Below are 56,167 nucleotides of genomic sequence, written 5' to 3' on the forward strand. Positions count from 1 at the left end.
GTCCCGTACTGAAGCAAGAGCGGCATGCCACAAATCCCATATGCGAGGGCCATGCGCCTGTGCCGCCACACATGATGCACTCTCGACCTTGGTTCGAGAATTTCACTGCTTGATGCTGTCTAACTTCCCATTCTTCGCTGCTTAGATACAACATTGACAATCCTCTAATTACAGTTCTCTTCCACTCTAACTTACTCGAGTATATGGCTGTGCATTCAGTCAATTTGCGTTAAGCGAATAGCCAATGAAAAAAGCCCATCGACACGCCAAAAACGATAAATCCAATGATGCCGAGGATCGATAGCGCAACTACCAGTTTTCTGACCGAGTACGCCAGCAGGAAGATGAACACGCCAGCCATGACGTAAATCAGTTTCGCTATTGTGGTGTGTACAATGAAAAAATGATAGTTATCTAGCAATTTTGATAATGCTGTGGTGCAGAAATAGGTCATCGCGCCAGGAAAAACGACGTCGATCAAAAAACCTAAATATTCGGCACCTTGAGCCTGTCGCTCCCCATCGTTGTAGTAGCTATTTCCAATCTTGTGCCAAGCCATGTCAAGCCCTCCCTATATCAAGATTCTCCATGATATGTAGATTATAGTCTACAAGCAACCCGGTGGCTGCGATTTTGTAGACTATAGTCCGTGGATTGATGGTCTCATAGTGGTCATGCTCAGACGAATGAGACGGGACTACGACCAGATACGCAAGCAACTTGCGTACAACATCCGAGTGTTGCGCGGCCAAAAAGGGTTGTCGCAAGAGGCGCTCGCCTTTGGCGCGGAGCTAGATCGGACGTACATCAGTCAAGTTGAGCGCTGCGTAGGCAATCCGTCTTTGCTGGTTCTATGCAAGATCGCGGCCGTTTTGAACGTTGATATTAATGAGTTGTTTGTTGAAGCAACTCTTGACGCCAGGCAGTGAGCTATAGCAGCAGCTTACGCCAGGCCGTTTTGCTGCGATGCTAGCCAACCTTGCCGATGAGCGCGCGCATCATGCAGCGCGTGGTGCCATGGTCCTGTTTGTTCATGGTAGGAGACCACCGCGTGATGGAACGCCGCCGAGTCGCTAAGGCTGCGCAGTGCGCAGCGACCGGTTAAGTTAGCGGGACACACGCCATCAAGCGCATCAAGTAATAACTCCCAGTCCATGAAGCTGTCGCAAGCCACTGTAACAGGCTGAGGCAGCGTTGCAAACCACTCCCCTAGCCGAGTCGACAACTGCGCCCTATCAAGCGCGGGGGATGCTTTGCCAAGCTGCGGCAATACAGCGGCATGGACAAATTGGTTGCACCATTCCGCTCGGTAGTCGGCCCGCTCCTCATATAGCTCAAGCAGTCCGTCCTCAGTGACCATACCGATGCTTATCAGGTCGCAATCGAGTGAATCTGTAAATTCAGTGTCAAGAAATACAAGCATCTATCCCTCTTTTTAGAAGTAACTTCTCGGTGAAGCGCGGTTTCGCGAACGGATAACTGGTCGAAATCATACGCTACGGCTGTTATTTTTTTGCTTTAATCGAAAATTCTTGACAAGCGACAACCAATTATTAACAATAAACTATTCTTTACGCGAACAAAGACTCATCTCATTGAGATGTTGGCTTAGTCGGGCGATTAGCCAGACTCTATTGGATTGATCTCACTTGAGCCGCAGCGAAAATTTGCGGCCCTACAATCGGCTTGCGCCTCATTCCGGTCCGCAAATTTACGCTGCGGCTTTTCTAGGTGAAGAATATTAGTACTATAACTTCTGATGATCCTCGTCCAATTTTGCTTCAAAAAATTAATTTGGGAGCTAGTCGGGTCGAATATACCAATAACCATATCGTTTTGCTCTGCGGAGGCAAGGTAAACTATCAGGAGCGCAAAGAAGATCCGCCACCAGTGGTTGCCTCACTACGGCATGCTATTACGCATGCTTTTCCTCAATACGAGACATATCGCCCTGAAGACATCACTGATTGGCATGCGGATGGAATGTTTCGAAATCTAATGGATTTTGAACAAGAGCTGGCTGGCATCTGCTCTCTAGTTGCAGTAATTTTAGAGAGCCCCGGCGCTATTGCCGAGCTAGGTGCATTTTCCCAGCTCCCCGAACTCCATAAGAAAATGGTGGCAATCAAGTCTTTAGATTTTGAAAATGCTAAAGCCTCGAATTCCTTTATTAACTTAGGGATACTGCGATATATTCGGGAGCAATCCAGTTCAGCTGTAAAAAATTATCCGTGGCGCATTGATGTGCCAAGCTCTATCACTCAAGAAGTTGTGACAGATGTTATTGCTGATCTTCAAGAAGAATTAGATAAGGTTCCAAAATCGCTCGTTTTTAGATATGATTCTAATTCACACAAACTCACGCTGATATGCGAAATGATATCGCTCTTTACTGCGTTGAAGGAAAGTGAAATTTCTGAATTTCTAGCATTTTTAGATATTAAACTTGATAAGGATGAGCTCCGCAGGAAGTTGTTTCTTCTGGAACGATTTAACTTGATCACTAAGCGAACCTATAGTGACGCGGCTTTTTACTTAAGCGGGAAATACCAATACCATAGACTGCGACTCACACTTTCCGATGGTACTAGGCATGACGCGATAAGAACGCAAGCTGATTGCGTCGCATTTTATCGAACAAACTCAAAACAAAGAAATCGATTCCGCGCTATACAACAGTTTTCTACCGCAATCGCCATATGAGTAGCAAACTGTTAACTCAAATCCGAGCAGGTACTGGATTGCCAATCACTCAGATTGAGCGACTAATAGTTCGTGCGCCGTACACCTACAAGATTTATACTATCCCGAAGAGATCAGGCGGGGAGCGAATCATAGCGCAACCGGCCCGCGAAACTAAGCTAATTCAAAATTGGTTAGTCGAAAATGCCTTTGGTTCTCTCCCCATCCATAAAGCCGCCACTGCGTATAGGTCCGGAGCTAGCATAAAACACAATGCTGAAATGCATGCAAAATCAAGATATATGGTCAAACTTGATTTTAAGAATTTCTTCCCATCTATTACCTATAATGACCTAGTTGCACACTTCAGCCGCCATCTTTCAGAGCAGTATGAAATTGAAGACATTAAGAGAATGGCTATTATAAGTTGTCTTAATATTGGAAGATTGGATTTGGCGCTAAGTGTAGGTTCGCCAGCATCGCCGTGCTTATCCAACACTGTAATGTATGAGCTCGATAATATAATACAGAATTGGTGTGATGACAAACATATAACCTATACCCGTTATGCAGACGATCTTACGTTTTCTACCAATCAGAAAGATATATCCACCGAGGTCGAGATCATGATAGCTTCGTCTATTGCAACGGTTCAGAATCCTAGGCTTTCAATTAATAGTGAGAAAACTGTTCATTTATCAAAAAAATTCAAACGAATGGTGACTGGCGTTGTTATTAATAGCCAAAATAACATCTCTTTGGGGCGCGATAGAAAACGAGAGATTAGTGCTTTAATTCATAAATTCTCAATTGGGATTTTAAGTCCCGATGAAGCATTCAGAACTCAAGGGCTGCTTGGATTTGCCAAGGACATTGAACCAGATTTTGTCGTTCGAATGGATAAAAAATATGGAAATCAGCTTCTAGAGCAGATTTTTAAACTCAGGAAAGTTACCGAAATTTAAAATAGAAGTGAATAACTCAAGCCTTCAACCACAAATGTCGGACGTATATAAAATAGTATTAGATATACGCGTTGCTAGATGATAATTGCTCTGTTCGAAATTTCGACGCCCGCCGTGGTGTTCGCATAAGGAATCGATTGGCGGCGCTAAGTGCGACTCGGTGGCGGCTATCAATGCGAATGGGTGGCGGTAGTTCATGCGATTAAGTGGCGGCGCTTGATGCGAATTAGTGGTGGTTTGGACGCGAATATCCAGCGGACGCCGGCTGCGGCCAACACGATCCAGATTCCAAGCCAGAGCGTGGTGTCGGCGACCGGGTCGCCTGCCATGTAAAGCAGTACGCCGGCGGCCGTGTAGATGGGCGGAGCGGCGACGGCTAGCCAGGCCAGGCGCTTGGCGGTGATCTGCGCATCGTTAGGATGGGCGAGCCTGCCGAGCTTCCAGGCCACCACGAAGCCGATCAGCGGTATCGCCATGGACAGCGCCAGCAGCAGCGCCGGCAAGGCCATTCCCGCATTGACGTTGGCGTGAAACCCCTTGAGCAGATACGGATAGAAAATCGCGCAGACGGCTGGCGATGCGTGCCACCACGGCCTTGCGGCGTCATGGCGTTGGGGAATGACTGGTGCGGTTGCGTGCATGGATGGGCCTCCGATGATAATGGCCCCGATGGTAGTCCGCCACGTGGCAGCGGGGGGAGACCAATTCGGGGATAAATCATGGGGCCATCGGCACTTGTTTGATAGCGCTAACATTGTCTCTGAAAATTTTCAAGCGGAATAGTCAGCGAAATTGTGGAATTGGCTCCAGCGTCCAAGCCGCGCCACAGTTTGTGCGATGCAGCACGGATTATCCTTTACAAAAAACGACGACAAGCTAGACTACAGGTCTTGTTAGCGCTAACAATTTGGAGTGTCTGTGAACAAAAGTGCGGTATATCGTTGGGTCGTCATGGGAGTCAGTGGCTGTGGAAAGAGCGAGATCGGGTCGCGCCTGGCCACGGAACTCGGAGTGCCTTTCCTTGAAGGCGACACTTTCCATCCGGCGGAGAACGTCGCCAAGATGTCGGCCGGCGTGCCGCTCAATGACGAGGACCGGGCCGGCTGGCTGCTGACGCTGCAAGCCAAGATCCGGGAAGCGGCGCAACGTGGCGAGGGACTGGTGTTGTCCTGCTCGTCCCTCAAGCGACGCTACCGCGACCTGCTGCGCCAGGCCGACCCCGAGCTGCGTTTCGCTCATCTGGACGGCGAACGCGCCGTCATCGAAAGCCGCATGCAATCCCGCACCGGTCACTACATGCCAACAAGTTTGCTCGACAGCCAGTTGCGCGACCTTGAACCGCTGCAGGCCGATGAATCAGGCTTGCGCCTGGACCTGACGCTGCCGCCATCGCAGCTGGTCAGTCTTATTTTGCAGTATCCGGAGCCGCAGCCATAGCGTGCCATCCATAATTTAACTGGGAGACAGAATGAAAAGCGATATCACCAAGAAGATACCGAAGCGGCGCTGGGGCATAGGCGCGCTGCTCGGAGTAGGCGTGTTGATCAATTACATCGACCGCATCGGCCTGTCCGTGGCCGCGCCACAGATCAAGGAATTATTCAACCTGACACCGGTCGAACTGGGCCTGCTGTTCAGCGCCTTCGCCTGGTCCTATTCGCTGCTGCAGATTCCGGTCGGCATGGTGATGGACCGGTTCGGTCCTACCCGCGTCGGCCGCTGGGGCGCTTTCCTGTGGGGGCTGGCTGCCACGATCACCGCGTTTTCCAGCGGCTTCGCCGGCATCTTCGCTGCGCGCATCCTACTGGGTATTGCCGAGGCGCCTGCCTTCCCGGTCAGCGCCAAAGCCACCGGCTACTGGTTCCCGCGCAATGAACGCGGCATGGCAACGGCGATCTTCGACGCCGCCGCCAAGTTCTCCAATGTGATCGGCGTGCCGCTGCTGGCGCTGACCATCGTCACCTTCGGCTGGCGCTGGGGCTTCGGCCTGACCGCTGTGCTGAGCTTCAGCTACTTCATCGCGTTCTATGTGCTGTACCGCGATCCCAGCGCCGATCCCAAATTGAGCAAGGAAGAACTGCGCTACATCCAGGACGGCGGCGCTTCGCCGGAAGGTCCGTCGGAAGCGGGTGCGCTCAATATGCTGGGCTATCTGCTGACCAAAACCAAGATCTGGGGCTTGACCATAGGCTTCGCTGCTTACGGCTACTCGTTCTATCTGTTCCTGACCTGGCTGCCTGGTTATCTGGTGCAGACCATGCACATGAGTATCCTGAAGTCGGCCGGCTACGCCGCGATTCCGTGGCTGGTGGCGACGGTGGCCGACTTGTTCGTCGGCGGCTGGCTGATCGATCATCTGATCTCACGCGGCAAGGATGAATCGCTGGTCCGCAAAGGTGTGCTGGTATGCGGCATGGTGCTGGGCCTGGCCGTGTTCGGCGCGACCCAGACCACCGATCCGGCCTGGGCGATCTTCTGGATCTCGATCGCCCTGGGCGGCCTGGCTTCGGCTGCACCGGTGGGCTGGTCGCTGCCATCGCTGATCGCGCCGAAGGGCGGCGCCGGCACCATCGGCGGGATCATGAACTTTGCCAATAACCTGATGGGCGCGGCCGCTCCTATCGTTACCGGCATGATCGTCGGCGCGACCAACTCGTTCACCAACGCCTTCATGGTGGCTGGCGTGATCCTGTTGATCGGCATCGTGTCCTTCGTCTTCGTGCTCGGCAAGATCGAAGCCATTCCCGACCCTGAGCCGCGCGGCGCCATCCAGCCGGCGCGCTGATGTAAGTCCTACCTGCGGATGAGGCGGCGCCGACAGCGCGCCGTCTCGCCGACAATCAAAATCTGGAGACAAAATGAAAAAAAGCATTTATGCGGTGGGTGCGCTCGCCCTGGCCACTTGTTCGACCGCCGCACTGGCGCAAAGCAATGTGACGTTCTACGGCGTGATGGACATGGGCATTTCGCAAGACCGCGGCGGCATCGCCGGCACATCGACCCGCGCCACCAGCGGCATGGCGACGCAAAGCCGCTGGGGCTTCCGTGGCAGCGAAGACCTGGGCGGCGGCATGTCGGCCTTCTTTGTGATCGAAGGCGGGATTCATGCGGACACGGGGACTTCGACCCAGAACAATACGCTGTTCGGCCGTACCAGCATCGTCGGCCTGGGCACTAAGTATGGTGCGGTATCGGCGGGCTTGCAGGATACGCCGCTGTTCACCACGCTCAATACCATCGTCGACCCGCTGCGCAACGGGATTGCGCGTTCCAACAACCTGATGTCGTCGACTGGTTTCCGGGCCGGTAATTCGGTGCTGTATCGCACGCCGGTCATCGATGGCTTCAGCGCCGACGCCATGTATGTGGCGGGCGAGGTGGCCGGGGATCAGCGCGCCAGCCGCGCACTGGGTGGATCGTTTGGTTACAGCCATGGTCCGCTGAATGTGCGGCTGGCTTATCACAACAAGAACAATGACACGGCCACGTTGAAGAACACCGGCTCGGCGCGCAATACGCTGCTGGGCGCGAACTATGACTTTGGCCCGGCCAAGGCCTGGTTTGGCTATGGTGTCGACCGGGGTTTGAACTCCTCGCCCCTGAACAGCTCCATCATCAATTTCGATGGACCGGCGCCGGTTGCCTCCACAGACAGCCGCGATGTGCTGCTGGGCGTGACGGTGCCGCTTGGCGTGAGCACCGTGGTTGCGACGTATATCAACAAGAACGACCGCACCGCGCGCAATCAGGACGCGCAACAGTATGCGCTGGCGTATATGTATGCGTTCTCAAAGCGCACCGACATCTACACCTCCTATGCGCTGATACGCAACCACAACGGCGGCGGCTACACGGAAGGGAATAGCGAAGAACCGGGTATCGGCAACCGTCAGTTCACCGTCGGCTTGCGCCACCGCTTCTAAGTCAAAGCAGCTCGATGCCGAAGCGGCGCACCAGCATCGCGAACAGGCCGAAGCAAACGATGGTGAGGACTATGCATGCCAGCAGCGTCGGCCAAAAGCCGATGCGTGGCAGCAGGACAGGGAAGGCCAGGAACATCGGCAGCGTCGGCACCACGTACCAGAAGGTGTACCACGCGTGATTGGCGATTTTTTGCTCGGGTTGTTTTTCCACGTACAGCCATATCAAGGCCAGTACCGTCACCAGCGGCAGCGCGGCGATCAAGCCTCCCACGCGGTCGCTGCGTTTGGCGAACTCCGACACGCCGACTACGACGGCGGACGTCAACAGGTACTTGATGATTAACCAGGCCATACACTTCCTTTAAAACCGATAACAATGCGCCTGCTGGCTGTCGCTGCGCAAGGACGGCATGACCAGCACGGCCGACGTCTCTTGTTGGCACGCCAGCAGCGCTTTTCGGGATGCTTCGATCCCCTCCTGGATAAAATCCTTTTTCGCAGCGCTGGCGATGGCGCTGGACATCTGTGCATCGCGGGATTGTAGCTTAACTGCGGCCGGCGCCGTGCCGAGTTTCAGTTCATGCAGTCCCTTGGTGAAGGTCGAGCGGGTCAACTGGCCGCCGGTGGAGCTGAGCATTGCTTGTCCATCGTCCGCGTGCGCCGTGATGCACGCCAGCGATAGTGCGAGCAGCAGCTTCATGGCGTGTCGGTGCCGACAAAGGTCAGCCGGTTGCCCGAAGGGTCTTTGATCGACATCTCGCGGCTGCCCCATGGCATATCCTCGATGCCGGGACGGGAGTACTTGAACTGCTTTGCCAGCAGCGCGGCGTGGAATTCATCCAGCCCGCTGGTCTCGATGCGGATAGCGCCGCCCGGGCTGCAATCGCCGAAATGCTCGGTCAGGTGCAGCACGCAGTCGCCACGGGATACCTGCAAGTACAAGGGCAGGCCCGGTTCGAAGCGGTGTTCCCAGTCGACCTGGAAGCCCAGGAAGTCGACATAGAATTCCCGTGTCTGCGCTTCGTTGAAGCTTCTCAGGATAGGTGTGATGCGGCTCAGGTTCATGGTGAAGGCCCGCTCACAGGTGCTGGTCGATCAGAACGGGATTGCCATCGGGGTCGGTGAGGATGATGCTGGCCGGGCCGGTGGTGGATTCGTCGGCCTCGGAGTCGAGGGCGACGCCTTGCGCCTTCAGCTGGCGCTGGATTTCGCGCACGTCGGTGAAGCCGTCCAGCGCCGTGGCGTTCTGGTCCCAGCCTGGATTGAAGGTCAGCATATTCTTCTCGAACATGCCCTGGAACAGGCCAATGATATGGTCGCCGTTCTTGAGGATCAGCCAGTTCTGCGCGGGGTTGCCGCCGAACTCCTTGAAGCCCAGCTTTTCATAGAAAGCCCGCGAGGCGGCCAAGTCCTTGACCGCCAGGCTGATGGAAAACGCGCCGAGTTGCATGTCGACCTCCTAACATGGATGATCGGCCAACTTTAGCACAGCACCGTCGTTCAGTACACTTCCGGCACGATGATTTCGGCGGGCACCGGACGGCGCACGTAGTCGTCGTGGTACTCGCGTTCTGGCAGCTGGATCGCCGGGTGCTCGACTTCCACATACGGCATCTGCTCCAGCAGGTGGTGGATGCAGTTCAGACGGGCCTTCTTCTTGTCCACGCCTTGCACCACCCACCACGGCGCTTCGGCAATGTGGGTGCGCTCCAGCATGATCTCCTTGGCCTTGGTGTACTCCTCCCAGCGGCGGCGCGACTCCAGGTCCATCGGGCTCAGTTTCCACTGTTTGAGCGGATCGTGGATGCGGCCCAGGAAGCGGGCATTCTGTTCCTCGTCCGAGATCGAGAACCAGTACTTGATCAGCTGGATGCCGGAGCGCGCCAGCATGCGCTCGAATTCCGGCACGGTCTGGAAGAACTCTTCGTACTGCTCGTCGGTGCAGAAGCCCATCACGCGCTCGACGCCGGCGCGGTTGTACCAGCTGCGGTCGAACAGCACGATCTCGCCGGCGGCCGGCAGGTGCGACACGTAGCGCTGGAAGTACCACTGCGTGCGCTCGCGGTTGTTCGGCGCGGGCAGGGCGGCCACGCGGCACACGCGCGGATTCAGGCGCTGGACGATGCGCTTGATGACGCCACCCTTGCCGGCGGCGTCGCGGCCTTCGAACAGGATCACGACCTTGTGGCCGGTGTGGACCACCCAGTCCTGCAGCTTGACCAGCTCCGCCTGAAGGCGGAACAACTCGCGGAAGTAGAGTCGGCGGGCTTCCTTGGCCTCGTCGCTGCGTTCGCTGACGAGCACCTGGCGGGTGACTGGATCGATCTCGCGGTCTTCCAGTTCCATCTCCAGCTCTTCGTCATAGCTGTCGGTCAGCTCGCGCTGTACGCGCTCCATCAAGTCGGTTTCATTCAGTCGCATGGTCTATCCTGGTTCAAAAAATGTGGGAGAACAGCCAGAACAGCGAACCCGATAACAGGATCGCCGCCGGCAGCGTCAGCACCCAGGCGATAGCGAGGTTGCGGACGGTGGACCATTGCAGGCCGGAGCGGTTGGCGGCCATGGTGCCCGCGACGCCGGACGACAGCACTTGCGTCGTCGATACCGGCAGGCCGTAGACGTCGGCCGCGCCGATGGTCAGCATCGCCACCATTTCGGCCGACGCGCCCTGCGCATAGGTCAGGTGGGATTTGCCGATCTTCTCGCCGACGGTGACGACGATGCGCTTCCAGCCCACCATCGTGCCCAGGCCGAGCGCGATCGCCACCGCCACCTTGACCCACAGCGGAATGAACTTGGTGGCGTCGTCCAGCTGCTGCTTGAAGGCTTTCAGGTTGGCGGAGGCGTCGGGGTCGAAGGGCACGGCCTTGGTCTTGTCCATCACGCGCATCGCTTCGGCGGCCAGGTACATATCGTTACGGACGTTGCCCACGGTTTCGGCAGGCACCTTGGCCAGCGAGCCATGCTGCTTGACCGCGTTGCGGATGTCGCCGATCAGCGTGGCCAGCGCTGGCACGACGTCAGGCGTTAGCTGCTTGCTGCGGATGTAGGCCGACAGTACCGGGCGCGGCTCGGCCGCAGGCAGGGCGTTGGGCGGGATGTATTTTTGCAGCGACTGCTGCGTGACCTGCGCCACGGCGACGAACTGCGTGACCTGGTCTACCGGCAGCGCGCGGTTCAGCGCATAGGCCATCGGCACGGTGCCGACCAGGATCAGCATGATCAGGCCCATGCCTTTTTGGCCGTCGTTGGAACCGTGGGCGAAGGAGACGCCGGTGCAGGTCAGGATCAGCAGGCCGCGGATGTACCAGGGCGGCGGCGTGTTGCCGACCGGGGCTTCGTACAGTTCGCGGCTCTTGACGAAAGCGCGCAGCGCCAGCAGCAGCAAGGCGGCGCACAGGAAGCCGACCATCGGCGACAGCAGCAGCGAGTAGCCGACCTTGGAGGCCTGCGCCCAATCGACGCCGCTGGTGCCGTCGCGGCCGTGCATCAGCGCGTTGGCGATGCCGACGCCGAGGATGGAGCCGATCATGGTGTGCGACGACGATGCCGGCAGGCCGAGCGCCCAGGTGCCCAGGTTCCAGACGATGGCGGCGATCAGCAGCGCGAACACCATGGCGAAGCCGGAGCCGGCGCCTACTTGAAGTATCAGCTCGACTGGCAGCAGCGAGATGATGCCGAAAGCGACCGCGCCGCTGGAGGTCAGCACGCCAAGGAAGTTGAAGCAGCCGGACCAGACGACGGCGGCGTTGGCCGGCATGGAGTTGGTGTAGATGACGGTGGCGACGGCGTTGGCGGTGTCGTGGAAGCCGTTGACGAATTCGAAGGCGAGGGCGATCAGCAGGGCCACGCCGAGCAGCACGTAGGGCAGCCAGTTGGTGGCGACCGGGCCGGCTTCGGTGACGTCGGTGCGCAGGCTGTAGCCGCTGAACAGCAAGCCCGCGACCAGCAGCAGGAAGAAGATTGCGGCGGTGAAGGGGGGGTTCTTGCTATCAGCGGGGCTGACCCGCGCCGCTTGGACGACTGTATTCATGCGATTCAGCTCCAGTATCAAGGTGGTAGCTGAATGTACTTGTCGAATATGACAGAGATATGACGACGTTGATGATATTGAGTTCATGCATCGCTGTGGAACTTTTCAAATTCGTCTATTGGAAGCGGTTTGCTGAACAGGTAGCCCTGGTATGAATCACACTCGGCTGTATCGAGAAACTTCTGTTGATCTTGGGTTTCTACGCCTTCGGCGATAACGGATAACTGCAAGCTATGAGCAAGCGCGATGATGGTACGCGCTATGGCAGCATCATTCGGATCCAGCAGTACGTCACGTACAAAAGATCGATCGATCTTTAACTGATCTATGGGCAACAACTTTAGATAGGAAAGCGACGAATATCCGGTGCCAAAGTCGTCCAGTGAAAAACCCACTCCCAACGATTTTAACGACGACATTTTTGCGGCGATTTCCTTTGCATTCACCATCAGTACGCTTTCGGTCAGTTCGAGTTTGAGCCGATACGGATTTGCGCCGGTGGTCAGGAGTATGGCTTGCACCTGGGTGGCAAAGTCCGCCTGACCGAATTGATGAGCACTGACGTTCACGGCAAGCGTCAAGTCTTCGAACTCGGGCATCTTTGCCCATCGACTTAATTGAAGGCATGCTGTGTGCAGGACCCAATGCCCCATGCTCAAGATTAAACCCGTTTCCTCGGCCACTTCGATGAACCCGTCGGGCGCGACAAGCCCGCGGTTCGGATGCAGCCAGCGTATCAGTGCTTCGACACCTATCACCTCCTTAGTCTTTGATATCTGAGGTTGATAGTACAAGGTGAACTGATTTTCATCGATGGCGATGCGTAGTTCTTGTTCGAGCGTCGCCCGGGCCAGCACCGCTGCTTCCATGGTCGGATCAAAGAAGCTGATGGTGTTGCGGCCCATTGCCTTCGCCCTGTACATTGCCAGGTCAGCTTGTTTAATCAAGTCCTCCTGTGTGGTCTCGGCGCCCCTGAATAGCGATGCGCCTATGCTGGCCGTGCATTGGAACGAACTGTTTCCCAATTGAATCCGATGGTCCAGCACGTCGAGGATTTTTTCTGCAATCTCTTTTACGCTGCCTGCGGCATCATTGATTTCACTGTCAAGATGGACTAGAACGACAACGAACTCGTCGCCGCCGAGGCGCGCGACGATATCGTCGTTGCGCACGGACTTCTTTAATAGTTCCGCCACCTTGGTCAGTACCTGGTCGCCAACAGTGTGGCCGCGCGTATCGTTAATGGTCTTGAAGTTATCGAGGTCAATCAATAGCAATGCGCCAAACATTTCGCTTCGCTGGCTGCTGCTTATCGCGCGGCGCAGCAGGTCATGCAGCAGTGCGCGATTGGGTAAGCCCGTCAAATGATCGAAGAACGCAAGTTCGCGAATCTTGTCTTCTGACTGTTTGCGCGATGATATGTCTTCGACGATCGACCAAATGAATTTTTCCCCGTTGGACGCCGCTACCTGGGCCCCATTCAAGCGTAGCGGAACGACAGTGCCGTCTTTACGTACATACTCCTTTTCATAGGGACCGTAATGCCCGGTGCAAGCCAGGTCATCAAGGATCTTTTTCTCGGCGTCTTCATATTTTCGTGGTGTTAGCTGCCAATAGTCGAGCGCCCTTAATTCACCGGCAGAATAGCCGCAGATCTTCTCGAACGCCTGGTTGAATTCCAAATATCGACCTTCCATATCTGTTAGCACGATGCCCAGTGGAGAGAGCTCATACAGGTAGCGCAATTTTTCAGCGTGCGCTCGGACAGCATCTTCCGCGCTTTTTCTGTCGCGGATATCACGAATCGAGCTTGCAACGAATACGCCGATTGCGGAGCTTATCTGGCTCAAGCCTATCTCTACCGTGCATTCATTGCCATCCTTGTGGCGAGCGGTGATCTCCCGCCGTTGCCCCATGAGCCTGGTAGTAGGGGATGCGATATATTGATTGCGATGCTCCGCATGTTCCTGCCGATATGCGTCGGGCACCAGCAATTCTATGGACTGGCCGAGCAGTTCTTTGGGCTTGTATCCCAGAATGGGTTCGACTTGTCGGCTTGCTAATACAATAATGCCTTCATTGTTACTAATCAGCATGGCGTCGGGGCCGGCGTCAAAAATGGCGTTCAGGCTCTCTTCGCTTTCCTGTAGTGCGCGAGTGGTGGCGGCCTGCATGATGGCTGTGGAGCTGAGCGGGGCTTGCATGGTGGTGATTTCCCGTTGGTTGTTATTGGAAATTGCGACTTTGGTTTACTTCACCTTGGGCCAGGGCACGACATTTAGCCTTGACCTCGGTCGTTCGCTTTTCGTTGTGGTCTGCAGTCTTCCTGATCGATGTGGGCATAGTTCATCCTGCCGTCCGTTTCAGGCTGGCGTTCCTATCTTTGTTTTTGGTGGAGCGAAAATCTTTGATCCAGGTCAAAAAATGCAAAAATGCAATTTTTTTGCAACATCAAAAAACTTGACGGTTGACACCGTTGCAGCGCCTGGCACCGCAGCGCTTACGTAATGTGGTGGTGGGGTACGGCCGGGGAGGCGTCGGTGGCCATTCGCAGCGGTACGCTGCAATTAACAGGCGGCTTGTCGCGACGAGGCGCGAGGCGGGATAACTTGTTCGGGACGCGGTCCGCGTTGACGGCGGCCGCGCTGGGAGTGCATGTAAATTAGTGCGACCGTAGTGCCTAGCGCGCTGGCGCCAGCGGTGTTCCCACCACCGCTTCATCCTCGGTTTCCGCAGGCGCTTCTGCCGGTGCAGTCCGGGTGGCCAGTTCCAGCTCTTCGAAAGCATCGTAGGTCAACGCCATCAGGCGTTCCGGGTCGGGCACCAGGTCGGTGTCGACGAACAGCGCTAGCTGGATCTGCCCCGCGTACGAGATAAACGCCAGTCCGACCCCGAGCTTGCCCGCCTGCGGCACCCAGCAGATCAGGTCCGTCATGCGCGAGCCGGCCAGGTAGCGGCGGCTGCCCGGGCCTTCGATATTGGTCAGCACCACCGATCCCTTGGACGTGAACAGGTTCAGCGCGAAGTGCTGAAGCGCGGTCGGCAGGCAGCCTGCGATCGACAGGAAAGCCATCGTCGCGCGCGGTTGGTGCGAGCGTTTGATGGCTGTCATGCGGTCGCTGGACTGGCGCAGGCGTATGCAGGGATCGTCCACATTGGTCGGCAAATCCACCGCCACCAGACCGAACTCGTTCCCCAGCTGGAAAGCATTAGCCTTCTCGCGCAGGTTGAAGGTGACGGCGGCGCGCAGCGCGCGGCCGTCGGGCCGTTGTCCGCGCTCGCCCAGGTACTGGCGCAACGCGCCGGAAACGGCCGCCACCCATACATCGTTCAAGGTCACGCCCATGCGCTTGGACATGGCGCGCACGCGGTCCATCTCCAGCGGCGGCAGCCAGACCAGCTGCTTGGCGCCCGTCATTGGCGCCTTGAACTGGCTGGGTGCGTCGGGCCACAGCACCGACAGCCGCGCCACGTGGAAGGCGATCTTCAGCCACGACACGCCGCGCACCACTGCCGAGCACACGGCGTTGTGCGCCACCGTGGCGCGGTGCGGATGGCCGACTGGGGAGGGCGTGCGGCCATGCACGCCGTTGTCGTCGGTCAGGTGGTTCAGCACATGCACCAGCCCCAGGCCGTCGGTGATGCAGTGGTGGACGCGGAACACGATGGCATGGCCGCCGTTGACCCGGTCCAGCACCGTCATATGCCACATCGGCCGGTCGCGCTCCAGCGGCAGGTGGGCGATGCGGGTCATGTGGCCTTGCAGCTCCTCGCGGCTCACTTCCTGCGACATCTGTTCCAGCTTGATGTGCTGGGCGATGTTGAACTGGTCGTCCTCGACCCAGTGCGGACGCCCGCGCCGCTGCACCACCTTCTGCGTGAAGCGCGGGTAGTTGGGCAGGCGCAGGCCGATGGTGGAAATCAGCCGCTCCATGTCGACCGGGCCTTCGAACAGCAAGATGCTGTTGATGACCATGAGGTTCTTGTCGGTGTCCATGCGGTGCCACGCATAGTCGCGACGCGTCATTGCCGCCGGTGCTGCGGTTGGTTTGCTCATGTGATGCTGTCTCCTCGTGCGGCGCCGAATCTTTGTCGGTGTCCGCTTATATTTTTACTGGTCGTGCTTCTGCTTCCGTGGTCGGCGCAGGCGCCGCCGCCGCTGCCGCTTCCACCGATTTGGGTGAGCGCGGCCGCAGCGCGTAACGGTTCAAGCCTGTCATGTGGATGCGGCACAGGTAGTCCGGCCAGTCGATGATGGCCGGGTCCACCGCGTAGCGCGCCTGGTCTTCGCTGCCGAAGCGCCGGGCCAGCGCCATCAGCGATTTGTTATGGAACACATAGCGCGGCGCGGTGTAGAACGAGAACGTCAATGCCAGCAGCTGCGTGGTACGCAGCGCTTCAAGCTTGGGCGATTCGCCCGCGCCCAGCAGGCGCCGTACGCCGCTCCAGGCGGTTGCGCCCAGGCTCATGGCCCGCAGCATCAACAGGAATACAGGACGGCTCACGACGCGGAAGCCATGTTTGGGCTCGTTGTAGAACAGGCGCTCGTAGTTGCGCCAGTTGCGCTGCGATTCGGTCTGGAACAGTTCGATCACACGGCCTACCGAGATCGGGTTGGCCGAGCCGGTGCAAGCCTGGTAGATGCGCGTGGCGCCTGGTTCGGTCAGTGCTTCGGCGGCGGCCAGCACGATGCTGTTGGCGACCAGGTCGGCCGGTACGATGTCGACGATCTCGTTCGGCTTGGCCGGGAAGAAGCTGGTCTTGCCGCGCGCGTAGGCCAGGATGATGGCGTCGGCCACCTTGACGCCTTCGATCCATCCCGGCGCCGGCTCCTGCAGCGTGCTTTCGATGATGGACGGGCGCACGATGGTCAACGTCTTGCCGCGCATGGCCTGTATCGCCAGCTGCTCGCCCATCCATTTGGTGAAGGTGTAGGTGTCGTTCCAGCCGTGGTAGTTGGCTTCGGCGATGCCCAGCTCCGTCAGGCGCCGGGTCAGTTGTTCGGCATCGCTGGTGTCTGCCTTGATGGCGGCCACGCGGTGTTGCAGGTGTTTGAGTAAACCGTATAAATCAAAATGGCCGTCGGCGTGGCGCGGGATGGCGGCGCGCGCCGGCGTCACGTTCTGCTCCAGCATGTCGCCGCGGTTGTAGCCGTTGACGTAGCAGGTCGATACCTGCACCAGCGGCGCGTTGGCGACGCGCGCCAGCTCGGCGATGTTCTGCACGCTGAGGGCGTTGATGGCCAGTGCTTCGTCCAGCGCTTCGCGGAAGTTGACGCTGGCGGCGGCGTTGACCACCAGGTCGATGCGGCGGGCCAGCGTGTTGAACTCGGCCAGCGGCAGGCCGAAGCAGGGTTCGGTCACTTCGCCGGTAATGCATTCGATGCGCTCGGCGAAGAACTCGGCCAGGAAGGCCGGCCGTTCGGCGCGCAGGCGGTCGAACACGGAGGAGGTGGCGATGTCGCGCTCGAAGCGGGTGCGGGCGTCGCCGTTGGTCTTGCCCCGGCCGCCGCGTATCACCAGCACGATGCGGCCGATATCGGGCACGCTGCGGATGAGTTTTTCCAGCACTACCTTGGCGAGGAAGCCGGTGCTGCCGGTGATCAGTACGCGCTCACCGGACAGCGCCGCGTGCACATTCAAAGCTGGTTTCATGGGGCTCTCAGAAACGGTGTCATTACTGCAATGAGCCGATCTTAGAGCGAAACCGTGGGGTGACTGGCGACTTTGCAGTGGCTTAGCGAGCCAAACGCATGGCTGTGCGAGTCATGGGGAGGTGGTGCTGGGGGAAACGGATATGGCACCGTTTGCAACATTGAGGCATTTGCGCAACGCCGCGTGGTTTTGCCAGGCCCGGACTATCCTCATGCGTGGAGCTTCATCGAAGCTGACAAATATTGTCAAATGAGTTACAGTTTTAGAGCTGTTACTCACCAGGATCACAGCCAATCGGTAGTTTTCATTCCAAGGGATAAACGATGAGAGTTGTCTTTTCTGCTGTCGCACTTGCTTGCGGTCTTTTTCTGGCTACACATCAACCGGCTTTTGCCGAAAACCCTGCGGTGAGCAAGAAACAGGTCACGAAAATTATTGGGCAGTTTCAGGAGGCAATCAAGAATAAAGATACTGCTGGTTTCATGGGGCTGTTCTTGCGGGAGGATGTTACGTGGACGGCGACGTACACCGACGCCAGTGTTGAACGGTATAACGCCAGCATCAAGGATACGAAGGAGCCTGTAGCTACCAGGGTTCAGGCAGGCGGCAGTCCTCGGAAGTTCATTGAAAGTATCGCGAAAAACAAAGCGCCGCAGTCTGAAACTTTCTCCAATGTCCGCATCGATACGGACGGCGATATTGCACATGTGTGGTTTGATTACACTTTTATGATCGGAACTTATAAGAGTGCCTGGGGTAAGGAGAGCTGGCAGCTGGTGCGGACGGAGGCCGGGTGGAAGATTTCTGCTGTTACCTGGTCATCTGAAGAGAATCCGGTTCCGCCAGGTGCTTGAGGCGACCGCTCTTTTCAACTCATTACAGGAGAAATTATGAAACACTTCATTCAGTCCGTTCTTGCTGCTTTCGCGCTGACAGCTAGCATCAGTGCTCATGCGGGTACTCAAGCGCTGGGTTTTGAGATCGGCGTTTCCTCCAGCGACCAGGTCAGGTCCGCCCTTGTGAAGCAAACAAAGGTTTTGGATGCCGGGGCCAATAAATTTACCGGCGGAGCAATGCTGAAGACTGACGGCTCTTCCTACGAAATCGAGGGGCTGAATGAGGTCTTGTATATCTTCGACGACCAAAAGAAACTCGCTGGCATGATCCTCGGCATGGATAAGGGAAGATTTGATTCCGTCTTCCAGGCAATTTCTGGAAAGTACAAAGTTTCATCTCAACAGAGGCCATTCGTAGGCAACCAATTCGCCCGCTTCAAAACCCAGGACGCCGTAATCGAAATGGATGCCCCTCACCTCGGCTTTGTAATGGAGGTTCGCTACATTAGAAATGACCTCATGCAAAAGTTCAATTCCCAAACGGCCGTGGAGGCTGAAGCCAAGAAGAAGCGCGAAGCTGCAAAGTTCTGAATCGAGGTATTTGCGCCACGCCCTATGTTCCTCAGGAACTCAGCCTTGTCTTACAGGGATCGGAGAGGCGCGCCTATACCGTGTTGTGGCTGGCTGGATGATGATGCGTTACCGGCAATGCCGGGCATTCATATTCATACACCCACAGGAGATGATCATGACTCAGAATCAAAAACCGCAAGACACCGGCAAACAATCGGGCACGCCGGGCTCGCAGCAAAGCGGCACCCGCGGCGGCAGCCAGCAGCAGAGCGTGGATACCAGCCGCGATACGAAGAACAAGGAAAACAGCGATCCGGCCCAGCGCCAGTCGGGCAGCCGCGATGAGCGTGGCAACCGCGACGAGCGCTGACTTCTTAGCTTATTGCCGGGCTTCCGGATACAGGCCGTGCACGCGGCCGAACAACCGGGTTAGGCCCAGCAGGGCGTCGATGTGCGGGGTGGCCAGCTGCAGGCGCTGGCCGATCTCGCGCACGGCCGCCACCAGGGCGTCCAGCTCCAGCATGCGGCCGGCCTCGGCGTCTTGCAGCATCGAGCTTTTAAATGCACCCAGCTTGCGCGTCACCAGATGGCGCTGCTCGGGCGTTTCGGCGATGTGGCAGCCGATGCGCTCGCCGATCACGGCCGCCTCACGCATGGCGGCACGGCAGAATTCGGCCACCAGTTGGTCGTCCAGAATGCGGTCCGCCGTCGCGCCAGTGATGGCCGAGACCGGATTCAAGGTCATATTCCCCCATAATTTATACCAAATGTCGTAGCGGACATCGGCCGATACCTTGACGTCGAAGCCGCCGGCGCGCAGCAGCGCGCCCAGTTGCTGGGCGCGTTCGGAGTCGCCACCGGCCGGTTCGCCGATGATCAGGCCGTTACCCATCTTGTGGCTGACCAGTCCCGGCGACGGGGTCGAGGTGCTGGCGTGGACCACGCAGCCCAGCACCTGGCGGTAGGGCAGCGCGGCGGCGATGACGCCGCCCGGGTCGACGCTAGCCAGCGGCTGGTCGCCGATGGCCGCCACGCCCTGTCCAAACCACCAGGGCACGCCGTTCATGGCGGGCAGGATGATGGTGTCTGGTGTGAGCAGTGGAGCGATCTGTTGTGCCACGGCGGCCAGCGCCTGGCCTTTGACGGCGATGATGACCACATCCTGCGCGCCGAGCTCGGCCGCGTTGTCGCTGGCGCGGGCAGGGGCCTGGATCAGGGTGTCGGCTTGTTGCAGACGCCAGCCGTGCTGGCGCAGTGCGGCCAGGGTGTCGCCGCGCGCGTAGGCGCTCAGATCGCAGGCTTGGGCCGCAGCGAGGCGGGCGCCGATAAAACCGCCAATGGCGCCGGCGCCGACTATGCATACCTTCATTGAATACTCCGTGTGGGGAAAGTTTGCTTATTTTGCCACAGGAGGGAAAGCCCGGCTGGCAGCGCAGCCGGGCTTGGTCAGGCGGGAGCGATCAGTTGCGGATGTCGAGTCGGCGGTTCAGGCTCAGCGCTGCCAGCGAGCAGACCGCGCCGGACAGCAGGTACAGCCCCACATAAGCCAGGCCGAACTGCGACGACACGCCCAGCGCCACCAGCGGTGCGAAGCCCGCGCCGACCAGCCACGCCAGATCCGACGTGAAAGCCGCGCCGGTGTAGCGGTACTGCGCCGGGAAGTTGGCGGTCACGGCGCCGGCTGCCTGGCCGTACGACAAGCCCAGCAGAGCGAAGCCCAGCATGATGAAGGTATCCTGCGCGCCTTCGCCACCGTTGAGCAGCATCGGCACGAAGCCGCTGAACACCGCGATCAGGATAGCCAGCGTGCCCAGCGTGCGGCGGCGGCCGATGCGGTCGGCGATGACGCCGGAAGCGACCACGCCCACCGCCATCAGCACCACGCCCACCATCTGCGTGCCGAGGAAGCCGGAGACCGAACGCGGCGAGTAAATCGTGATCCACGACAGCGGGAACACCGTCACCAGGTGGAACAGCGCATAGCTGGCCAGCGCGGCGAGGGCGCCGATGACCAGGTTGCGGCCTTGCGAACTGGCCATTTCCATCACGCTGGTCGGCTGCAGCTCGCGCTCTTCCAGCAGCTTGGCGTATTCGCTGGTCGAGGTCAGGCGCAGGCGGGCGAACAGCGCCACCACGTTGATGGCGAAGGCCACGTAGAACGGATAGCGCCAGCCCCAGTCCATGAAGTCGAGGTCGGTCAGGTTGCCGATCAGGTACCAGAACAGGCCGGCGGCGATGAAGAAGCCGGTCGGCGCGCCGAGCTGGCCCAGCATGGCGTACCAGCCGCGCTTGTTCTCCGGCGCGTTCAGCGCCAGCAGCGACGGCAGGCCGTCCCACGAGCCGCCCAGCGCCAGGCCTTGGCCGATGCGCAACACCGACAAGATCAAGATGGCGTAGAAGCCGCTGTCGGCGTAGGATGGCAGGAAGGCAATGCCGGCGGTGGTCGAACCCAGCAACAGCAGCGCCCCGGTCAGCTTGGCCTCACGCCCGTAGCGGCGCTGAATCGCCATCGAGATGACGGTACCGATAGGCCTTGCAATAAAGGCAAAAGAAAAGATGGTGAATGCATAAAGAGTCCCTTCCAGGCGCCCGTCGAACGGGAATAGCAGCGAAGGGAACACGAGCACTGAGGCAATCGCGTAGACAAAGAAATCGAAATACTCGGAAGCGCGCCCGATAACGACGCCGACCGCTATTTCGCCGGGGGAGATGTGGTCGTCGTCCCGGGTGTTGATGTTGCGTGCATCGTTACCGGCCTGAGATGGTTCTTGGGCGCCAACCTGCACGCCGTTTGGTGTAGTCGTAGTGGCCATAATCTCTGTCTCTTTGCGTTGATATTTTTATCACGATCATGTCCTGGCTCCTGGGACAAAGTGTCCAATGGCAAGAACATTCCGTGATTGGTACAGTAACACATCATCCACATACTGTAACGTAGATTACCTCATGATTCCTCCTCTCGCGCGTCGTGGACTGTTCCTCGCACCGCTGTTGTGGCTAGCAGGCTGCAACACGGTCGTGTTGAATCCGTCCGGTGATATCGCCGCCCAGCAGGCACACCTTGTTGTTGTGTCAACTCTGCTGATGCTGTTGATTATCGTACCCGTCATGTTCCTGATCTGTCTGTTCGCTTGGCGCTATAGGAAGTCAAATACTTCCGCCGAATACAAGCCGGACTGGGATCACTCCACCAAACTCGAACTGCTGATCTGGGGCGCTCCGCTGCTGATCATCATCGTTCTGGGCCTGATCACCTGGATCTACACCCACTTGCTGGACCCGTACCGTCCGCTGAGCCGCATCGATGAAAATCGTCCGGTCGCCGTCGGCGTCAAGCCGCTGGAAGTGCAGGTCGTGGCCATGGACTGGAAGTGGATGTTCATTTATCCGGAACAAGGCATCGCCACCGTCAACGAGCTGGTGACGCCGATCGACGTGCCGGTACGTTTCCACATGACCGCGTCGAGCGTGATGAATGCGTTCTACATCCCTGCGCTGGCCGGCATGGTCTACACCATGCCCAGCATGGAAACCCAGCTGAACGCGGTGATGAACAAGGTGGGCGTGTACGACGGCTTCTCGTCGAACTACAGCGGCGCCGGTTTCTCGGATATGAAGTTCAAGTACCACGGCGTGAGCCAGGCCGACTTCGACGCCTGGGTCGCGAAAACCCGTGCAGGCGGCGGTACGCTGACCCGCGCCGGCTACCTGGACCTGGACAAGCCGACCATCAAGCATCCGATCATGCGTTTCGGCAGCGTCGATAAAGGCCTGTACGACCTGGTGCTGAACCGTTGCGTGGCCGAAGGTTCGGTCTGCATGAATGCCCAGATGGAGCAGGACGCCATGCGCATGCAGGCTGCCGCTGCCGCGAAAGATTTGCCGAAAGATGTGTGCGAACCACCCAAGGTCGCCACCGCCACGGCTCAACCCATCCGTAAAGAATGACCATGTCTGATCTCAACCTGACCAAACTGATCTTTGGGCGGCTGTCGCTGGAAGCAATTCCATACCACGAGCCCATCCTGATCGGCACCTTCGCCATGGTGGCGATCGGCGGCCTGGCCTTCCTGGCCGCGATGTTCAAATTCCGCCTGTGGGGCCCGCTGTGGCGCGACTGGATCACCTCCATCGACCACAAGAAAATCGGCATCATGTACATGGTGCTGGCGATCGTCATGCTGCTGCGCGGCTTCGCCGACGCGCTGATGATGCGCGCCCAACAAGCGATGGCCTTCGGCGACAACGTCGGCGCGCTGCCGCCGCACCACTACGACCAGATCTTCACGGCCCACGGCACGATCATGATCTTCTTCGTGGCGATGCCGCTGGTGACGGGCCTGATGAACTACGTGGTGCCGCTGCAAATCGGCGCGCGCGACGTCTCGTTCCCGTTCCTGAACAACTTCTCGTTCTGGATGACCACCTTCGGCGCCATGCTGACGATGGTATCGCTGTTCGTCGGCGAATTCGCGCGCACCGGCTGGCTGGCTTTCCCGCCGCTGTCGGGCATCGCCGCGTCGCCTGATGTCGGGGTCGATTACTACATCTGGTCGCTGCAGGTGGCCGGGGTAGGGACGACACTGTCGGGCGTCAACCTGATCGCCACCATCGTCAAGATGCGCGCGCCAGGCATGACCATGATGAAAATGCCGGTCTTCACCTGGACCGCACTGTGCACCAATGCACTGATCGTCGCCACCTTCCCGATCCTGGCCGTCACCCTGGCCATGCTGTCGCTGGACCGCATGGTCGGCACCAACTTCTTCACCAACGACCTCGGCGGCAACCCGATGTTGTACGTCAACCTGATCTGGATCTGGGGCCACCCTGAGGTCTACATCCTGGTGCTGCCGGTGTTCGGCGTGTTCTCGGAGATCGTGTCGACGTTCTCGGCCAAGCGCCTGTTCGGCTACACCTCGATGGTGTATGCGACCGTCGTGATCACCATCCTGTCCTACCTGGTATGGCTGCACCACTTCTTCACGATGGGCTCGGGCGCGTCGGTGAACTCGTTCTTCGGCATCACCACGATGATCATCTCGATCCCGACCGGGGCCAAGATCTTCAACTGGCTGTTCACCATGTACAAAGGCCGCGTGCGTTTCGACGTGCCTATGCTGTGGACCGTCGGCTTCATGCTGACCTTCACCATCGGCGGCATGACCGGCGTGATGCTGGCCGTACCACCTGCCGACTTCGTGCTGCACAACTCGCTGTTCCTGATCGCCCACTTCCACAACGTCATCATCGGCGGCGTGGTGTTCGGTTGCTTCGCCGGCCTGAACTACTGGTTCCCTAAAGCCTTCGGCTTCAAGCTCGACGAGTTCTGGGGCAAGGTATCGTTCTGGTGCTGGCTGGTCGGTTTCTGGGTGGCCTTCACGCCGCTGTACGTGATGGGCTTCATGGGCGTGACCCGCCGCATGAACCACTTCGAAGATCCTTCGCTGCAAAAATGGTTCATCATCGCCGCCATCGGCGCGCTGATCATCGCCGCCGGTATCGGCGCGATGCTGGTGCAGTTCTATGTCAGCTGGAAGAACCGCGAGAAGCTGCGCGACGTCACCGGCGACCCATGGGGTGGCCGTACGCTGGAGTGGGCGACCTCGTCGCCACCGCCGGACTACAACTTCGCCTTCACGCCAGTGGTGCATGAGAGCGACAGCTGGGCCGACATGAAGGCCAATAACTACAAGCGTCCGACCAAAGGCTTCGTGGCCATCCACATGCCTAAGAACACCGCTGCCGGCTTCATCATCTCGGCACTGACGTTCGCCCTGGGCTTCGCCATGGTTTGGCAGATGTGGATCCCGGCTGCGCTGGCGTTCGTCGCCATGATGGCCGCCATCATCACGCACACCTTTAACTACAAGCGCGATTACTACATCCCTGCGGAAGAAGTCGTCCGCACCGAAGAAGCGCATACTCGTTTGCTGGAAAGCCATGTCTGAAACTATCGCTAACGGCGCCGTGAGCGCCGACCCAAGCGCACGCTACTACGTGCGCGAACACCACCCGGAGAACGGCACGCTGCTGGGCTTCTGGCTCTACCTGATGAGCGACTGCCTGTTGTTCGCCGGCCTGTTCGCGGCATACGCCGTGCTGGGTCGCAACTACGCGGGCGGTCCGACCGGCGCCGAGTTGTTCGACCTGCCGACCGTGGCGATCAACACCGGCTTCCTGCTGATGTCGTCGATCACCTACGGCTTCGCGATGATCGCCTCGCAGCGCAAGAACCTGAAGGCGACCATCGTCTGGCTGCTGATCACCGGCGCGTTCGGCATGGCCTTCCTGTACCTGGAGCTGGACGAGTTCGTTCACCTGATCCATGAAGGCGCGGGCCCGCAACGCAGCGCGTTCCTGACCTCGTTCTTCGCGCTGGTCGGCACCCACGGCCTGCACGTGACCTTCGGCTCGATCTGGCTGATCACGCTGGTGTTCCAGCTGGCCAAGCACGGCCTGACGCCCGAGAACAACCGTCGCCTGATGTGCCTGTCGATGTTCTGGCACTTCCTGGACGTGATCTGGATCGGCGTCTTTACCTTTGTCTACCTGATGGGAGTCCTGCCATGAGCGCACACAATCACGACCACCACGGTCACGGTCACGACGACCACGGCCACGGCCATGAAGCAGGCGCCCACGGCAGCCTGAAGGACTACGCGATCGGCTTCGTGCTGTCGGTGATCCTGACCGCGATTCCGTTTTACCTGGTCATGACCAAGGCCTTCGACAAGTCCAGCACCACCGCCGCGGTGATCCTGGCCTTCGCGGCGGTGCAGGTGGTGGTGCACATGGTGTACTTCCTGCACATGAACGGCAAGATCGAAGGCGGCTGGTCGCTGCTGGCGACCATGTTCACGCTGGTGCTGCTGGTCATCGTACTGGCCGGTTCGATCTGGGTCATGTACCACATGAACGTCAACATGATGCCGTCCATGGGTACGGACGTGCACAACATGCGCGACATGCAATGACGACGGGGGCATCGCGCCCACGTTCCCGCGCCCTGCGCGTCAGCCTGGCCATTGCGGCCGGGTTGATGTTCGCAGGGTTTTTTGCTTTGGGGACCTGGCAAATATTCCGCCTGCAATGGAAGCTGGCCTTGATCGAGCGCGTCGAGCAGCGCGTGCACGCGGCGCCGGTGGCGGCGCCCGCCAGCGCGCAATGGCCGCAGCTGAACGCCGAGGCCGACGACTACCGCCGCGTGCAGCTCAGCGGCGTCTACCTGCAAGGCTCGGATACGCAAGTGCTGGCCTCGCTGGACCGCGGCATAGGCTACTGGGTGCTGACGCCGCTGTGCACGGCCGACGGCGGCATCGTCATGGTCAACCGCGGCTTCATCCGCGCCGGTTCCGGCGGCTGGGCTCCGCAGCCGGCGCCGCCTGCCGCCGCGGCCGATGCCTGCGCTGCGGCGCTTGCCGCCGCCCGCCTGGCCGGCACTGCGCCGGTCGGCGTCAGCGGCCTGCTGCGGATGGGCGAGGCGTCCGGCCGCCTGCGCCAGAACGAACCGGCGCGCAACTACTGGTACACCCGCGACGTGCAGGCCATCGCCCGCGCGCGCGGCTTGCCGGCCGTGGCGCCTTACTTCGTCGATGCCGACGCCGCTCCCGGCGCGGCTGCCGAGGGCGAACCGATAGGCGGCCTGACGGTGGTTTCCTTCGCCAACAGCCATTTGGTTTATGCTGTCACCTGGTACGCGCTGGCGCTGATGGTCGCCGGCGGCGCCGCATGGGTCGTCCGCGAGGGACGCCAACCACCAACGAACGCATAAATGGCCAGGAAAAACGATAATCCATACGACCGGGGCCGTCCCAACGCCCCCGTGATCGAGCCGCTGGCGGCGGTCAAGGCGTCGGCCAACACCATCACCCACGCGGCCGGCCACAAGAACATGCAGCAGCTGATCCAGCTGCGCTGGATCGCCGTGGTCGGCCAGATCACCACCATCTTCGCCGCCACCATGGTGTTCGACGTGCAGCTGCCGTTGCCGGCCATGCTGAACGTGCTGGCCTGCCTGATCGCCTTCAACATCGCCAGCACCTTGCGCTGGCAGGAAAACCAGGTGGTGTCCAACAGCGAGCTGCTGCTGGCGCTGACGGTCGATATCGCCAGCCTGACGGCGCAGCTCTACCTGAGCGGCGGCGCCACCAATCCCTTTGTGTTCCTTTACCTGCTGCATGTGATCCTGGGCGCGGTGCTGCTGGAGTCGTGGTCGACGTGGACCATCGTCGGCGTCACCGGCACCTGCATCGCCGGGCTGGCGCTGTTTTCCGAACCGCTGGCGCTGCCGCTGGATCATGCGCGCGGCATCCTCAGCCTGTACGTGCAGGGCATGCTGATCTGCTTCGTGCTCGACGCGGCGCTGCTGGTCATCTTCATCACGCGCATCATGCGCAATATGCGGGTGACGGCGACCAAGCTGGCCGACCTGCGCCAGCGCGCCGCCGAGGAAGACCATATCATCCGCATGGGCCTGCTGGCCTCGGGCGCGGCGCACGAGCTGGGCACGCCGCTGGCGACGCTGGCCGTCATCCTCGGCGACTGGAAGCACATGCCCGAGTTCAAGGCCAATGCCGAGCTGCTGGAGGAGATCGGCGAGATGCAGACGCAGCTCAAGCGCTGCAAGTCCATCGTCAGCGGCATCCTGCTGTCGGCCGGCGAGACGCGCGGAGAATCGTCGGCTGCGACCACCATCAACACCTTCCTGGCTGAACTGGTGGCGGAATGGCGCGTGGGGCGGCCGGTGGTGGCGTTTGAATTTGACAACCGCATCGCACCGGATCATCCGGTGGTGTCCGACTCGACGCTGAAACAGATGATCTGCAACGTGCTCGACAATGCGCTGGAAGCGTCGCCGCAATGGCTGCGCATGGAGGCCAGCGTGGAAGACGGCCAATTGGTGCTGCAGGTGATGGACGCGGGCCCGGGCTTCGCGCCCGACATCCTGGCGCAGCTGGGCAAACCGTACAACTCAAGCAAGGGGCGGCCGGGCGGTGGCCTGGGCCTGTTCCTGGTGGTGAACGTGGCGCGCACGCTGGGCGGCGCGGTCACGGCGTCGAACTGGCCGCAGGGCGGGGCGCTGGTGCGCCTGACGCTGCCGCTGGCCGAGATCGAAATCAAACCGGAATCGAATCACTATGACTACTGAAGAAGAACGCGTACTGTTGCTGGTCGAGGACGACGCCGCCTTCGCCCGCACGCTGGGGCGCTCCTTCGAGCGGCGCGGCTACAAGGTGCTGCTGGCGGAGAATGTCGACGAGGCCAGCGCGCTGCTGGTCGACCACTCGCCAGGCTATGCGGTGGTGGATCTGAAGTTGAAGGGCAATTCCTCCGGCCTGGCCTGCGTGCAGATGCTGCACCAGCACGACGCCGACATGCTGATCGTGGTGCTGACCGGCTTCGCCAGCATCAACACGGCGGTGGAGGCGATCAAGCTGGGCGCCTGCCAGTACCTGGCCAAGCCCTCCAACACGGACGACATCGAAGCGGCCTTCGAACACGTGGCCGGCGCGGCGGAGCTGGAGCTGACCAACCGCGCCACGTCGGTCAAGACGCTGGAGTGGGAGCATATCCACGCGGTGCTGGCGGAGACCGACTTCAACATCTCCGAAGCGGCGCGGCGGCTGGGCATGCACCGCCGCACGCTGGCGCGCAAGCTGGAGAAGCAGCGCGTCAAATAGCGCGGCCGGTTACTTGTCATATTTGCACTGTTTATGGTATTCTATTTTGTGCCATTTTGACATCATAAACAGGAGCTTATTTTGAAGACAGCGTTTTCGTTTGCCAGGCTGATGCCAGTCGTCGCCGCGGCCGCATGTGGAACCTTGATGAACGCGGCTTCGGCTGAAGCCTTGTCGCTGACCGGCGCGTCGGTGTACGACATCAACGCCGGCGGCGTTTACGTCGGCAACGGCTGGGATACCACCGGCGCCAACGGCGCCGCCAATCTGTACCTGCTGACCACGCCTGACGACGCCAGCTCGTTCATCAACAGCGGCAACGGCGCGACCACCTCGCTGAACCAGGATCTGTCCAGCCCTGGCAGCTACACCTTCTATTTCCGCGCTGACGGTGGCGGTTTCAACTGGCCTACCTCTTCGGCCGGCCTGAACCTGTTCTTCAACGGCGCCAACAACACGCCCGGTGTTTCGGCCTACGTGCCGTTCAATGTGGTTCATCCAACGGTGGCGGCGTATGGCAACAACAGCCTGGGGATCAACGGCGGCGATGTGCTGGCGGCGAATTCCTTGTCCTTCAGCGTGGGCAATACCACGCTGACGCTGAGCAATTTCACCTTGTTCGACTACGCCCATCCAGCGGTGCCGAATGCGGTGCCGGATTTGGTCGGCGTCTACGACAACACGCCTAACCACCTCGCCGACTACTCGGGTTCGTTCACGGTGCATGTTTCCGCAGTGCCCGAGCCCGGGCAGTGGGCGATGATGGCCGGCGGTATCGGCCTGCTGGCGGCAATGCGGCGCCGCCAGCAAGCCGGTAGGTAAAACATCGGGGGCCAGCGGCCCCCGATTTTTTTAGCGGCAGGCGGCGTTTTTGAAGGTGCCCAGCTGCGGTTGTGGTTCCCAGCCGCTGCCCATGTAGGCGTTGGAGCATGCCAGCGAGCCGTTCAGCTTGCTCTTGTACCACATGAACGGGGCTGGGCCGGCGAAGGCGCTGGCGGCACAAACTGCGGCGATCAAACCTGCAATGATCATTTTCGATTTCATGGTATTCCTTGATGATAGATGGCCCCAATGGCCAAGGAATAATATCCTATCGTAAACATTGCTGATTGGCTACGTTTGTTTGTTTTATAATCTATTTGGTGATTTCTGTCACTATAAGTTGCATCTCCATGCCGGCGCTGTCGTCCTGCGAGATCTTGACGGTGGCCGGCTCGCCGAGCGCCACCAGCAGGCCGGGTTTGCCGACCGGCTTGCCGTCGCGCGTGACGCTGCTGGCGATGTAGACCTTGCCGCCATCGACCGGCTGCAGCATGAACTCCGCTTGCCATTGCTGGGCGCCTTCGCCGACGCGCATCGCTGCCGGAGTGCCGCTGCGGGTGTGCAGGTGTGGCGAGATGGTCGCGCCGTTGACTGTCATGTGCATGGCGATATCGTACAGCTGGCCTTCGGGTGCGCTGTTTTGCGCCGCCCATGCGGCCCAGCTGCCGGTGCTCATGGCGGCGGCGATCAGGGTGCTGCCGGCGATGCGCAGTGCTTGCGGCGTGGTGCGGTTCAGGTTCATGACTCTTTCCTTTAGCGGGTGGTTGGACTGCCATTGACATGCGAACGGTGCGTCGTTCGCGGATAACTGCGTTTTGAGCATGGCGTCGGCGTAGCTGCGGCGCGAGCTGGGGTGGCGGCGTACAACTTCGGCGTCGCACGCCAGTTCCTGGTCGATGCGCATCAGGCGCTCTGCGATGTGGACCAGGGGATTGAACCAGTTCAGGCAGCGCAGCGCGGCGCAGACTGCATTGGCCAGCGGGTCGCGGCGGCGGGCGTGGGTGCGTTCGTGCGCCAGGATCAGCTCCCGTTCCGTCTCTGTGTAGCGGCGGTCGAAGTCGGACGGCACGACGATGAGCGGCCGCCACAGGCCCACCAGCGCGGGGCCGGCATCGGCAGAGTCGGCATAGGCGATACCGTCGCGCTGCGCGGGAGTGCCCATGCTGCGGATATAGGCGCGTTGCTGGCCGATCTGGCGGGCGGCGGCCAGCAGCACGCCGGCCAGCCATGCCGACATGATGAGGCAGGCCTGCCCCGGCGGTGCGGCCGGCGGCGCCAGGTTGGCGATGCCGGTCGTCAGCGGTTCGATGGCGGCGGCGGGGCGCACCAGCAGGCTGCCTGTCGGCGCCGCCGGCAGCAAGGCGGCCAATGCGCACAAGGGTACGGCCAGCCACGCGGCGTAGGCGACGCCCGCGCCAAAGCAGCGGCGCAGCGGCTGGCGCAGCGCAATCACAGCGAGGGCGGCGAGGCTCAAGGCGCAGCTCGCATGCAGCAGCGGTGGCAGCGCCGCGGACCAATCACTTGCTGTCATCGAGCTCTCCGATCAGGCGTTTGAGTTCTTCCAGGTCCGCCTTGCTCAACTTGCGATGGCGGCTGAAGTGCGCCACCAGCGGCGCGACGCGGCCGTCGAACAAGCGGTCCAGGAAGCCCTTGCTCTCGCTGTGCAGCCACTGTTCGCGCGTGAGCGCGGCGGAATAGAGATAGCGCCGTCCATCCTTCAGCACCTTGACGGCGTTCTTGCGCAGTAGCCGGTTGAGCAGCGTCTTGACGGTGGACTCCTGCCAGGCGCGCTCGTCGCCGATTGCCGCCGCCACTTCCTCCGCGCTGCGCGGGCTGCGCGTCCACAACGCTTCCATGACGACCGATTCGGCTTCGCTGATCTGTGGGACAGGTTTCATCGTTTTTCCATTTACACGTGTAATCGCTGCGAATGATTACAGTTGTAATCGCGGCTGTCAAGCGCTAAACTGGCGGCATGACACAACAGACCTTGCTGCCGGGCTTTGAGCCCGAACCTGAACCGACGGACCGCATCTTCTTTGCCGTGCTGCCGGACGCCGGCGCCATCGCGCGCATCAATACGCTGACCGCGGAGCTCAAGGCCGCGCATGGCATGCGTGGCCGCGCCATCGCCGATGCGCGCCTGCACGCCACGCTGTGCAACCTGGGCGATTTTCCCGGCATGCCGGACAGCCTGGTGGCGCGGGCAGGGCAGGCGGCGGCCTCGGTGGCCGGGGCGACGGCGCCTTTCGCCGTCAGCTTCGACACGGCGCAGACCTTCATCAACCGCGCGCGCAACCGGCCTTTCGTGCTGACCGGCGGCGACGGCGTGAGCGGGCTCGGCTCCTTGTATAAAAGTCTCGCGATGGCCTTGCTCAAGGCTGGCCTGCACGGTAATCCGCCGAGCTATATGCCGCACCTCACACTGCTGTACGATGACGTGACGGCCCCGCCGCAGGCCGCCGGTCCCATCGAGTGGATGGTGCGTGAACTGGTGCTGGTTCACAGCCACATCGGCCAGAACCTGCCGTACACCGCGCTGGGGCGCTGGAGTTTGCAAGGCTAACTTTTATAGTGGGGCCACCATGCTGATCAGACGTTGCGCCGTTTTGTTCCTGGAACCCCGGGAAGACCTCGACATCGACTGGGCGGCGCTGTTCGCCGGCGATGGCGCGCTGGGCGCGAACATCCGCTGGATGGCGCTGGCGGCGCATCTGGGCGAGGAGGTCGAAGTCAGCCTGGAAGAGATGGCGGCGCTGGGCGGCGTCGGACTGACGCTGTGGCAGGAGCGCGGCGACTGTGAACAGAAATTCGGCGAGGCGGCCATCGCCCGCCTGCTGCAAACCGGCCTGCTGATCGGCGACGAAGCCGGCGGCGATGGCGGCGATGGCAGTCGCCATGCGCACTTCCGCGAACGCGACGAGGTGCTGCGCTCGCAGAACTGGCGGCCGCTGTCGGCCACCGCGCACATGTTCAGCCGCTGGGGCGATATGCGGGTCGACAAGGGCATGCAGTTCCCCAGCTTCGAAGAGCTGGTGGTTTCATACGGCACGCCGCCCGGCCCGGCCATCGAGCGCGCCGCGCCCGCCGACGCGGTGGCGCTGCCCGTGCCCGAACGCGCACGCCTCGACGACACGCTGTTCCAGCGCTACACCGGCCGCAATTTCGACGGCGCCGCCGTGCTGCCGCTGGCCACCGCCGCGCGCCTGTTGCAGCGGGCCTTTGGCGCGCAGGGCGAACGCGAAATGGCGCCCGGCGCCTTCGTGCTGAAAAAGCTCAGCCCCTCGGCGGGCGGCCTGCACCCGGTGGAGGCTTACGTGCTGGCGCAGCGCATCGAAGGCGTCGCGTCCGGCCTGTATCACTATCACCCTGTACGCCACGTGCTGGAGCCGCTGGCGGCGATGGACACCACGCAAACGGCGGAGCTGGCGATGCGCATGGTGGCGGACCAGGATTGGTTTATCGATGCGCCGATGATGGTGGTGCTGGCGGCGCGGGTGGAGCGCAACTTCTGGAAGTACCGCAATCACGCCAAGGCCTATCGCGCACTGCTGCTCGATGCGGGGCACTTGTCGCAGACGTTCTATCTGCTGGCGACTGAAGCTGGTATGCCGGCCTTTGTGACGGCGGCGGTGAATGAGATCGACATCGAGCGGGTATTTGGGCTCGACCCGTTGAAGGATATGGTGATCGCCGTATGCGGCTGCGGGAAGGCTTCCGGCGCGCAGGATACGGTGGAAATGCGCTACGAGCCTTAACGCTGGCCGGACAGGAAGAAGGGAATCGCACCGGCGGCGTTTTCCAGCTTGCCTTTGATGGCGTGGCGGCTGGCGATGAATACTTCCTTCGCTGGCAGGCAGCGCAGGGCAGGGATCTTGTCGGCGGCGAGCTTGATGCCCAGGGTGCCCAGCGCCAGTTGTGGGTCGTTCAGGAAGCTTGCGCGGAACGTGTCGTCGCCGGACAGCTTGGACAGCAGCAGATCGAGATCTTGCGGGGAATGCGTAGCCATGTCTTAACCTTTCGTGTGGAAGTATGGAAATCTCGCGTTTCGAAACGCAACTTCATCGTAGGCTATAGCGGCCACTATCTCAAGGTAAGTCGTGTAGATAGCATCTTGCACCTGTTGCGGCGCAGCATCAAATTCACGCCAGCGTCTCGGCCTCGCGTTCGGCCACATCCTGGCGCGCGCTGTCCATCACCACGCCGAACGATTGCACAAACGCCTGCAGCACATCCTTGGGCGCGGGAGGATGTTCCCGCAAATGTTGTTCCAGCATGGTTGCGGATTCGTACAACTCGGTTGCCGAGATGTTGCCGGCGGCGCCGCGGATCTTGTGCACCAGCTCGGCCGCTTGCGGGTAGTCGCCGGCGTCGATGGCATGTTGTATCTGCTGCAAGCTTGTATCGAAGTCCTTGGCGAACAGGGCCAGCAACTGGGACAGCAGGCGGCCGTGGCCGCCCAGGCGCTCCATCGCCGCCGGCATGTCGATGCCGCGCCGCGCCACGATGCCTGCCCCGGTGGCGTAGCGTGGCGCCGGCATGCCGGCGGGCTGCGCATCCGCGTCTTCCGGCAGGCCCGGTTCCGGCTCGACCCAGGTGGCCAGCACGGCGTACAGGGTGTCGGGGTCGATCGGCTTGGTGACGTAATCGTTCATGTCCATCGCCAGGCAGCGCTCGCGGTAGCCGGCCACCGCGTGCGCGGTCATGGCGATGATCGGCAGCCTGGCGCTGTCCGGGGCGGCGCGGATCAGGGCCGTGGCCTGGTAGCCGTCCATGTCCGGCATCTGGATGTCCATCAGCACCGCGTCGTAGCGGCCGGCGGCGGTCATGCGCGCCGCCTCTTCGCCGCTGCCCGCCAGGTCCACGCGCACGCCGGCCCGCTGCAGGATCTCGCTGGCCACCTGCTGGTTGATGCTGTTGTCGTCGACCACCAGCACGTGGGCGCCGCGGATGCGCTGCACCGCCACCGACGGCGCGGCCACCAGCCTGGCCGCCGGCTGGCCGCTTTCCAGTCCGAGCGCCGCCAGCACCACGCTGCGCAGCAGATAGGGGTGGGCCGGCTTGTCGAGGAAAGGCATCAGGCGGCTTTGCTCGCCGGTCTGGCGGCTGTGCTCGCGCGCGTAGGCGGTGGTCATCAGCACCGCCGGCACGGCCGCCAGCTCGGCGTCGCCGGCGATGCGCTGCAGGGTTTCGATGCCGTCCATGTCGGGCATGTCGGCGTCCATCATCAGGATGTCGTAGTCGTCCAGCTGCATCGCCGCCACCGCCGCCGTGCCCGACGCCACCGCGCGCGCCTTCAGGCCCAGGTTGGACAGCTGGATCTTCAGCATGTGGCGCACCGCTTCGCTGTCGTCCACCACCAGCACGCGCTTGCCCAGCACCGACGGCGGCAGCGGCGCGGCGCGCGGGGTCTGGTCGCTCGCCAGCTGCACGGCGATGCTGAAACCGAAGCTGCTGCCGACGCCCGGTTCGCTGTCGACGCGGATCACGCCGCCCATCTTGCGCACCAGCTGCTGCGAGATCGCCAGCCCCAGTCCGGTGCCGCCGTACAGGCGCGTGGTGCTGGCGTCGGCCTGGGCGAAGGCCTGGAACAGGCGGGCCTGCTGCTCGTCGCTGATCCCCAGGCCGCTGTCCTCGACGACGAAGCGCAGCCCGATGTAGCCGTCGCCGGGCACCGGGGCCTGGTGGTCGCGCTCGACCCGCAGTTCGATGTGGCCGCGCGCGGTGAACTTGAGTGCGTTGCCGACCAGGTTGACCAGGATCTGGCTCAGGCGCAGCGAGTCGCCCAGCAGGTTGGACGGCACGTCCGGCGCCGCCCAGATCACCAGTTCCAGTCCGCGCTCCGCGGCCCGCCACGAGAACAGGTCGGCCAGCTGGCTCAGGGTGTCGGGCAGGTCGAAGGGCAGCGCCTCCAGTTCCAGCTTGCCCGATTCGATCTTGGAGAAGTCCAGCACGTCGTTGATGATCTCCAGCAGGCTCTGGCCGGCGCGGCCGATCTTGCGGAAGTAGTCCAGCGGCTGCGGCGGCAGGTCCAGATGCGTGCCCAGGCCTGCGAAGCCGAGGATGGCGTTCATCGGCGTGCGGATTTCGTGGCTGATGTTGGCCAGGAAGTCGCTCTTGGCGCGGGTGGCCGCTTCGGCGTTGGCGCGCGCCTGCTCCAGCAGCCGCAGCGCGCGCGCCTTCTGGTAGGCCGAGACGAAGGGCTCCTTCAGCGCCTTGAGCAGATCGAGGTCGGTGGGGGCGAAAGCCGCCTGGTACTGGTAGTTTTCGAAGATCAGATAGCCTTCGACCTGGCCGTCGATCACCACCCGCACCGCCAGCAGCGCGCAGACGTCGCCTGGCAGCGAATTGCGGTGGTGGACTTCGAAGATGTCCGGCGCGATCATGCAGTTGGCCGGCGCGTAGCGCAGCTCGGCCTGGCGCAGGTCGATGGTGTAGGCGTCGGCCGTGGTGTCGATGCGGCCCCAGGCCGCGCGCAGCGACAGCGTCTCGGTGCCGGCCTCGCGCACCAGCGCCATCGCCGAGTCGATGCCCTGGATGACGGTCGACTCATGCAGGATGGTGTGCAGCAGGGCGTCGAAATCGAGCTGCTCGTTGATCGACTTGACGATGGCGTTGAGTTTTTCCAGGTGCTGGGTGCGCGAGTACACCAGCGCCTGCAGCGTCTCGCCCTTGTGGTGCAGCTGCCGCACGCGCCAGCGCACCAGGCCCCATGCGAGCAGGCAGGCGGCCAGCAAGTAGCCCAGCCACGCCCACCAGGTCTGGTGCCAGGCCGGCAGCACCACCACCCGCAATTGCAGCTCTTCGGCGTTCCACAGGGCGTCGCGGTTGCTGCCGCGCAGGCGCAGGCGGTAGCTGCCGGGCGGCAGATGGTTGTAGGCGGCGATGCGGCGCGTGGCGTCGGCCTCCACCCAGCGCTGGTCGAAGCCTTCCAGCAGATGGGCGTAGCGGTTGCGCTGCGGCGCCGAGAAGTCCAGCGCGGCCAGCTCCACTTCGAAGCCCTGGTTCTCCGGCTTGAGCGTCAGCGTCGGGCCGTTGTCGCCTGCCAGCTGGGCCGGGGCGACAGGCTGCTGGTCCAGGCGCACCGCGCTGATGACCAGCGGCGGGCGGTAGCCCCAGTCGTTCAGGCGGCCCGGATACACCACCGCCATGCCGGAGGTGGCGCCGAACACCAGGTCGCGTTCGGCCGTGACGGTGCTGGAACCGATGAAGAAGGTGCGGAAGGCCAGGCCGTCGGCGCGGGTCAGCGCGCGCGCCTTGAGGGTGGCGGCGTCGATCACGGCGATGCTGTCGGCGGTGGAGGCCCAGATGCGGCCCACGGGGTCGGCCTGCATGGACATGATGGTGCCGGTGGTCAGGCCCGCCAGGGAGCCGACCCGCTGGAATTCCGGCACGCCTTGCGCATCGCGCCCGGTCATGACGCAGATGCCGCCGCCGTAGGTGCCTACCCACAGCCGGCCGCGCGGGTCGATCACCAGCGAGCTGATGATGGCCTCCGACAGCGCGGTCGACACGGCGGGATTGGCGCGTATCTGTTCCACCTTGCCGGTTTCGGGATCCAGCCAGTTCAAGCCGTTGCGGGTGGCGATCCACAGCGCGCCGTCGCCGTCGGGCGCCACCGCGTGGATGCGGTTGTCGGTCAGGCCGCCGGCGTCGGCCGCGCCCTGCACGTAGCGGCGCACGGTGTTGGCCTGCGGGTCGTAGCGCAGCAGGCCGTCGAAAGTGCCCAGCCACAGTTCGCCCTTGCGCGCCAGGATGGTGCCGATGCGCGGATAGGCACTGGCCTGCGGCAGCGGCACGCGGCGCACGCTGCGTCCCTGGGCGCTGGTACGGTAGAGGCCCAGCTGGGTGCCGATCCAGGCCTCGCCGGGACTGGCCTCGGCCAGCGCCAGCACCACCCGGTTGGGCAGCGCGCTGTCCGGGCGGGCCGGGTCCGGGCGCAGCACGGCGGAGCGGTCGCCGTTGGCGTGCACGATGTCGACGCCCTGGTCGGCCAGCGCGATCCACACCTGGCCCTGTTGGTCCGTCATCAGCGCGGTGACGGCGGCTTCCTGCGCGCCCTGGGCGCCGAACACCGAATCGACGCTCTCGTTGTGCGGATCGTAGAAGTCGACGCCGCGTTCGGTCGTCACCCAGATCATGCCGCTGCGGTCGCGCAGCAGGGCGGCGGTGCGGTCGTTGCTCAGGCTGAAGGGCACGGCCGCCTGGTGCTGGATGCGGTGGCCCTCGTTGCTGCCGCTGCGGTACTCGACCACGCCGCCGCCGTAGGTGCTGGCCCACCAGGTGCCGGGGGTGGTTTCGACCACCGCCAGCACCATGTTGGCCTGCAGCTCCTTGACGCCCTTGATCGGCAGGATGCGGCCGCGGTCGGCCTGCGAGTCGATGACGCCGATGCCGCTCTTGAGCGTGCCGAAGGCGATCTGGCCCATGGCGTTCTCGCCCAGCGCCATGACGGTGTCGCTCCAGCCGGACTGGCCTTCGCCGCTGACGGCGACCTGGGTGATGGCGCCGCCCTCGCGCAGGCGCGCCAGGCCGGTGCCCGTGCCTATCCACAGGGTGCCGGCGTGGTCCACCAGCAGGGCGCGCACCTGGTTGTCCGGCAGCCCGGCATGGGTTTCGTGGGTGTAGCGGCGCAGCGTGCCTTGCACGGTGTCGTAGTATTTCAGGCCGTTCGGCGTGCCTATCCACAGGTTGCCCTTGGCGTCGCTGGCGATGGCGCTGACCTGGCCCTTGCCCAGTTCATCGTTGAGGCGCGTGAACTGTTCGCTGCGTTTATCGAACATGGCGATGCCGGCGGCCGCCGTGCCTATCCACAGGCGGCCGCGCCTGTCCACGTGCAGCACCTGGATAAAGTCGCCGGGCAGCGAGGCGGGGTTGGCGGCGTCGTGATGGAAGCTGCGCATATGATAGCCATCCCAGCGCGCCAGGCCGGTCTGGGTGCCGACCCAGATGTAGCCGTCGCCGTCCTGCGCCAGCGCCATGCCGATCGGGTGCGGCAGCCCCTGTTCCAGGCCAAGGTGCTCGAACAGCGGCGTGGCCAGCTTGCCCCAGCGCTCGGGCCCTGCGGCGGCGCCGCTGCACAGCATCGCGCATGCCGCCAGCGCCGCGGATAACCAGCGGCGGAAGGCGAGGCAAGTTTGCGGAGTGGTGGCGGGGACGTTCAAATCGGGGCGCGCTCCAGGATGGTGGGTCCAGCATACGGAAATGCCGACAGAAAGTCCATGCAAAGCAACGGGAATCTGGGCCTGCTTGTACAATCGCCACATGCATAAGGATACCGATATGAAACCGGAAATACTGGTGCTGGCGGCCAGTCCGTCGGCGGACGTGATGGCGCAGCTGGAGCAGGCGTTTCACTGCCACCACCTGTGGCGCCAGCCCTGCGAGGCCCAGCCGGCCTGGCTGGCGAGTGTGGCGCCGGGCATACGAGGGGTGTTGACGACCGGCTCGATAGGCATAGGCCCGGCGTTGCTGGCGCAGCTGCCGAAGCTGGAAATCGTCGCCGTCAACGGCATCGGCACCGATGCGGTGGCGCTGGAAAAGACGCGGCAACGTGGCATTTTTGTTACCAACACTCCGGGTGTGCTGACCGAGGACGTGGCGGACCTGGCGCTGACGCTGTTGCTGTCGGCGGCGCGCGGGTTGCCGGCGCTGGACCGCCTGGTGCGCAGCGGCGCCTGGGAGCACGGCCTGCCGCTGGCGCCGACGCGGTCCCTGCGCGGCAAGGTGTGCGGTGTGTTCGGTTTCGGCCGCATCGGCCAGGCGGTGGCGGCACGGGCGACGGCCTTCGGCATGCGCGCGCTGTACTACCAGCCGCGCGCGGTGGATGGCGTGGCGGCCGGGCGCTGCGCGTCGCTGCTGGAGCTGGCGCAGGCCAGCGACTACCTGGTGCTGTGCGCGCCGGGCGGCGAGGCCACGCGCCATGCGGTGAATGCGGAGGTGATGGCGGCGCTGGGGCCGCGGGGCACGCTGGTCAACGTGGCGCGCGGTTCGCTGGTGGACCAGGAGGCCTTGGTCGCGGCCTTGCGCGACGGCGTGCTGGGCAAGGCCGCGCTGGACGTGTTCGACCACGAGCCGCATGTGCCGGCGGCGGTGCGGGAGCTGGACAACGTGGTGCTGACGCCGCACGTAGGCAGCCTGACGGTGGAAACCCGGCACGCGATGGGCCAGCTGGTGGTGGACAACCTGCGCGCCCACTTCGGCGGCCGCCCGCTGGTCACGCCGGTGGCCTGACTGGACGCCTGACGTATCAGTGGCAGGGCGCCGGCAGGTCTTCCGGTGTGGGCGGCGTGGCGGCCGGATGCGGCGGCGGCAGTGTGGAATACAGCTTGACGCAATTGCGGCCGGCGCGCTTGGCGGCGTACAGCGCTTCGTCGGCGTGGCTGTAGGCGGTTTCGAAGCTGGTGCCCACGCGGTTCCAGCTGATGCCCACGCTGGCCGTGATCTGGCGGTTGATCGGCGCGGCGAACACCTGGTCGGCGATGGCGTCGCAGATGCTGGCCGCCACGCGCTGCGCTTCCTCCACGGAGCTGGTCGGCCACACCACCGAGAATTCCTCGCCGCCGACGCGGCCTATCGCCACCTCGGGGCCCAGCAGCGCCTGCAGGCACAGCACCACGGTCTTGATGACGGCGTCGCCGGCCGGGTGGCCGAAATCGTCGTTGACCCATTTGAAGTGGTCGATATCGAGCACGATCAGCGCCATGTCGCCGCGTTCCAGGCAGCCGGAGGCATGCTCGATGACGGCGGCGCGATTGAGCGCGCCGGTCAGCGGATCGTGGGTGGCGCGGTACTCCAGCTGCAGCGCCAGTTCGTGCAGCTGGCGGTTCATCTGGTTCATATCGAGTTCGGCGCGGTCGCTGCGGCGTATCAGGCGGCGGCTCTCGCGCATCAGGCGCTCGTAGTGGACGATCATCTCTGCCAGCGCGGCGCGGGCGTCGGCGCGCGGGTCGGCGTGGGCCGCGCGGGCGTTGGCCAGCGCCGCGCTTTCCAGCGCAAACAGGTCAGCCTCTTCGCGGCCCGGGATGGTCATCATGGTCAGTTTCCGCTCACGGGGTGGTCGTGGAAGTCCAGCGCGCCGAAATCGTCCTGCAGCTCCTGGCCGAATTCGAGGATGGTGTCGTCGTCCTCGTCGTGGTACCAGTTCAGGCGCACCTGGTTGCCGGCGATGGCGGCCTTGTTCAGCGCATCGAAGAAGGAGAACAGCATCTTGGTGCTGGAGCTGTTGAAGTAGGCCAGCGAGACGTTGACGGTGATGCTGGCGTCGCTGCAGCCGTCCAGGTAGGCCTGCACGCGCGCGATCAGCGGGCCGTAGAAGGCGGCCGCGTTTTCGGGATAGGACTCGCCCTTGATCGACAGGGTGTCCTGGTCGAAGCGGAAGTCGATTTCCGGCGATGTGGGCGAGGCGCTGATAAAGAGTGGTTCCATAACTGTTCCAGTACTGATTTTTTTAAATGATCGCTTTGATGCAGAACACCGTGGTGCCCGGATCGTGCGCTTCCTGCACGAACTCGAACTCCAGCGGCTCGCTGGCGTCGCGCGCCATGGTCAGGAAGCCCAGGCCCGCGCCCTTGCTGTCGGCCGGCGTTTCGTCGCGCAGCGCCTTCTTGTAGGCGGACTTGATCTCTTCCATGGTCATCGTGTGCAGCGGCTCCAGGCGGCTGCGGATGCGCTCGACGTTGGTGCTGTCGACCGGATTGGCGCACAGCAGGAAGAAGCTGTCGTCCTTCATGCCGATGCAGAACGAGCCGCGGCGCATCTGGTTGTCGCTTTGTGCGTGCGGGGTCAGCGTGTCCGACGAGTAGTGCATGATGTTCTGCGACATCTCGACGAAGGACGAGAAGATGCGGCGGCGCGTCGGCCCGGCCGCGCCGGCCGTGTCCAGCCGCGCCTTGATGGTTTCGGAAATGGCGGCCACCACGTGCTGCGAGAAATAGCCCACGTAGAAAAAGATGATGTGGCGCTTGCGGGCCACATCCCAGAAATCGTTGAATTCTTCGTACAGCAAAATCGGCGCTCCTATGGGCGGAAACAGAAAAAGGTCAGGTCGTCGCGGCGCGGCTGTTCGCCTTGCCAGGCCTGGTAGTCGGCCAGCATGGCGTCGCTGACGTCGCGCGCGCCGGCGCCGCGCTGGGCCAGCATCACGTCGCGCATGCGGCGCTTGCCGTAGGCGATTTCCTTGGGACCGCCGATCTGGTCGATCAAACCGTCGGTGGTCAGGAACAGCAGGCTGCGCTCGGGAATGGCGATGGTCTTGTTGGTCCAGGCGTAGTCCAGCGGCGTGTCGACATAGCCCACGCCCATGCGGTCGCCGTCCACCGTCTGCACCGCTTGCTGGTCCGGGTCGAGCTGGAACAGCGGCAGCTTGGCACCGGCGAAATGCAGCTGGCGGCTGGCGTAGTCGAACCACAGGAAGGCGGCGTCCATGCCGTCGTTGGAGGCCGCCGCGCCGTGCTGGCTGTGGCGCTCGTCGACCTGGCCCAGCATGCTCTTGACGCCGCGATTGACTTCGGCGATCAGCGCGGCCGGATCGCGCGGACCCAGTTGCTGCAAGGCCTGCGCCAGGGTCGACGAGGAGATCAGCGTCATGAAGGCGCCCGGCACGCCATGGCCGGTGCAGTCGGCGATGGCGGCGAACCAGCCGTCCGGGTAGCGCGCGAAGTGATAGAAATCGCCGCCGACCACGTCGCGCGGCTGCCATTCGAGGTGGGCGTCGCGCAGGGTTTCGGCCAGCGCCAGGTCGGAGGGACGCAGCAGCGAGCGCTGGATCACGCTGGCGTAGTCGATGCTGTGCATGATCTGGCGGTTTTTCTCGGCCTGCATATTGGCCACCACGTTCATCAGCTGCAGGCCGAAGCCGACGCCGGCCAGGCCGCCGTCGCGGGTGACGATGAAGCCGTCGGCCAGCGCCTTTTCGCCCGATTCGACGGCGCGGAAGGTCAGCTCTTCGATGCTCATGGCGGCATCGACGATCAGCGGTTCCTTGTCCATGAAGGCGATGCAGCTCTTCTTGCCGTACAGCTCATGGTAGAAGGGCTTGGACATCTGCGACATGAAGATGTTGCGGCTGATGAGGCCGATAGGGCGGTCGCTTTCCAGCACCGGCAAGCTCATCAGGTCACGGCGTTCGGTGAACAGTTCCAGCACGCCGAAGTTGCTGGTGTCGGACACCACCGAGACCGTCTCCACGCACAGGTCGGCGGCGACGGACAGGCGAAAACGGGGCAGGTGCAAACGAGAGGCGTTGAACTCCACGGGCAGTTACCTTTAGTTGACTACAGTGCCGGTAATGCTAGTGGGAAATTGTTACGAGCCTATTACATCTTAACCAAAAGAAAAGAATGTTATCAGTCTGCGCATAATGACAACATGAAGCGCAGGTGCTGGCTGATGGCGCCGCGTTCGGCGTCCAGGCGCGTGTCGGCGCTCTCGGCGGCGAACTCTTCGCGGATGGCGTGGCATTGCGCGACGGTGGCGTCGAGCGAGCGCAGCATGCCGTGCAAGCCCGCTTCGCTGTACCAGATGTGCAACAGCTTGCTCAGCGCGAGCAGGGCGTCTTGTTCGGATTGCAGCAGATCGGCGTCGGCGGAGAGGAGTGGGCTCACGATTTTCAGAGGTGGCGAGTGGGTCGAAGCAGTATATACGAATCCCCCATAAAGTTTCTCTTGAAAAATATCTATTGTTTCGTAATAAACATATAAGAATAAGTTTCCGTACGGTAATAACGGCGTCATATTTGTTGCGTATAGTCGGCTTTATCTTGTACGAACCGCACTTCTCTTATAGAAACGTTATGAAAATTCCTCAATTGAATACCGGTGTCCGCGTGATGGCATCGTTCGCCGCACTGTTGTTTTTAATGGCATGTATGTCGGCGGTGGCGCTGTGGCGCCTGCAAACGGCCAACGATACCGCCTCCAACCTGGTCAGCGAGAAGCTGGCCAAGCAGCTGCTGACCTCCGAGCTGCTGGGTATGACGGAACTGAATGGTTTGCGCGCCACGTCGATCGCCCGCAGCGACAGCCTGGAAGTGGGCGACATCTTCCAGGCCCAGCTGACCGCCGGCGACAAGCTGGCCACGGCCATGGAAGCGAAGCTGGCGGCGATGCCGGCGCAGGGCGCGGAGGCGGAATTGTTGCGCGCGGTGGCGGCCAGGAAGGGCGTCTACATGGCGTTGCGCGCCGAACTGTTCAAGCTGAAGGACGGCGGCCGCACGCAGGAAGTAAGCGACCTGCTGGACACGAAGATGGCGGCGGTGTTCCAGGCCTATACCGGCGCGCTGGGCAAGCTGCTGGCTTACCAGACGCAGCAGGCCAGGCAACTGGCCGAGCAGTCCGCCAGCCAGTTCCAGGGCAGCCGCGCGCTGCTGGCGGGCTTCGGCCTGGTGACGCTGGCGCTGGGCGCGGCACTGGCGCTGGCGCTGACGCGCAGCATCGTGCGTCCGCTGACGCGGGCGGTGGCGCTGGCCGAACAGGTGGCGGCGGGCGAGCTGCATGGGGCGATCCGCCATGGCCGCAGCGACGAGATCGGCCAGCTGTTCAATGCGCTCAGCCACATGACGGCCCGCCTGGCCGACACCGTGGGCCGCGTGCGCGATGGCGCGGTGGCCATCGACGCCGCCTCGCGCGAGATCGCCAATGGCAATATGGATTTGTCGCGCCGCACCGAGCATCAGGCCGGCGCGCTGGAGGAGACGGCGTCGGCGATGGTGGAGCTGACGTCGGCCGTCAAGCAGAACAGCGGCAATGCGCGCCAGGCCAACCGCCTGGCCGAGTCGGCGTCGGCGGTGGCGGGCAAGGGCGGCAAGGTGGTGTCGGAGGTGGTGCAGACCATGGCCAGCATCAACGACTACGCGCACAAGATCGTCGACATCACCAGCGTCATTGACAGCATCGCTTTCCAGACCAATATCCTGGCGTTGAACGCGGCCGTTGAAGCGGCGCGGGCCGGCGAGCAGGGGCGCGGCTTCGCGGTGGTGGCGTCCGAGGTGCGCAACCTGGCGCAGCGTTCGGCCAGCGCGGCCAAGGAGATCAAGCAGCTGATCAACGAATCGGCCGAACGCATCGCCAGCGGCAGCGAGCTGGCGCAGGCGGCCGGTGCGACGATGGAAGAGATCGTGCAGAGCGTGGAGAAGGTCACAGGCATCATGTCGGCCATCAGCGCCGCCAGCGCCGAGCAGGAGCACGGCATCGAGCAGGTCAACGCCGCCATCGGCGACATGGACGACGTCACGCAGCAGAACGCCGCGCTGGTGGAGGAAGCCGCTGCCGCGGCTGACGCGATGCAGGACCAGGCGCGCGAACTGGCGCAGCTGGTCGGCTCGTTCAAGATCGAAGGCGACAAGCACAGCGTGCACCAGTTCCCGGTGGCCGCGCCGCGCATGGCCTTGCCGGCGCCGGCGCCGGCGTCCAACGCAGGCAGCTTGCGCCGGGCGGCATGATGATGGGGGTGCGCGGCATGTAGAATGAACGCCCGACCATTCCGCGTTCACGCCATGAGCCATAGTCGCCGCATCCTGATACCGATACCGCTGCACGACTTCGATCCGACCGAAGTGGCGCTGAGCTGGCGCATCCTGCGCGATGCCGGCCACCACATAGCGTTCGCCACCGTCGACGGCACGCGCGGCCATGCCGACCCGTTGATGCTCAGCGGCGAAGGACTGGATCCGTGGGGCTGGCTGCCCGGCCTGCGCAAGCTGCGCCTGTTTGGCCTGATGCTGCGCGCCGACCATCACGGCCGCCAGGCCTACGCCGCGCTGGAGCAGGATCCGGCCTTCCTGCAACCGCGCCGCTTTGAAGACCTGCACGCCGCGCAGTACGACGCCTTGCTGCTGCCGGGCGGTCACGCCAAGGGCATGCGCCCCTATCTGGAAGACCAGGTTCTGCAAACCGTAGTGGCGGAGTTTTTCGACAGCGGCAAGCCGGTGGCGGCTGTGTGCCACGGCGTGCTGCTGGCGGCCCGCTCCATCTCGCCGCGCACGCAGCGTTCGGTGCTGTACGGCCGCAAGACCACGGCGCTGACGTGGAAGCTGGAACGCAGCGCGTGGGACCTGACGCGCTTCCTGGCCCGCTTCTGGGATCCCGGCTATTACCGCACCTACGGCGAAAGCAAAGGCGAGCCGGCAGGCTATTGGAGCGTGGAGCAGGAGGTCAAGCGCGCGCTGGCCTCGCCTGAGGACTTTATCGACGTCCCGGCCGGCACGCCGGACTATTTCCGCAAGACGGGTGGCCTGGTGCGCGACCGTGTGGGCGACGATCGCGCCGCTTGGGTGGTGCAGGACGGGAACTACCTGTCGGCGCGCTGGCCGGGCGACGTGCACACCTTCGCGCGCCGCTACGCCGCCATGTTGGCGGCGTAGCGATGCTCGGGAAGCCGCTTACATCTTGTACGAGGCTTGCAGCGACAGGGCGCGCGGCGCCATCGGCAGGTCGTGCGGCAGGTTCAGGCCGGGTGCAGGGCTGGGCTCGCGCACGTCGGCGTTGAAGGCGTTGCGCAGCGCCAGCGCGAAGTTCCATTGGTTGCGGCCGTTGCGGGTCGCCAGCGTGAAGTCGATGGTGGTGTAGTCGGCGATCACCGGACGTGCATCGCCGAAGGCGCGCTGGCGGCCGGCCACCCAGTTCAGCTGCGAACCGGCCTGGTAGCCGCTGGCAAAGGTCCAGTCGGCGCGGCCGAAGGCGTGGTGGCGCGGCGCGTAGCCGGCGTCCGCATGCGTGGCCTGGTCGGTCGAACGCTGCCAGGCGTAGTTGCCGGACAGGCGCAGGTCGCGTGTCACCGTCCAGTTCGATTCGAGCTCGACGCCGCGCCCCTTCTGGTCGCCGGTGTTGGCGTAGGTGGCGCCGGTGCCGGGGATGGGGTTGGCCACGGTGCGGATGATGTTCTTCATATCGTAGCGATAGAAGGTCAGGTTGACGGTGGCGTCGGTGCGGGCCTGCCAGGCGAACGACAGTTCGGTGGTGGCGTTGCGTTCCGGCTTCAGGTTCGGATTGCCGAGCGCGACCGGATTGCTGATGCCGTAGCTTTCCAGGAAGGCCGGGGCGCGGAAGGCGCGGCCGTACAGCAGCTTGGCGGTCAGGTCGAAGCTGGCGTCCCACACCAGCGCCAGGCGCGGATTGGTGGTGCCGCCGAAGTCCGAGTAATGGTCGTGGCGCACGCCGGCCGTCAGGTTCCAGTCCTTGGCGAAGTTCCACTCGTCCTGCAGGTACAGGTAATCGACCTTGCGCCGCTGCGGCAGCATGAAGGGCGTGGTGCCTATCGTGTCGATCACCGCAGGCAGCGGGATCGGCGTGCCGTTGGGCGCATAGTTGAAGTTGCGGCGCTCGGTCGTGCGGTACAGCTCGATGTCGTCGTGGCCGGCGCCGATGCGCACGTGATGATTGTTGAAGCCGCTGTAGTCGGCAAAGCCGGACAGCCGGTAGGTCCGTTCGAAAGTCTCCGGCGCGCCCAGCATGCCGTTCGGGAAGGCGCCGGTCGGGAAGGTTAGGCCGGGCGGCAGCAGCTGGTAGATGGTGCTGACTTCCTGCGCATACTGCTGGCTGCTGAGCGTGGCGCCCAGGCCCCAGTCGCGCGTGAACTGCGGGTCGGCCCAGGCCAGGCTGCCGGTGATGCGTTCGCCGCGCTGGCGGCCCACCGGGTCCAGCGCCGAGGCGATGCCGGCGCCGGTGCCCATGTCATAGCGCTTCTTGTAGCCGAAGCGGCCGCGCCACTGGCCGTAGATCAGGTCGAGGTTGGCGTCGATCGCCTTGAGCTGGTTGTTGAGCGAGCCGGGCGCCAGGCTGGCGTGGGTCTTGAACAGCGTGTCGTTGCGGGTCTGGGCGTCGGCGTCGATGATGGCGTCGGTGCCGTCGGTCTTGCCGAGGCGGACATAGGCCGCCACCTCGACCGGGCCGATCTTGCCGCCGTGCTGCACCCAGCCGTCGTAGCTGCCGAAGGAGCCGGCGCGGGCGCCGAACTCGCTGCCCTGGGCTTCGCCCGGGCCCTTGGTGATGATGTTGATGACGCCGGAGAAGGCGTCGGAACCGTACAGCGCCGAGCCGGGGCCGCGGATGATCTCGATGCGGGCGATGTGTTCGACCGGATAGCCGCCCCAGATATTGCCCTTGTTGCCGACGTAGGCGGTGGTGATCGGCACGCCGTTTTGCAGCATCAGGATTTGCGGCGTGTAGGCGCTGACGATGCCGCGCACCACGTACAGCGGCGAGTTGCTGTTCGGCGTGCGGTTGACGTGCACGCCGGGGACGGTCTCCAGCACTTGATCGAGGTCGGTGGCGCCCATGGCGGCGATGTCGGCCGCGGTGATGACGGAGGCCACGGCCGGGGCGCGGCGCAGCGCTTGCAGATTGCCGGTGGCGATGCTGACGCTGTCGCTGGTGCCGTAGACCAGCGCCAGTTCGTCTTCCTCAGTCACGGGGTCGGCATGGGCCATGCCGTGGACTGCGACCAGCGGTAGGGTGAGTGCCGCGGTCAGGTACAGCCGGTGGGCGCTCAACGCTTTCAAAATGCTATCTCCTGTTACGTTTTTTTGATTCTAGCCTGCCGGTTGTTGCTTATGTGTAAAAATCAACAAATTCGCGCGGCGACTGTTGTAGGCGTGTCGATATGGCGACGCACCAGTTCGGCGAATTGGTCCGCCGGCACGGCCGGACTCAGGTAGAAGCCCTGCAGCAGGTCGCACTCGCGGCCCTTGAGGAACTGCAGCTGGGCCTCGGTCTCCACGCCCTCGGCCACCACCTCCAGGCGCAGGCTGTGGGCCAGCGCGATGATGGCGCTGACGATGGCGGCATCGTCGGCGTCCTGCGGCACGTCGCGCACGAAGGAGCGGTCGATCTTGATGATGTCGACCGGGAAGCGCTTCAGGTAGGACAGCGAGGAGTAGCCGGTGCCGAAGTCGTCGATGGACAGGCGCACGCCCAGCGAGTGCAGGCGGTGCAGCGCGGCCAGCGTGTCCTGGGCGTTTTCCATCAGCGTGCTCTCGGTGATCTCCAGCTCCAGCAGGTCGGGCGGCAGGCCGGTGTCGGCCAGCACGGCTTCGACCGAGGCGGTGAAATCCTTTTGCAGCAACTGGCGCACCGACAGGTTGACCGCCACCCGCATCGGCGGCAGGCCGGCGCAGATGAACTGCTGCAGCTGGGCGCAGGCGGTGCGCAGCACCCAGTCGCCGAGCGGGTTGATCAGGCCGGTTTCCTCGGCCAGCGGGATGAAGTCGACCGGCGCGATCATGCCGCGGGTCGGATGGCGCCAGCGCACCAGCGCCTCCATGCCGATGATCTTGCCGCTGGCCAGGCAGGCTTGCGGCTGGTAGTACACTTCCAGCTGGTGCTGCTGCTCCATGGCGCGGCGCAGGTCGCTCTCCAGCCGCACGTGCTCGGAGATCGAATGCTCCATCGATGCTTCGTAGAACTGGAAGCCGGAGTTGGTGCGCTTGGCGCGGTACATGGCGCTGTCGGCGTGCTTGACCAGCGTGGCGACGTCGGCGCCGTCGTGCGGATACATGGCGATGCCGACGCTGGCGGTGACGAAGATGTCGTGGCCGTCGATGGGGAAGGGCGCCGACAGCACGCGCACGATGTTGTGGGCGGCGGTGGCGGCCGCGGCCGGGCTGTCGAGCTCGTTGAGGACGACGGTGAATTCGTCGCCGCCGAGGCGGGCCACGGCGTCGTCGGCGCGCACGGTGTGGCGCACGCGCTGGGCCACGGCCTGCAGCAGGCGGTCGCCGACGTCGTGGCCGAGGTTGTCGTTGACATACTTGAAGCGGTCCAGGTCCATGAACAGCACGGCCACCTGCTGGCCGTTGCCGGCGTGGCGGGCCTGCTCGATGCTGGCGGCCAGCAGCTCGAAGAACAGCGTGCGGTTGGGCAGGTTGGTCAGCACGTCGTTGTAGGCCAGGTGGCGGATGCGCTTCTCGGCGCGGTTGGCCTCGATGATGCGGCGCACCCGCTGCGACAGCACGGCGTAGTGGATCGGTTTCGGGATGTAGTCGCTGGCGCCGGCGGCGAACGCGCGCTCGACCGAGGAATTATCCTGCAGCGCGGTGATCATCAGCACCGGCACGGCGCCGGCGTTGGGCAGTTCCTGCATGCGGGCGCAGGCGGTGAAGCCGTCCATCACCGGCATCATCGCATCCATCAGGATCACGTCGGGCTGGAAGCGGGCCAGCATGGCCAGCGCTTGCGCGCCGTCGGCCGCTTCCTCGACGCGGAAGCCGTCGCGCTGCAGGGTGTGGCGCAGCGTGCTGCGGGTGCTGCGGTCGTCGTCGACCACCAGCACCTGCGGGCGCTCGTCGCCGGTCTGCGGCGCGGCCGGGGCGGTGTCGCTGATCTCGGCTTGCAGGAAGGCGGCCAGCGCCTCGTAGTGGGCGCGCAGCGGCGCCAGCAGCGGTTCGATCTGCCCGGGCTGCTGTTCGGCGGCGAAGTGTTCGGCCTGCTGCGCCAGCTGGGCCAGCGTTTCGGCGCCGAAGTTGCCGGAGGAGCCCTTGAGCGCGTGGGCGCGGGCGCGGGCGGTATGCATGTCGCCCGCTTGCACGGCTTGTTCCAGTTCGTCCAGGCAGGCCGGGGTGTCTTCCAGGTAGGGCGTGACGGCGTGCGGCAGCGTGTCGCCCAGCACTTCGCGCAGCTTGTCGAACACGGCCGGGTCGACCGGGCAGGGGATGCCGGCGCCGCGCGGCGCCGCGGCATAGGCCTGGGCCGCCGTGGCCTGCGGGGTGGGCGTGCTGAGCGGGCCGCCGTGCGGCAGCCATTTTTCCAGCTTGTGGCGCAGCTCGACCAGCGTGATCGGCTTGGCCAGGTAATCGTCCATGCCGGCGGCCAGGCATTTTTCGGCGTCGCCGACCTGGGTGTTGGCGGTCATCGCCACCAGCGGCGTGCGCCGGCCCATGGCCAGCTCGGCCAGGCGGATGTGGGCGGTGGCTTCGTAGCCGTCCATCTCCGGCATGCTGCAATCCATCAGGATCAGGTCGAAGCGCTCGCGCTGGGCGGCGCGCACGGCTTCGACGCCGTCGGCCGCGAATTCGCAGACGCAGCCGTTCATCGCCAGCATGCCGGCGGCCACCATCTGGTTGGTGCGGTTGTCCTCGGCCACCAGCACGCGGAACTGGCGCTCGGGCTCGGCGGCGGCCGGGCTCAAGGTCGGCGTCAGCGACGGCACCGGCAGCGGCGCGGCCGATGGCGCGGCGGTTGGCGGACGCATCGGCAACGGCGGGCCGGCCACTTGCTGCAGCGCCGGGCGGCACAGGATGGAGAAGGTGAAGGTGGTGCCACGGCCGGCCTCGCTGTCGACGCCGATGCGGCCGCCCAGCAGCTCGACCAGCTGCTTGCAGATGGCCAGGCCGAGGCCGGTGCCGCCGTAGCGGCGCGTGGTGCTCGGGTCCGGCTGCACATAGGCTTCGAACAGGTGGCGGCGCACTTCTTCGCTCATGCCGATGCCGGTGTCGCGCACTTCGAAGCTCAGGCCGAAGGCGGCGCCCGGCAGCAGCGCGACGGCGATCGCCACTTCGCCGCGGTCGGTGAACTTGATGGCGTTGCCGATCAGGTTGATGAGGATCTGGCGCAGGCGCAGCGAATCGCCGGCGATGCGGGCCGGCACGTCGGGCGCGATGGTCCAGTTCAGGGACACGCCTTTCTGCTGCGCCGGGCGGGCCACCAGCTCGGTCACTTCGGACAGCAGGGTGCCGAGGCAGAATTCGGTTTCCTCCAGCTTGAGCTTGCCCGCTTCCATCTTGGAGAAGTCGAGGATGTTGTTGATCAGCGCGATCAGCGTGCGCGAGGAATTCCAGGCGACGTCGACGAACTCCTGCTGGCGCTGGGTGAGGCGGGTTTCCTTCAGCATGTCGAGCATGCCGACCACGCCGTTGAGCGGCGTGCGCACCTCGTGGCTGACGGTGGCGGCGAACTGCGCCTTCATCTGCGCCATGTTGACGGCGGCGTCGCGCGAGTCCTTCAGTTCGGCCTCGCGCTGCTCCAGCACGTTCATCATCTGGTTGAAGGCGTGGGCCATCTCGATCAGGTCGCGCGGGCCGGCCGGCGCCGCGCGCATGCCCGATTCGCCGGACTCGGCGCGGCGCATCAGCGTCGACAGCGCGTTGAGCGGGTTGATCATGTGGCGCGTCAGCAGGCGGCCCAGCACCAGCAGCACCACGGCGAAGGACAGGGTCAGCGCCAGGTTGCCCAGCAATAGCGACCAGGTCAGCTGCTTGAGCGTGCTCTTGGCGATCTGCACGTGGACGTAACCGAGCAGCTGCTGCTGGTGTTCCTGCAATTCGAACGGCGAAGCCTCGCTCTGGCCGCCGTAGACCGGCGCGGCGAACAGCCAGCCGTCGGCGGTTTCGCCGACCAGGCCGGCGTGGGCTGGCACCGGCTTCGACAGGTTGGCTTGGTCCAGCCTGGCGCCGTCGACCACCTTGGACAGCAGCACCTTGCGCTTGGTATCCATGATCTGCAGCGCCGCCACGTCCGGGAAGGACAGCGTGGAGTTGACCACTTCGCGGGCGTTCTCGGACGAGTGGAACAGCAGCGCCAGCGTGCTCTGGCGGGCCAGGTTGTCGGCGATGCGCTGGCCCTGTTCGATGAAATAGTCGCGCATGCGGGCATTGGCTTCCCACGAGTTCATCAGCGCGGAGAACACGGCCAGCCCGAGAATCGCGCCGGAGACGATGACGGTGAGCTGGCGCTGGAAACCGGTACGGCGCAGGAAATTACGGACTATGTTAATCATCAGGGCTGCGGATAGACGAAATCGAAACTGCGCTGTTGCAATGCGCCCAGGTTGAGACCGATGTGGCTGGCCGTGCGGAGATTGATGGCGGTCTGCAGCTCGCGCAGCGGCACCAGCGCGCGGCGGCGGACGTCGCCGGCGATCACGCCCAGCGCCGAGGCGGCCAGCGTGCGGCCCAGCTCGACGTTGTCCGGCACCATGGCGAACAGCGCGCCTTTCTTCACGTGCAGCACGTTGCTGGAGAACAGCGGCACGCCGCTGTTCCACGATTCGCGCAGCACCAGCGGCAGGATGGTGCTTTCCTCGACGGTGGTGCTGTCGTGCGGCAGCCAGACGGCGTCGTGGCGGTTGTCGGCGGCGGCGATCAGCTGCGGATACAGCTGGGCGGCGCGGGCCAGGTCGCCGGCCACGTGGGCTTGCAGCTCCAGCCCCTGGGCCTTGGCGGCCTCGCGCGCCAGCTTGACCAGCCATTCGGATTTCTGCGGGTTGTAGACCACGATCACGCGCTTGAGTTCCGGCAGCAGCGCGCGCAGGCGCGAGAACAGCATGGCCGGATCGGGCGTCATGCTGATGCCCATCACGTTCTCGGCGTCGGACAGCAGCAGCACGCCGCCGGCCAGCACGGCGATCTCGCGGTCCAGCCCGGCGGTGGCGTTCAAGCCCTGGCGGCCCAGCGCGATCACCACCTTGGTGCCGTTGCGCTTGAGCGTGGCGTTCAGCTCGGCGGTATCGACCCTGGGATCGACCGGGTAGCTGCGGACCTTGAGCTTGGTCCGCTCCTCGATGCCCTGGATCATGGCGATGAAGGCGGAGCGGAACGGTTCCTCGACGTTGGGGTAGACCACGGCGATGGTGCCCTTGCCGATGGAAGCCTGCAATTCGGGGCGGCGCAACTGGTCTTCCAGCTGGGCCAGGGTGACGGGGCGCACGTCGGCGCGCAGCGGCGCCGGCATGGGCATGGGCGGGGAAGACTGGAGCGGCGACTGCGGCGGCGAGACGAGCGGCGCGGCCGGCTCGATCAGCATGCCGCCATGGGCGGCGCCGGCGCTGACCAGCGCTATGCTGGACGGAATCACGCCGCCCCCGGCCTGCGCGGCGCCGGCGACGCTCGCCAGCAGCAGGGCGGCGGCGCGTCTCCAGCGCCGTGGATTGAATATTGTGTTTTTCATCAGACGATCTTTACTGCACTTCTACTGCGGCGCCAGGAATGACGTTATTAAGATGCTTTCATAGTATAAGCTGAGAATTTGCAATTCGGAAATAATATCGGCCTATGGCGGGCTCGTCCCTAGGGTTCGGGGAAGACGGCGTCGAAGCTCCGTTGTTGGCTGGAGACAAGATTGAGGCCGATGTGGCTGGCGGTGCGGGAATTGAGCGCGCTGCGCACCGCGCGCAGCGGCGTGACGCCGCGCCTGGGCTGCTCGCCGTTTTGCATGGACAGCGCCAGCGCGGCGAGGTCGCGGCCCAGCTGCACATTGTTGGGATACATGCCGAACAGTACACCTTTCTTGACGTGCAAGACGCTGCTGGAAAACACCGGCACGTTGCGGCTCCACGACTCCTTCAGCACCAGCGGCAGGATGGTGGTTTCCTCGACGGTGGTGCTGTCCTGCGGCAGCCACAGCGCGTCGCGGTGGCCGTCGGCGGCGGCCAGCTGGGTTTCGTAGGCGCGCGCCGCGCCGGCCAGGTCGGACGCCTCCAGCGCGGCCAGCTCCAGCCCCAGGCTTCGGGCGGCCTCGCGGGCCAGGCGGATCTGCGTCTCGTTGACGGCCGGGTTGTAGACCACGATCACGCGGCGTATGCCGGGCAGCAGGTTTTTCAGCATGGAGAACAGCAGGGCGGGGTCGGGCGTGAGGCTGATGCCGTTGAGGCGGTCGGCGTCCGGCGACGGGCCGACGCCGCCGACCACGACGGCCTGCGCCGGGTCCAGCGTGCCGGCCGCCTTCAAGCCCTGGCGGCCGAGGGCGATCACCACCTTGCCGTTTTTGAGCAGGTTGCGCAGTTCGCCCAGGTCGGTGGCGGCCGTCAGCGCGATGGCGCGCGGCCTGGCCTTCGATTGTTCCTCGATGCCCTGGAGGATTTCGGCAAACACCGTGCGATAGGGATCGCCGATGTCGGGATACAACACCGTCAGCGTCTGGGCGTTGGCCTGCCCGCCGAGTAAGCTCAGCAACAGGACCAGCAAATGGGCAACGACGTAAATGGTGAATCGCACAATGATAGTCGCGGCTGGGTAAGAACAGCGGAAGTGTATCCTTTGCTAACGATTCTACCTTCATAGATAATTTCAATGTAGAGGATGAAAGCGCTTCCAGTTGATATAAACTAAGATTCTGGCAACACTTATTTAACATTGCTCCATGCCTGCCTCCAAAACCCCGGTCCGCACACCACCCATGTTCAACCTCGCCTGGCCCCTGCTCGTGGAGCTGGGACTGGCGATAGCCTCCAGCGTGATCGGCACGGCGCTGGCCTCGCGCATCTCCGACGCCGCCGGCGGCGCCTTCGCCATCGCCAGCCAGGTGTCGGCCACCTTGTTCATCCTGTTCCGCATCATCGGCGCCGGCGTCAGCGTGGTGGTGACGCAAAACCTGGGCGGCGGCCAGCGCGCGGCGGCCGACCGCGTGGCCTGCGCGGTGGTGGGCGCCAGCACCTGGCTGGGCGTCGTCACCGGCCTGATGGCGCTGCTGGGCGCGCACGGCGTGCTGCACCTGCTGAACGCGCCGGCCGAAGTGCTGCCGCTGGCGGCGCCGTTCCTGCAGGCGCTGGCGCCGGCCATGCTGCTCGACGCCTGGAACGCCTCGATGGCCAGCGTGATGCGCGCCCACCTGCGCACGCGCGACACGCTGGTGGTGCTGGCGATCATGCACCTCAGCCACCTGGCGCTGGCGATACCGCTGATGCACGGCTGGGGGCCGATACCGGCGCTGGGCCTGCCCGGCTACGCGGTGGCGCTGGCGGTCAGCCGCGCCATCGGCCTGGCGCTGCACCTGCTGATGTGGCGCGTGCACCTGCACATCCGCGTGGCGCGCGACGACTGGTGGCGCCTGCCGCGCCGCGAACTGGGCGCGGTGCTGCACATCGGCCTGCCCGGTGCGGCCGAGAACATCGCCTGGCGCCTGGCCTTCATGGTCAGCGTGGCGACGGCGGCGGAGCTGGGCGCGAGGTCGCTGGCGACGCAGGCCTATGTGCTGCAGCTGATGGGCGGCGTGATGATGTTCAGCATCGCCACCGGACTGGCGGTGGAAATCGTGGTCGGCTATCTGATCGGCGCCGGGCGGCTGCGCGAGGCGCATGGCGTGGTGCGGCGTTCGCTGGCGCGCGGACTGGTGGTCTGCGTGCTGATCGCCGCCTGCGCCGCGCTGCTGGGGCGATGGCTGCTGGGCTGGTTCACGCAGGACCAGGAGATCATCGCGGCCGGGGCCACGCTGTTGTGGATCACCGTGCTGCTGGAGCCGGGCCGCACCTTCAACCTGGTGGTGATCAACGCGCTGCGCGCCGCCGGCGACGCGCGCTTTCCCGTGATGGCGGGCGCCCTGTCGATGCTGCTGGTGCTGGCCGGCGGCAGCTGGCTGCTGGGCGTGGTGCTGGGCTGGGGCTTGCCCGGCGTGTGGATCGCCTACGCCGCCGACGAATGGATACGCGGCCTGGTCATGTGGCGCCGCTGGCAGACCCACGCCTGGGTGCCGCACGCGCGCGCCTCGCGCAAGCGGCTGCGGCCTGTCATCGTGGTCGAAGGCTAGGCCAGTTCCGCGAAGCGCCCGGTGATCCAGTCGATGAACACGCGTACGCGGTTGCTCAGGTGCCGGTTGGGCGGATAGACCACGTGGAACGCGTAGGGCGCCGGCTGCCAGCTTTTCAGGATGGGCACCAGCGCGCCGCTGGCGATGTGGTCGCGGGCGATGTAGTCGAAGGTCTGGATCACGCCCAAGCCGGCCAGCGCCGCCGCGAAGTGGGCATTGCTCTCGTTGATGCCGATGGCGTGGCGCGGCCGTATCTCCAGCTTCTGGCCGGCGCGCGCGAAACTGGCCGGCACCGGCCGCCCGCTGCGGGCGGACAGATAATTGATGAAGCGGTGTTCGCCTTCCAGCTCGGACGGATGGCGCGGCGTGCCGTGCGCCGCCAGGTAGTCCGGCGTGGCGCAGGTGATCCAGGCCGCCTTGCCGATCGGCCGCGCCACCAGCGACAGGTCGGTGATGACGCCGCCCCGTATCACGCAATCGACGTTGTCGCTGATGAGGTCCACGTGGCGGTCGCTGACGCCCAGGTCGAGCTGGATGCCGGGATAG

At 63.3% G+C, this 56,167-nt stretch carries 53 protein-coding genes (1 of these 53 running past the window's edge); 24 read left to right on the forward strand and 29 right to left on the reverse strand.

What is annotated here, in order from left to right; genetic code table 11:
- Window positions 1-229: 229 nt before the first annotated feature.
- Window positions 230-559 carry a hypothetical protein gene (locus DUGA2_RS13680; protein ID WP_070269798.1) on the reverse strand — a complete coding sequence of 110 codons (330 nt, stop codon included), beginning with the start codon at window positions 557-559 and terminating at the stop codon, window positions 230-232.
- Between the two features lie 127 nt (window positions 560-686).
- Here DUGA2_RS13680 and DUGA2_RS13685 point away from each other — a divergent pair, with 127 nt between their 5' ends.
- Window positions 687-929, forward strand: coding sequence for a helix-turn-helix domain-containing protein (locus DUGA2_RS13685; protein WP_070269799.1), 243 nt, complete (start codon window positions 687-689; stop codon window positions 927-929).
- Between the two features lie 14 nt (window positions 930-943).
- Here DUGA2_RS13685 and DUGA2_RS32670 read toward each other — a convergent pair whose 3' ends face one another.
- Entirely contained in the window at window positions 944-1,423 is a 480-nt protein-coding gene (locus tag DUGA2_RS32670; protein WP_071658911.1) for a 3'-5' exoribonuclease, read from the reverse strand.
- 308 nt (window positions 1,424-1,731) lie between these two features.
- Between DUGA2_RS32670 and DUGA2_RS33525 the strand changes: the two genes are divergently transcribed.
- Window positions 1,732-2,703 carry a retron St85 family effector protein gene (locus tag DUGA2_RS33525; RefSeq protein ID WP_141753269.1) on the forward strand — a complete coding sequence of 324 codons (972 nt, stop codon included), beginning with the start codon at window positions 1,732-1,734 and terminating at the stop codon, window positions 2,701-2,703.
- A complete protein-coding gene (locus DUGA2_RS32675) occupies window positions 2,700-3,647 on the forward strand; it encodes a retron St85 family RNA-directed DNA polymerase (RefSeq protein ID WP_071658912.1) in 948 nt (315 codons plus the stop codon). The genes DUGA2_RS33525 and DUGA2_RS32675 overlap by 4 nt, the downstream gene beginning before the upstream one ends.
- 194 nt (window positions 3,648-3,841) lie before the next feature.
- Here DUGA2_RS32675 and DUGA2_RS13690 read toward each other — a convergent pair whose 3' ends face one another.
- Window positions 3,842-4,288, reverse strand: coding sequence for a hypothetical protein (locus DUGA2_RS13690; protein ID WP_141753270.1), 447 nt, complete (start codon window positions 4,286-4,288; stop codon window positions 3,842-3,844).
- Between the two features lie 310 nt (window positions 4,289-4,598).
- On the opposite strand from DUGA2_RS13690, the gene DUGA2_RS13695 reads away from it, so the two are divergent.
- From DUGA2_RS13695 to DUGA2_RS13705, 3 genes are all read left to right on the forward strand, one after another.
- Window positions 4,599-5,084, forward strand: a complete 486-nt coding sequence (locus DUGA2_RS13695; RefSeq protein ID WP_070269801.1) for a gluconokinase — start codon at window positions 4,599-4,601, stop codon at window positions 5,082-5,084.
- Between the two features lie 31 nt (window positions 5,085-5,115).
- On the forward strand, window positions 5,116-6,432 hold the full coding sequence (locus DUGA2_RS13700; RefSeq protein WP_070269802.1) for an MFS transporter: 1,317 nt from the start codon (window positions 5,116-5,118) through the stop codon (window positions 6,430-6,432).
- A 73-nt stretch (window positions 6,433-6,505) separates the two neighbouring features.
- Entirely contained in the window at window positions 6,506-7,570 is a 1,065-nt protein-coding gene (locus DUGA2_RS13705; RefSeq protein ID WP_070269803.1) for a porin, read from the forward strand.
- Between the two features lies 1 nt (window position 7,571).
- Here the strand turns inward: DUGA2_RS13705 and DUGA2_RS13710 are convergent, their stop codons facing one another.
- From DUGA2_RS13710 to DUGA2_RS13740, 7 genes are all read right to left on the reverse strand, one after another.
- The gene (locus tag DUGA2_RS13710; RefSeq protein WP_070269804.1) at window positions 7,572-7,922 is read right to left on the reverse strand and encodes a DUF3147 family protein; all 351 of its coding nucleotides are present in this window, start codon (window positions 7,920-7,922) and stop codon (window positions 7,572-7,574) included.
- A gap of 9 nt (window positions 7,923-7,931) precedes the next feature.
- Complete coding sequence (locus DUGA2_RS13715) at window positions 7,932-8,270, reverse strand: hypothetical protein (protein ID WP_070269805.1); 339 nt, start codon at window positions 8,268-8,270, stop codon at window positions 7,932-7,934.
- On the reverse strand, window positions 8,267-8,635 hold the full coding sequence (locus DUGA2_RS13720) for a glyoxalase superfamily protein (protein WP_070269806.1): 369 nt from the start codon (window positions 8,633-8,635) through the stop codon (window positions 8,267-8,269). The genes DUGA2_RS13715 and DUGA2_RS13720 overlap by 4 nt, the downstream gene beginning before the upstream one ends.
- A 13-nt stretch (window positions 8,636-8,648) precedes the next feature.
- Window positions 8,649-9,020 (reverse strand): VOC family protein, encoded by a 372-nt coding sequence (locus DUGA2_RS13725; RefSeq protein ID WP_070269807.1) that lies wholly within the window; start codon window positions 9,018-9,020, stop codon window positions 8,649-8,651.
- 50 nt (window positions 9,021-9,070) lie between these two features.
- On the reverse strand, window positions 9,071-9,991 hold the full coding sequence (gene ppk2, locus DUGA2_RS13730; protein ID WP_175022871.1) for a polyphosphate kinase 2: 921 nt from the start codon (window positions 9,989-9,991) through the stop codon (window positions 9,071-9,073).
- A gap of 13 nt (window positions 9,992-10,004) precedes the next feature.
- On the reverse strand, window positions 10,005-11,603 hold the full coding sequence (locus DUGA2_RS13735; protein ID WP_070269840.1) for an inorganic phosphate transporter: 1,599 nt from the start codon (window positions 11,601-11,603) through the stop codon (window positions 10,005-10,007).
- An 83-nt stretch (window positions 11,604-11,686) separates the two neighbouring features.
- Entirely contained in the window at window positions 11,687-13,777 is a 2,091-nt protein-coding gene (locus DUGA2_RS13740) for a bifunctional diguanylate cyclase/phosphodiesterase (protein WP_168167786.1), read from the reverse strand.
- On the opposite strand from DUGA2_RS13740, the gene DUGA2_RS33530 reads away from it, so the two are divergent.
- Window positions 13,776-14,111: a hypothetical protein gene (locus DUGA2_RS33530; RefSeq protein ID WP_168167787.1), complete on the forward strand. Its 336-nt coding sequence runs from the start codon at window positions 13,776-13,778 to the stop codon at window positions 14,109-14,111. The genes DUGA2_RS13740 and DUGA2_RS33530 overlap by 2 nt on opposite strands.
- A 172-nt stretch (window positions 14,112-14,283) precedes the next feature.
- On the opposite strand, the gene DUGA2_RS13745 is transcribed toward DUGA2_RS33530, so the two are convergent.
- Window positions 14,284-15,660 (reverse strand): wax ester/triacylglycerol synthase family O-acyltransferase, encoded by a 1,377-nt coding sequence (locus tag DUGA2_RS13745; RefSeq protein WP_070269809.1) that lies wholly within the window; start codon window positions 15,658-15,660, stop codon window positions 14,284-14,286.
- Between the two features lie 46 nt (window positions 15,661-15,706).
- Window positions 15,707-17,257 carry a fatty acyl-CoA reductase gene (locus DUGA2_RS13750; protein ID WP_070269810.1) on the reverse strand — a complete coding sequence of 517 codons (1,551 nt, stop codon included), beginning with the start codon at window positions 17,255-17,257 and terminating at the stop codon, window positions 15,707-15,709.
- Between the two features lie 323 nt (window positions 17,258-17,580).
- On the opposite strand from DUGA2_RS13750, the gene DUGA2_RS13755 reads away from it, so the two are divergent.
- The 3 genes from DUGA2_RS13755 (at window position 17,581) to DUGA2_RS13765 (ending at window position 19,036) form a co-directional block, all read left to right on the forward strand.
- Window positions 17,581-18,111, forward strand: coding sequence for a nuclear transport factor 2 family protein (locus tag DUGA2_RS13755; RefSeq protein WP_141753272.1), 531 nt, complete (start codon window positions 17,581-17,583; stop codon window positions 18,109-18,111).
- A 36-nt stretch (window positions 18,112-18,147) separates the two neighbouring features.
- The gene (locus DUGA2_RS13760) at window positions 18,148-18,684 is read left to right on the forward strand and encodes a hypothetical protein (RefSeq protein WP_070269812.1); all 537 of its coding nucleotides are present in this window, start codon (window positions 18,148-18,150) and stop codon (window positions 18,682-18,684) included.
- Between the two features lie 157 nt (window positions 18,685-18,841).
- A complete protein-coding gene (locus tag DUGA2_RS13765) occupies window positions 18,842-19,036 on the forward strand; it encodes a hypothetical protein (RefSeq protein WP_008448953.1) in 195 nt (64 codons plus the stop codon).
- A gap of 9 nt (window positions 19,037-19,045) precedes the next feature.
- Here the strand turns inward: DUGA2_RS13765 and DUGA2_RS13770 are convergent, their stop codons facing one another.
- Together DUGA2_RS13770 and DUGA2_RS13775 are read right to left on the reverse strand one after the other, a co-directional pair.
- Window positions 19,046-20,035, reverse strand: a complete 990-nt coding sequence (locus DUGA2_RS13770; protein ID WP_070269813.1) for a 2-dehydropantoate 2-reductase — start codon at window positions 20,033-20,035, stop codon at window positions 19,046-19,048.
- A gap of 91 nt (window positions 20,036-20,126) precedes the next feature.
- Window positions 20,127-21,479 (reverse strand): MFS transporter, encoded by a 1,353-nt coding sequence (locus DUGA2_RS13775; RefSeq protein WP_070269814.1) that lies wholly within the window; start codon window positions 21,477-21,479, stop codon window positions 20,127-20,129.
- Window positions 21,480-21,612: 133 nt separating this feature from the next.
- Between DUGA2_RS13775 and cyoA the strand changes: the two genes are divergently transcribed.
- The 8 genes from cyoA (at window position 21,613) to DUGA2_RS13815 (ending at window position 29,171) form a co-directional block, all read left to right on the forward strand.
- Window positions 21,613-22,614 carry a ubiquinol oxidase subunit II gene (gene cyoA / locus DUGA2_RS13780; RefSeq protein ID WP_071658913.1) on the forward strand — a complete coding sequence of 334 codons (1,002 nt, stop codon included), beginning with the start codon at window positions 21,613-21,615 and terminating at the stop codon, window positions 22,612-22,614.
- A 2-nt stretch (window positions 22,615-22,616) separates the two neighbouring features.
- The gene (gene cyoB / locus DUGA2_RS13785; protein WP_070269841.1) at window positions 22,617-24,617 is read left to right on the forward strand and encodes a cytochrome o ubiquinol oxidase subunit I; all 2,001 of its coding nucleotides are present in this window, start codon (window positions 22,617-22,619) and stop codon (window positions 24,615-24,617) included.
- A complete protein-coding gene (gene cyoC, locus DUGA2_RS13790) occupies window positions 24,610-25,239 on the forward strand; it encodes a cytochrome o ubiquinol oxidase subunit III (RefSeq protein ID WP_008448944.1) in 630 nt (209 codons plus the stop codon). Before cyoB ends, cyoC begins: the two co-directional genes overlap by 8 nt.
- Window positions 25,236-25,643, forward strand: coding sequence for a cytochrome o ubiquinol oxidase subunit IV (gene cyoD, locus DUGA2_RS13795; protein ID WP_070269816.1), 408 nt, complete (start codon window positions 25,236-25,238; stop codon window positions 25,641-25,643). Before cyoC ends, cyoD begins: the two co-directional genes overlap by 4 nt.
- Window positions 25,640-26,440 carry an SURF1 family protein gene (locus DUGA2_RS13800; protein WP_070269817.1) on the forward strand — a complete coding sequence of 267 codons (801 nt, stop codon included), beginning with the start codon at window positions 25,640-25,642 and terminating at the stop codon, window positions 26,438-26,440. The genes cyoD and DUGA2_RS13800 overlap by 4 nt, the downstream gene beginning before the upstream one ends.
- Complete coding sequence (locus tag DUGA2_RS13805) at window positions 26,441-27,817, forward strand: ATP-binding protein (protein WP_141753273.1); 1,377 nt, start codon at window positions 26,441-26,443, stop codon at window positions 27,815-27,817. It abuts the gene before it with no gap.
- Complete coding sequence (locus DUGA2_RS13810; RefSeq protein ID WP_008448936.1) at window positions 27,807-28,349, forward strand: response regulator transcription factor; 543 nt, start codon at window positions 27,807-27,809, stop codon at window positions 28,347-28,349. The genes DUGA2_RS13805 and DUGA2_RS13810 overlap by 11 nt, the downstream gene beginning before the upstream one ends.
- Before the next feature lie 147 nt (window positions 28,350-28,496).
- On the forward strand, window positions 28,497-29,171 hold the full coding sequence (locus DUGA2_RS13815; protein ID WP_070269818.1) for a PEP-CTERM sorting domain-containing protein: 675 nt from the start codon (window positions 28,497-28,499) through the stop codon (window positions 29,169-29,171).
- Between the two features lie 30 nt (window positions 29,172-29,201).
- On the opposite strand, the gene DUGA2_RS13820 is transcribed toward DUGA2_RS13815, so the two are convergent.
- The 3 genes from DUGA2_RS13820 to DUGA2_RS13830 form a co-directional block, all read right to left on the reverse strand.
- Window positions 29,202-29,393 carry a hypothetical protein gene (locus DUGA2_RS13820; RefSeq protein ID WP_008448933.1) on the reverse strand — a complete coding sequence of 64 codons (192 nt, stop codon included), beginning with the start codon at window positions 29,391-29,393 and terminating at the stop codon, window positions 29,202-29,204.
- 91 nt (window positions 29,394-29,484) lie between these two features.
- Window positions 29,485-30,702 (reverse strand): M56 family metallopeptidase, encoded by a 1,218-nt coding sequence (locus DUGA2_RS13825; RefSeq protein WP_071658914.1) that lies wholly within the window; start codon window positions 30,700-30,702, stop codon window positions 29,485-29,487.
- Window positions 30,689-31,069: a BlaI/MecI/CopY family transcriptional regulator gene (locus tag DUGA2_RS13830; protein ID WP_070269820.1), complete on the reverse strand. Its 381-nt coding sequence runs from the start codon at window positions 31,067-31,069 to the stop codon at window positions 30,689-30,691. Before DUGA2_RS13830 ends, DUGA2_RS13825 begins: the two co-directional genes overlap by 14 nt.
- Window positions 31,070-31,146: 77 nt before the next feature.
- Here DUGA2_RS13830 and DUGA2_RS13835 point away from each other — a divergent pair, with 77 nt between their 5' ends.
- A complete protein-coding gene (locus tag DUGA2_RS13835; RefSeq protein ID WP_070269821.1) occupies window positions 31,147-31,737 on the forward strand; it encodes a 2'-5' RNA ligase family protein in 591 nt (196 codons plus the stop codon).
- 19 nt (window positions 31,738-31,756) lie between these two features.
- Window positions 31,757-32,929: a putative peptide maturation dehydrogenase gene (locus DUGA2_RS13840; protein ID WP_070269822.1), complete on the forward strand. Its 1,173-nt coding sequence runs from the start codon at window positions 31,757-31,759 to the stop codon at window positions 32,927-32,929.
- Here DUGA2_RS13840 and DUGA2_RS13845 read toward each other — a convergent pair.
- Both DUGA2_RS13845 and DUGA2_RS13850 read right to left on the reverse strand, forming a co-directional pair.
- Window positions 32,926-33,180 (reverse strand): NHLP-related RiPP peptide, encoded by a 255-nt coding sequence (locus tag DUGA2_RS13845; RefSeq protein WP_008448927.1) that lies wholly within the window; start codon window positions 33,178-33,180, stop codon window positions 32,926-32,928. The two genes, DUGA2_RS13840 and DUGA2_RS13845, sit on opposite strands and share 4 nt — an antisense overlap.
- Before the next feature lie 133 nt (window positions 33,181-33,313).
- Window positions 33,314-38,335, reverse strand: coding sequence for a response regulator (locus DUGA2_RS13850; protein WP_229214686.1), 5,022 nt, complete (start codon window positions 38,333-38,335; stop codon window positions 33,314-33,316).
- A 118-nt stretch (window positions 38,336-38,453) separates the two neighbouring features.
- Between DUGA2_RS13850 and DUGA2_RS13855 the strand changes: the two genes are divergently transcribed.
- Complete coding sequence (locus DUGA2_RS13855; RefSeq protein ID WP_070267110.1) at window positions 38,454-39,404, forward strand: 2-hydroxyacid dehydrogenase; 951 nt, start codon at window positions 38,454-38,456, stop codon at window positions 39,402-39,404.
- Between the two features lie 16 nt (window positions 39,405-39,420).
- On the opposite strand, the gene DUGA2_RS13860 is transcribed toward DUGA2_RS13855, so the two are convergent.
- The 5 genes from DUGA2_RS13860 to DUGA2_RS13880 all read right to left on the reverse strand — a co-directional run bounded on the left by DUGA2_RS13860 (window position 39,421) and on the right by DUGA2_RS13880 (window position 42,775).
- Complete coding sequence (locus tag DUGA2_RS13860; protein WP_070267063.1) at window positions 39,421-40,206, reverse strand: GGDEF domain-containing protein; 786 nt, start codon at window positions 40,204-40,206, stop codon at window positions 39,421-39,423.
- Window positions 40,207-40,208: 2 nt separating this feature from the next.
- Window positions 40,209-40,598 carry a DUF1987 domain-containing protein gene (locus DUGA2_RS13865; RefSeq protein ID WP_008448922.1) on the reverse strand — a complete coding sequence of 130 codons (390 nt, stop codon included), beginning with the start codon at window positions 40,596-40,598 and terminating at the stop codon, window positions 40,209-40,211.
- A gap of 22 nt (window positions 40,599-40,620) precedes the next feature.
- Window positions 40,621-41,178: a SiaB family protein kinase gene (locus tag DUGA2_RS13870; protein ID WP_070267062.1), complete on the reverse strand. Its 558-nt coding sequence runs from the start codon at window positions 41,176-41,178 to the stop codon at window positions 40,621-40,623.
- Window positions 41,179-41,189: 11 nt separating this feature from the next.
- Window positions 41,190-42,404 (reverse strand): SpoIIE family protein phosphatase, encoded by a 1,215-nt coding sequence (locus tag DUGA2_RS13875; RefSeq protein ID WP_070267061.1) that lies wholly within the window; start codon window positions 42,402-42,404, stop codon window positions 41,190-41,192.
- Between the two features lie 113 nt (window positions 42,405-42,517).
- Window positions 42,518-42,775 (reverse strand): hypothetical protein, encoded by a 258-nt coding sequence (locus tag DUGA2_RS13880; RefSeq protein ID WP_070267060.1) that lies wholly within the window; start codon window positions 42,773-42,775, stop codon window positions 42,518-42,520.
- A 188-nt stretch (window positions 42,776-42,963) separates the two neighbouring features.
- Here DUGA2_RS13880 and DUGA2_RS13885 point away from each other — a divergent pair, with 188 nt between their 5' ends.
- Window positions 42,964-44,610, forward strand: coding sequence for a methyl-accepting chemotaxis protein (locus DUGA2_RS13885; protein ID WP_070267059.1), 1,647 nt, complete (start codon window positions 42,964-42,966; stop codon window positions 44,608-44,610).
- A 54-nt stretch (window positions 44,611-44,664) separates the two neighbouring features.
- Window positions 44,665-45,531, forward strand: a complete 867-nt coding sequence (locus DUGA2_RS13890; protein WP_070267058.1) for a type 1 glutamine amidotransferase domain-containing protein — start codon at window positions 44,665-44,667, stop codon at window positions 45,529-45,531.
- 18 nt (window positions 45,532-45,549) lie between these two features.
- Here DUGA2_RS13890 and DUGA2_RS13895 read toward each other — a convergent pair whose 3' ends face one another.
- The 4 genes from DUGA2_RS13895 to DUGA2_RS13910 all read right to left on the reverse strand — a co-directional run bounded on the left by DUGA2_RS13895 (window position 45,550) and on the right by DUGA2_RS13910 (window position 54,093).
- On the reverse strand, window positions 45,550-47,667 hold the full coding sequence (locus tag DUGA2_RS13895) for a TonB-dependent siderophore receptor (RefSeq protein WP_083296183.1): 2,118 nt from the start codon (window positions 47,665-47,667) through the stop codon (window positions 45,550-45,552).
- Between the two features lie 62 nt (window positions 47,668-47,729).
- Complete coding sequence (locus tag DUGA2_RS13900) at window positions 47,730-51,878, reverse strand: EAL domain-containing protein (RefSeq protein ID WP_070267057.1); 4,149 nt, start codon at window positions 51,876-51,878, stop codon at window positions 47,730-47,732.
- Window positions 51,878-53,047, reverse strand: a complete 1,170-nt coding sequence (locus tag DUGA2_RS13905) for an ABC transporter substrate-binding protein (protein WP_070267056.1) — start codon at window positions 53,045-53,047, stop codon at window positions 51,878-51,880. Before DUGA2_RS13905 ends, DUGA2_RS13900 begins: the two co-directional genes overlap by 1 nt.
- A gap of 119 nt (window positions 53,048-53,166) precedes the next feature.
- Complete coding sequence (locus tag DUGA2_RS13910; protein WP_070267055.1) at window positions 53,167-54,093, reverse strand: ABC transporter substrate-binding protein; 927 nt, start codon at window positions 54,091-54,093, stop codon at window positions 53,167-53,169.
- Between the two features lie 181 nt (window positions 54,094-54,274).
- Here DUGA2_RS13910 and DUGA2_RS13915 point away from each other — a divergent pair, with 181 nt between their 5' ends.
- Window positions 54,275-55,621, forward strand: a complete 1,347-nt coding sequence (locus tag DUGA2_RS13915) for an MATE family efflux transporter (protein ID WP_070267054.1) — start codon at window positions 54,275-54,277, stop codon at window positions 55,619-55,621.
- Here the strand turns inward: DUGA2_RS13915 and DUGA2_RS13920 are convergent.
- Window positions 55,618-56,167, reverse strand: partial view of a LysR family transcriptional regulator gene (locus DUGA2_RS13920; RefSeq protein ID WP_070267053.1) — the 3' portion only. 350 nt of this gene lie beyond the right edge of the window; only the last 550 of its 900 coding nucleotides appear in the window; the start codon falls outside the window, past its right edge; its stop codon occupies window positions 55,618-55,620. The two genes, DUGA2_RS13915 and DUGA2_RS13920, sit on opposite strands and share 4 nt — an antisense overlap.

The organism is Duganella sp. HH101 (genome assembly GCF_001758795.1).
Taxonomy (GTDB): domain Bacteria; phylum Pseudomonadota; class Gammaproteobacteria; order Burkholderiales; family Burkholderiaceae_D; genus Rugamonas; species Rugamonas rivuli.

Coding starts and splice junctions, on each gene's coding strand:
- DUGA2_RS32675 (WP_071658912.1), top strand. CDS start 2,700: ATGAGTAGCAAACTGTTAACTCAAATCCGAGCAGGTACTGGATTGCCA.
- DUGA2_RS13820 (WP_008448933.1), bottom strand. CDS start 29,393: ATGAAATCGAAAATGATCATTGCAGGTTTGATCGCCGCAGTTTGTGCC.
- DUGA2_RS13815 (WP_070269818.1), top strand. CDS start 28,497: ATGAACGCGGCTTCGGCTGAAGCCTTGTCGCTGACCGGCGCGTCGGTG.
- cyoA (WP_071658913.1), top strand. CDS start 21,613: ATGATTCCTCCTCTCGCGCGTCGTGGACTGTTCCTCGCACCGCTGTTG.
- DUGA2_RS13905 (WP_070267056.1), bottom strand. CDS start 53,047: ATGAAAAACACAATATTCAATCCACGGCGCTGGAGACGCGCCGCCGCC.
- ppk2 (WP_175022871.1), bottom strand. CDS start 9,991: ATGCGACTGAATGAAACCGACTTGATGGAGCGCGTACAGCGCGAGCTG.
- DUGA2_RS13800 (WP_070269817.1), top strand. CDS start 25,640: ATGACGACGGGGGCATCGCGCCCACGTTCCCGCGCCCTGCGCGTCAGC.
- DUGA2_RS13915 (WP_070267054.1), top strand. CDS start 54,275: ATGTTCAACCTCGCCTGGCCCCTGCTCGTGGAGCTGGGACTGGCGATA.
- DUGA2_RS13770 (WP_070269813.1), bottom strand. CDS start 20,035: ATGAAGGTATGCATAGTCGGCGCCGGCGCCATTGGCGGTTTTATCGGC.
- DUGA2_RS13900 (WP_070267057.1), bottom strand. CDS start 51,878: ATGATTAACATAGTCCGTAATTTCCTGCGCCGTACCGGTTTCCAGCGC.
- DUGA2_RS13700 (WP_070269802.1), top strand. CDS start 5,116: ATGAAAAGCGATATCACCAAGAAGATACCGAAGCGGCGCTGGGGCATA.
- DUGA2_RS13775 (WP_070269814.1), bottom strand. CDS start 21,479: ATGGCCACTACGACTACACCAAACGGCGTGCAGGTTGGCGCCCAAGAA.
- DUGA2_RS13750 (WP_070269810.1), bottom strand. CDS start 17,257: ATGAAACCAGCTTTGAATGTGCACGCGGCGCTGTCCGGTGAGCGCGTA.
- DUGA2_RS13710 (WP_070269804.1), bottom strand. CDS start 7,922: ATGGCCTGGTTAATCATCAAGTACCTGTTGACGTCCGCCGTCGTAGTC.
- DUGA2_RS13685 (WP_070269799.1), top strand. CDS start 687: ATGAGACGGGACTACGACCAGATACGCAAGCAACTTGCGTACAACATC.
- DUGA2_RS13680 (WP_070269798.1), bottom strand. CDS start 559: ATGGCTTGGCACAAGATTGGAAATAGCTACTACAACGATGGGGAGCGA.
- DUGA2_RS13740 (WP_168167786.1), bottom strand. CDS start 13,777: ATGCAGGCCGCCACCACTCGCGCACTACAGGAAAGCGAAGAGAGCCTG.
- DUGA2_RS32670 (WP_071658911.1), bottom strand. CDS start 1,423: ATGCTTGTATTTCTTGACACTGAATTTACAGATTCACTCGATTGCGAC.
- DUGA2_RS13810 (WP_008448936.1), top strand. CDS start 27,807: ATGACTACTGAAGAAGAACGCGTACTGTTGCTGGTCGAGGACGACGCC.
- cyoB (WP_070269841.1), top strand. CDS start 22,617: ATGTCTGATCTCAACCTGACCAAACTGATCTTTGGGCGGCTGTCGCTG.
- DUGA2_RS13835 (WP_070269821.1), top strand. CDS start 31,147: ATGACACAACAGACCTTGCTGCCGGGCTTTGAGCCCGAACCTGAACCG.
- DUGA2_RS13725 (WP_070269807.1), bottom strand. CDS start 9,020: ATGCAACTCGGCGCGTTTTCCATCAGCCTGGCGGTCAAGGACTTGGCC.
- DUGA2_RS13885 (WP_070267059.1), top strand. CDS start 42,964: ATGAAAATTCCTCAATTGAATACCGGTGTCCGCGTGATGGCATCGTTC.
- cyoC (WP_008448944.1), top strand. CDS start 24,610: ATGTCTGAAACTATCGCTAACGGCGCCGTGAGCGCCGACCCAAGCGCA.
- DUGA2_RS13765 (WP_008448953.1), top strand. CDS start 18,842: ATGACTCAGAATCAAAAACCGCAAGACACCGGCAAACAATCGGGCACG.
- DUGA2_RS13890 (WP_070267058.1), top strand. CDS start 44,665: ATGAGCCATAGTCGCCGCATCCTGATACCGATACCGCTGCACGACTTC.
- DUGA2_RS13860 (WP_070267063.1), bottom strand. CDS start 40,206: ATGATGACCATCCCGGGCCGCGAAGAGGCTGACCTGTTTGCGCTGGAA.
- DUGA2_RS13760 (WP_070269812.1), top strand. CDS start 18,148: ATGAAACACTTCATTCAGTCCGTTCTTGCTGCTTTCGCGCTGACAGCT.
- DUGA2_RS13840 (WP_070269822.1), top strand. CDS start 31,757: ATGCTGATCAGACGTTGCGCCGTTTTGTTCCTGGAACCCCGGGAAGAC.
- DUGA2_RS13755 (WP_141753272.1), top strand. CDS start 17,581: ATGAGAGTTGTCTTTTCTGCTGTCGCACTTGCTTGCGGTCTTTTTCTG.
- DUGA2_RS13865 (WP_008448922.1), bottom strand. CDS start 40,598: ATGGAACCACTCTTTATCAGCGCCTCGCCCACATCGCCGGAAATCGAC.
- DUGA2_RS13845 (WP_008448927.1), bottom strand. CDS start 33,180: ATGGCTACGCATTCCCCGCAAGATCTCGATCTGCTGCTGTCCAAGCTG.
- DUGA2_RS13735 (WP_070269840.1), bottom strand. CDS start 11,603: ATGAATACAGTCGTCCAAGCGGCGCGGGTCAGCCCCGCTGATAGCAAG.
- cyoD (WP_070269816.1), top strand. CDS start 25,236: ATGAGCGCACACAATCACGACCACCACGGTCACGGTCACGACGACCAC.
- DUGA2_RS13690 (WP_141753270.1), bottom strand. CDS start 4,288: ATGCACGCAACCGCACCAGTCATTCCCCAACGCCATGACGCCGCAAGG.
- DUGA2_RS33530 (WP_168167787.1), top strand. CDS start 13,776: ATGATGGCTGTGGAGCTGAGCGGGGCTTGCATGGTGGTGATTTCCCGT.
- DUGA2_RS13830 (WP_070269820.1), bottom strand. CDS start 31,069: ATGAAACCTGTCCCACAGATCAGCGAAGCCGAATCGGTCGTCATGGAA.
- DUGA2_RS13825 (WP_071658914.1), bottom strand. CDS start 30,702: ATGACAGCAAGTGATTGGTCCGCGGCGCTGCCACCGCTGCTGCATGCG.
- DUGA2_RS13805 (WP_141753273.1), top strand. CDS start 26,441: ATGGCCAGGAAAAACGATAATCCATACGACCGGGGCCGTCCCAACGCC.
- DUGA2_RS13695 (WP_070269801.1), top strand. CDS start 4,599: ATGGGAGTCAGTGGCTGTGGAAAGAGCGAGATCGGGTCGCGCCTGGCC.
- DUGA2_RS13745 (WP_070269809.1), bottom strand. CDS start 15,660: ATGAGCAAACCAACCGCAGCACCGGCGGCAATGACGCGTCGCGACTAT.
- DUGA2_RS13720 (WP_070269806.1), bottom strand. CDS start 8,635: ATGAACCTGAGCCGCATCACACCTATCCTGAGAAGCTTCAACGAAGCG.
- DUGA2_RS13855 (WP_070267110.1), top strand. CDS start 38,454: ATGAAACCGGAAATACTGGTGCTGGCGGCCAGTCCGTCGGCGGACGTG.
- DUGA2_RS13705 (WP_070269803.1), top strand. CDS start 6,506: ATGAAAAAAAGCATTTATGCGGTGGGTGCGCTCGCCCTGGCCACTTGT.
- DUGA2_RS13715 (WP_070269805.1), bottom strand. CDS start 8,270: ATGAAGCTGCTGCTCGCACTATCGCTGGCGTGCATCACGGCGCACGCG.